49 protein-coding genes and 2 pseudogenes are annotated in these 57671 nt (G+C 69.1%); 27 read left to right on the top strand and 24 right to left on the bottom strand.

Features of this window, described 5'->3' with window-relative positions; translation table 11 throughout:
* Nucleotides 1-252: 252 nt before the first annotated feature.
* Nucleotides 253-609: a hypothetical protein gene (locus O1Q96_RS17755; RefSeq protein ID WP_269249118.1), complete on the top strand. Its 357-nt coding sequence runs from the start codon at nt 253-255 to the stop codon at nt 607-609.
* A 453-nt stretch (nt 610-1062) separates the two neighbouring features.
* Nucleotides 1063-1632, top strand: a complete 570-nt coding sequence (locus tag O1Q96_RS17750) for a hypothetical protein (RefSeq protein WP_269249117.1) — start codon at nt 1063-1065, stop codon at nt 1630-1632.
* 79 nt (nt 1633-1711) lie between these two features.
* On the opposite strand, the gene O1Q96_RS17745 is transcribed toward O1Q96_RS17750, so the two are convergent.
* The gene (locus O1Q96_RS17745) at nt 1712-2293 is read right to left on the bottom strand and encodes a DUF6262 family protein (RefSeq protein WP_269249116.1); all 582 of its coding nucleotides are present in this window, start codon (nt 2291-2293) and stop codon (nt 1712-1714) included.
* 750 nt (nt 2294-3043) lie between these two features.
* Between O1Q96_RS17745 and O1Q96_RS17740 the strand changes: the two genes are divergently transcribed.
* The gene (locus tag O1Q96_RS17740; RefSeq protein WP_269249115.1) at nt 3044-4018 is read left to right on the top strand and encodes a DNA-directed RNA polymerase subunit alpha; all 975 of its coding nucleotides are present in this window, start codon (nt 3044-3046) and stop codon (nt 4016-4018) included.
* A gap of 454 nt (nt 4019-4472) precedes the next feature.
* Here the strand turns inward: O1Q96_RS17740 and O1Q96_RS17735 are convergent, their stop codons facing one another.
* Entirely contained in the window at nt 4473-5087 is a 615-nt protein-coding gene (locus tag O1Q96_RS17735; protein ID WP_269249114.1) for a DM13 domain-containing protein, read from the bottom strand.
* A 238-nt stretch (nt 5088-5325) separates the two neighbouring features.
* On the opposite strand from O1Q96_RS17735, the gene O1Q96_RS17730 reads away from it, so the two are divergent.
* Nucleotides 5326-6327 carry an NAD-dependent epimerase/dehydratase family protein gene (locus O1Q96_RS17730; RefSeq protein ID WP_269249113.1) on the top strand — a complete coding sequence of 334 codons (1002 nt, stop codon included), beginning with the start codon at nt 5326-5328 and terminating at the stop codon, nt 6325-6327.
* Nucleotides 6328-6356: 29 nt separating this feature from the next.
* On the opposite strand, the pseudogene O1Q96_RS17725 reads toward O1Q96_RS17730, so the two are convergent.
* Nucleotides 6357-7455 (bottom strand): annotated as a pseudogene (locus tag O1Q96_RS17725) (sensor histidine kinase).
* Between the two features lie 2 nt (nt 7456-7457).
* The gene (locus tag O1Q96_RS17720) at nt 7458-8186 is read right to left on the bottom strand and encodes a response regulator transcription factor (RefSeq protein WP_269249112.1); all 729 of its coding nucleotides are present in this window, start codon (nt 8184-8186) and stop codon (nt 7458-7460) included.
* Nucleotides 8187-8313: 127 nt separating this feature from the next.
* Between O1Q96_RS17720 and O1Q96_RS17715 the strand changes: the two genes are divergently transcribed.
* Genes O1Q96_RS17715 through O1Q96_RS17705 form a run of 3 tightly spaced genes read left to right on the top strand, consistent with a single transcriptional unit; the run spans nt 8314 to nt 10426 of the window.
* Nucleotides 8314-9036, top strand: coding sequence for a glycosyltransferase family 2 protein (locus O1Q96_RS17715; RefSeq protein WP_269249111.1), 723 nt, complete (start codon nt 8314-8316; stop codon nt 9034-9036).
* Nucleotides 9033-9650, top strand: coding sequence for a TIGR04282 family arsenosugar biosynthesis glycosyltransferase (locus tag O1Q96_RS17710; RefSeq protein ID WP_269249110.1), 618 nt, complete (start codon nt 9033-9035; stop codon nt 9648-9650). Before O1Q96_RS17715 ends, O1Q96_RS17710 begins: the two co-directional genes overlap by 4 nt.
* Nucleotides 9647-10426, top strand: a complete 780-nt coding sequence (locus O1Q96_RS17705) for a class I SAM-dependent methyltransferase (RefSeq protein ID WP_269249109.1) — start codon at nt 9647-9649, stop codon at nt 10424-10426. The genes O1Q96_RS17710 and O1Q96_RS17705 overlap by 4 nt, the downstream gene beginning before the upstream one ends.
* 316 nt (nt 10427-10742) lie before the next feature.
* Here O1Q96_RS17705 and O1Q96_RS17700 read toward each other — a convergent pair whose 3' ends face one another.
* Nucleotides 10743-12011: a molybdopterin-dependent oxidoreductase gene (locus tag O1Q96_RS17700; protein ID WP_269249108.1), complete on the bottom strand. Its 1269-nt coding sequence runs from the start codon at nt 12009-12011 to the stop codon at nt 10743-10745.
* A gap of 115 nt (nt 12012-12126) precedes the next feature.
* On the opposite strand from O1Q96_RS17700, the gene O1Q96_RS17695 reads away from it, so the two are divergent.
* Together O1Q96_RS17695 and O1Q96_RS17690 are read left to right on the top strand one after the other, a co-directional pair.
* On the top strand, nt 12127-13449 hold the full coding sequence (locus O1Q96_RS17695; RefSeq protein WP_269249107.1) for a hypothetical protein: 1323 nt from the start codon (nt 12127-12129) through the stop codon (nt 13447-13449).
* A 615-nt stretch (nt 13450-14064) separates the two neighbouring features.
* Nucleotides 14065-15282, top strand: a complete 1218-nt coding sequence (locus tag O1Q96_RS17690) for an alpha/beta hydrolase (RefSeq protein ID WP_269249106.1) — start codon at nt 14065-14067, stop codon at nt 15280-15282.
* 522 nt (nt 15283-15804) lie between these two features.
* On the opposite strand, the gene O1Q96_RS17685 is transcribed toward O1Q96_RS17690, so the two are convergent.
* A complete protein-coding gene (locus O1Q96_RS17685) occupies nt 15805-16269 on the bottom strand; it encodes a hypothetical protein (protein WP_269249105.1) in 465 nt (154 codons plus the stop codon).
* A 679-nt stretch (nt 16270-16948) separates the two neighbouring features.
* Here O1Q96_RS17685 and O1Q96_RS44470 point away from each other — a divergent pair.
* Nucleotides 16949-17662 carry an NAD(P)-binding protein gene (locus O1Q96_RS44470; protein WP_419586907.1) on the top strand — a complete coding sequence of 238 codons (714 nt, stop codon included), beginning with the start codon at nt 16949-16951 and terminating at the stop codon, nt 17660-17662.
* On the opposite strand, the gene O1Q96_RS17680 is transcribed toward O1Q96_RS44470, so the two are convergent.
* Both O1Q96_RS17680 and O1Q96_RS17675 read right to left on the bottom strand, forming a co-directional pair.
* On the bottom strand, nt 17591-17854 hold the full coding sequence (locus O1Q96_RS17680; RefSeq protein WP_269249104.1) for a hypothetical protein: 264 nt from the start codon (nt 17852-17854) through the stop codon (nt 17591-17593). The two genes, O1Q96_RS44470 and O1Q96_RS17680, sit on opposite strands and share 72 nt — an antisense overlap.
* 460 nt (nt 17855-18314) lie before the next feature.
* On the bottom strand, nt 18315-19550 hold the full coding sequence (locus O1Q96_RS17675) for an alpha/beta hydrolase (protein WP_269249103.1): 1236 nt from the start codon (nt 19548-19550) through the stop codon (nt 18315-18317).
* Between the two features lie 530 nt (nt 19551-20080).
* Here O1Q96_RS17675 and O1Q96_RS17670 point away from each other — a divergent pair.
* Together O1Q96_RS17670 and O1Q96_RS17665 are read left to right on the top strand one after the other, a co-directional pair.
* Entirely contained in the window at nt 20081-20653 is a 573-nt protein-coding gene (locus O1Q96_RS17670; RefSeq protein ID WP_269249102.1) for a redoxin domain-containing protein, read from the top strand.
* 7 nt (nt 20654-20660) lie between these two features.
* Complete coding sequence (locus O1Q96_RS17665) at nt 20661-21557, top strand: cytochrome c biogenesis CcdA family protein (protein ID WP_269249101.1); 897 nt, start codon at nt 20661-20663, stop codon at nt 21555-21557.
* Between the two features lie 576 nt (nt 21558-22133).
* Here O1Q96_RS17665 and O1Q96_RS17660 read toward each other — a convergent pair.
* From O1Q96_RS17660 to O1Q96_RS17650, 3 genes are all read right to left on the bottom strand, one after another.
* Nucleotides 22134-22973: an IS5 family transposase gene (locus O1Q96_RS17660; protein ID WP_331276043.1), complete on the bottom strand. Its 840-nt coding sequence runs from the start codon at nt 22971-22973 to the stop codon at nt 22134-22136.
* Between the two features lie 1036 nt (nt 22974-24009).
* Entirely contained in the window at nt 24010-24330 is a 321-nt protein-coding gene (locus O1Q96_RS17655; RefSeq protein ID WP_269249099.1) for an STAS domain-containing protein, read from the bottom strand.
* A 216-nt stretch (nt 24331-24546) separates the two neighbouring features.
* The gene (locus O1Q96_RS17650) at nt 24547-24993 is read right to left on the bottom strand and encodes an ATP-binding protein (RefSeq protein ID WP_269249098.1); all 447 of its coding nucleotides are present in this window, start codon (nt 24991-24993) and stop codon (nt 24547-24549) included.
* 213 nt (nt 24994-25206) lie between these two features.
* Here O1Q96_RS17650 and O1Q96_RS17645 point away from each other — a divergent pair, with 213 nt between their 5' ends.
* Nucleotides 25207-25593, top strand: coding sequence for an STAS domain-containing protein (locus O1Q96_RS17645; RefSeq protein WP_269249097.1), 387 nt, complete (start codon nt 25207-25209; stop codon nt 25591-25593).
* Between the two features lie 297 nt (nt 25594-25890).
* Here O1Q96_RS17645 and O1Q96_RS17640 read toward each other — a convergent pair whose 3' ends face one another.
* Nucleotides 25891-26328 (bottom strand): DUF6300 family protein, encoded by a 438-nt coding sequence (locus O1Q96_RS17640; protein ID WP_269249096.1) that lies wholly within the window; start codon nt 26326-26328, stop codon nt 25891-25893.
* Nucleotides 26329-26744: 416 nt separating this feature from the next.
* On the opposite strand from O1Q96_RS17640, the gene O1Q96_RS17635 reads away from it, so the two are divergent.
* Both O1Q96_RS17635 and O1Q96_RS17630 read left to right on the top strand, forming a co-directional pair.
* A complete protein-coding gene (locus O1Q96_RS17635) occupies nt 26745-27635 on the top strand; it encodes an ABC transporter ATP-binding protein (protein ID WP_269249095.1) in 891 nt (296 codons plus the stop codon).
* Nucleotides 27632-29260, top strand: a complete 1629-nt coding sequence (locus O1Q96_RS17630) for a hypothetical protein (RefSeq protein ID WP_269249094.1) — start codon at nt 27632-27634, stop codon at nt 29258-29260. The genes O1Q96_RS17635 and O1Q96_RS17630 overlap by 4 nt, the downstream gene beginning before the upstream one ends.
* 62 nt (nt 29261-29322) lie before the next feature.
* Here the strand turns inward: O1Q96_RS17630 and O1Q96_RS17625 are convergent, their stop codons facing one another.
* Together O1Q96_RS17625 and nhaA are read right to left on the bottom strand one after the other, a co-directional pair.
* Complete coding sequence (locus tag O1Q96_RS17625; RefSeq protein WP_269249093.1) at nt 29323-29811, bottom strand: STAS domain-containing protein; 489 nt, start codon at nt 29809-29811, stop codon at nt 29323-29325.
* Entirely contained in the window at nt 29808-31103 is a 1296-nt protein-coding gene (nhaA, locus tag O1Q96_RS17620; RefSeq protein ID WP_269249092.1) for a Na+/H+ antiporter NhaA, read from the bottom strand. The genes O1Q96_RS17625 and nhaA overlap by 4 nt, the downstream gene beginning before the upstream one ends.
* A 751-nt stretch (nt 31104-31854) precedes the next feature.
* On the opposite strand from nhaA, the gene O1Q96_RS17615 reads away from it, so the two are divergent.
* Nucleotides 31855-32037: a hypothetical protein gene (locus O1Q96_RS17615; protein ID WP_269249091.1), complete on the top strand. Its 183-nt coding sequence runs from the start codon at nt 31855-31857 to the stop codon at nt 32035-32037.
* A 1040-nt stretch (nt 32038-33077) separates the two neighbouring features.
* Nucleotides 33078-33266, top strand: coding sequence for a hypothetical protein (locus O1Q96_RS17610; RefSeq protein WP_269249090.1), 189 nt, complete (start codon nt 33078-33080; stop codon nt 33264-33266).
* 145 nt (nt 33267-33411) lie between these two features.
* Here the strand turns inward: O1Q96_RS17610 and O1Q96_RS44225 are convergent, their stop codons facing one another.
* Nucleotides 33412-33582: an STAS domain-containing protein gene (locus O1Q96_RS44225; protein ID WP_419587049.1), complete on the bottom strand. Its 171-nt coding sequence runs from the start codon at nt 33580-33582 to the stop codon at nt 33412-33414.
* Between the two features lie 450 nt (nt 33583-34032).
* Here O1Q96_RS44225 and O1Q96_RS17605 point away from each other — a divergent pair, with 450 nt between their 5' ends.
* The 3 genes from O1Q96_RS17605 (at nt 34033) to O1Q96_RS44465 (ending at nt 36702) form a co-directional block, all read left to right on the top strand.
* Nucleotides 34033-35274, top strand: a complete 1242-nt coding sequence (locus O1Q96_RS17605) for a cation:proton antiporter (protein WP_269249089.1) — start codon at nt 34033-34035, stop codon at nt 35272-35274.
* Nucleotides 35261-35719 (top strand): CBS domain-containing protein, encoded by a 459-nt coding sequence (locus O1Q96_RS17600; RefSeq protein WP_269249088.1) that lies wholly within the window; start codon nt 35261-35263, stop codon nt 35717-35719. Before O1Q96_RS17605 ends, O1Q96_RS17600 begins: the two co-directional genes overlap by 14 nt.
* A gap of 608 nt (nt 35720-36327) precedes the next feature.
* A complete protein-coding gene (locus tag O1Q96_RS44465; protein WP_419586906.1) occupies nt 36328-36702 on the top strand; it encodes a GNAT family N-acetyltransferase in 375 nt (124 codons plus the stop codon).
* A gap of 422 nt (nt 36703-37124) precedes the next feature.
* On the opposite strand, the gene O1Q96_RS17595 is transcribed toward O1Q96_RS44465, so the two are convergent.
* Complete coding sequence (locus tag O1Q96_RS17595) at nt 37125-37730, bottom strand: hypothetical protein (protein WP_269249087.1); 606 nt, start codon at nt 37728-37730, stop codon at nt 37125-37127.
* 159 nt (nt 37731-37889) lie between these two features.
* Between O1Q96_RS17595 and O1Q96_RS17590 the strand changes: the two genes are divergently transcribed.
* A complete protein-coding gene (locus O1Q96_RS17590; RefSeq protein ID WP_269249086.1) occupies nt 37890-39239 on the top strand; it encodes a putative T7SS-secreted protein in 1350 nt (449 codons plus the stop codon).
* Nucleotides 39236-39985, top strand: coding sequence for a hypothetical protein (locus O1Q96_RS17585; RefSeq protein ID WP_269249085.1), 750 nt, complete (start codon nt 39236-39238; stop codon nt 39983-39985). Before O1Q96_RS17590 ends, O1Q96_RS17585 begins: the two co-directional genes overlap by 4 nt.
* 16 nt (nt 39986-40001) lie before the next feature.
* On the opposite strand, the gene O1Q96_RS17580 is transcribed toward O1Q96_RS17585, so the two are convergent.
* On the bottom strand, nt 40002-40304 hold the full coding sequence (locus O1Q96_RS17580) for a hypothetical protein (protein WP_269249084.1): 303 nt from the start codon (nt 40302-40304) through the stop codon (nt 40002-40004).
* Nucleotides 40305-40412: 108 nt separating this feature from the next.
* A complete protein-coding gene (locus O1Q96_RS17575) occupies nt 40413-41474 on the bottom strand; it encodes a PucR family transcriptional regulator (RefSeq protein ID WP_269249083.1) in 1062 nt (353 codons plus the stop codon).
* A gap of 447 nt (nt 41475-41921) precedes the next feature.
* Between O1Q96_RS17575 and O1Q96_RS17570 the strand changes: the two genes are divergently transcribed.
* From O1Q96_RS17570 to O1Q96_RS17555, 4 genes are all read left to right on the top strand, one after another.
* On the top strand, nt 41922-42419 hold the full coding sequence (locus tag O1Q96_RS17570) for a hypothetical protein (RefSeq protein WP_269249082.1): 498 nt from the start codon (nt 41922-41924) through the stop codon (nt 42417-42419).
* A 100-nt stretch (nt 42420-42519) separates the two neighbouring features.
* Nucleotides 42520-44565, top strand: coding sequence for a flotillin family protein (locus O1Q96_RS17565; protein WP_269249081.1), 2046 nt, complete (start codon nt 42520-42522; stop codon nt 44563-44565).
* A 105-nt stretch (nt 44566-44670) separates the two neighbouring features.
* Complete coding sequence (locus tag O1Q96_RS17560; RefSeq protein ID WP_269249080.1) at nt 44671-49596, top strand: DNA repair ATPase; 4926 nt, start codon at nt 44671-44673, stop codon at nt 49594-49596.
* A 210-nt stretch (nt 49597-49806) separates the two neighbouring features.
* The gene (locus O1Q96_RS17555; protein WP_269249079.1) at nt 49807-50388 is read left to right on the top strand and encodes an Rv1733c family protein; all 582 of its coding nucleotides are present in this window, start codon (nt 49807-49809) and stop codon (nt 50386-50388) included.
* A gap of 744 nt (nt 50389-51132) precedes the next feature.
* On the opposite strand, the gene O1Q96_RS17550 is transcribed toward O1Q96_RS17555, so the two are convergent.
* The 3 genes from O1Q96_RS17550 to O1Q96_RS17540 all read right to left on the bottom strand — a co-directional run bounded on the left by O1Q96_RS17550 (nt 51133) and on the right by O1Q96_RS17540 (nt 53694).
* Nucleotides 51133-51792 (bottom strand): hypothetical protein, encoded by a 660-nt coding sequence (locus O1Q96_RS17550; RefSeq protein WP_269249078.1) that lies wholly within the window; start codon nt 51790-51792, stop codon nt 51133-51135.
* Between the two features lie 242 nt (nt 51793-52034).
* Nucleotides 52035-52571, bottom strand: coding sequence for a MarR family winged helix-turn-helix transcriptional regulator (locus O1Q96_RS17545; protein ID WP_269249077.1), 537 nt, complete (start codon nt 52569-52571; stop codon nt 52035-52037).
* Nucleotides 52572-52605: 34 nt separating this feature from the next.
* Complete coding sequence (locus tag O1Q96_RS17540; protein WP_269249076.1) at nt 52606-53694, bottom strand: PP2C family protein-serine/threonine phosphatase; 1089 nt, start codon at nt 53692-53694, stop codon at nt 52606-52608.
* Nucleotides 53695-54527: 833 nt separating this feature from the next.
* On the opposite strand from O1Q96_RS17540, the gene O1Q96_RS17535 reads away from it, so the two are divergent.
* Entirely contained in the window at nt 54528-55049 is a 522-nt protein-coding gene (locus tag O1Q96_RS17535) for a hypothetical protein (RefSeq protein ID WP_269249075.1), read from the top strand.
* A 205-nt stretch (nt 55050-55254) separates the two neighbouring features.
* On the opposite strand, the pseudogene O1Q96_RS17530 reads toward O1Q96_RS17535, so the two are convergent.
* The 3 genes and pseudogenes from O1Q96_RS17530 to O1Q96_RS17520 all read right to left on the bottom strand — a co-directional run.
* A pseudogene (locus O1Q96_RS17530) lies at nt 55255-55406 on the bottom strand (SulP family inorganic anion transporter); the annotation flags it as partial.
* Between the two features lie 194 nt (nt 55407-55600).
* Nucleotides 55601-56638 carry an SPFH domain-containing protein gene (locus O1Q96_RS17525; protein WP_269249074.1) on the bottom strand — a complete coding sequence of 346 codons (1038 nt, stop codon included), beginning with the start codon at nt 56636-56638 and terminating at the stop codon, nt 55601-55603.
* A gap of 4 nt (nt 56639-56642) precedes the next feature.
* On the bottom strand, nt 56643-57074 hold the full coding sequence (locus tag O1Q96_RS17520; protein ID WP_269249073.1) for an NfeD family protein: 432 nt from the start codon (nt 57072-57074) through the stop codon (nt 56643-56645).
* Between the last annotated feature and the right edge of the window lie 597 nt (nt 57075-57671).

The raw sequence follows: 57671 nt of genomic DNA, 5'->3' as shown, positions 1-57671 counted from the left end.
CCCAGTGGTGTGAGGACGCAAACGGCATCGTCCTCGGCACTCGCACCCAGATCTGCCAGGTGACCGGCCTCACGTACACCACGCGTCAGACTGTCAACGGTCAAACGACGGTCACCGGCCAGTCCAGCATGATCGTCATCAAATACAGCTACAGCGACACCGGACTGCCCACGTTCGCCCATCAGATCGCGGTTTCGGCGTACGACGGGTGGGGCGACTCCCTGAAGGCATCCGTGGACGGGCAGGCGAAACATGAGCGGTTCCTGCACGCGAGAGAGCACATCGTTTCCGGCGCAGCCTCTGCTGCCGCTGAACTCCTGGCGGTCGGGCGAGGCGTTCTTCGACACCACCGCCACCACAACCGGAGCAATCGGTACCTGCGCCATCACCTTCGCCAACGCGCAGTACTCGCCGGCCGTCGTCGACTTCCAGCTCGACCAATTCCATTGTGACAACGCCACCGTCGCACGAGCTGCCGTCGGCTGTGTGGTGCCCTGGTACGCCTCGGAACTCGTCTACAGCAAGGCGTCCTACCCCTCCCTCGCCTCCCACGTGGAGCGCGCCCAGGCATCGGGGGCCTGCCCGGAGCCACGTTCGAGAACCCACTGACCAGGACCGAAGATCTCACCATCGTCGACACCAACCGTCGACTGGCCTGTGGTGACGCCCCCAGCATCACGGGCTCGACGAGTATCCCATCGCACGTTCCCGGGACGGTTTGTCCTCCGGTGGTACACGCCGCACCTTCGATGGTTGCCAGATGTCCCATGTGTCCTCTGGGACTGGCCCGACGGGCGTCAGCGTCTGCATGATCACGGCCACGGAGAACAATGCCCAGGGTGGTCTCAACACCCAGTTCTTCCGGGCTGAGTGTGTCATCGACGGAGACCCCTTCAGAGTCACGGTTTCCTGACCCATGGTGCGGGCGCCGACAAGACCAAGGCCCCCGCACCCGCGGTGAACCGCGGTGTCGTTCCGGGGCAGACCGCGCACCGCACACAGCTGTGTACACCCGTGTCAGGCTTTTGCTCGGAGCGATGCCGTATCAACCGGGAGATCCTCATGACCGCCGCACACAACGTGTATGTCCCCGAAGGCACTTTTGGTGTTCTCGACGCCGGAGAAATTCCAGTTCAGACGGCGGACTGGAGCAACGGACTCGCCGTCCCCATGTCGCACGGGGCTCTCATCGTCACCGGAATCCATACCGGCGAGATCCGGGCAACCGCAACCCCTATGAACGGCCCACCGCCCGGTCCCGCAGATGACTTCTGGGAAGAGATCGTGGAAGTCAGCGTGCATGCTCCTACGGGCGGCCTGCGGGTCGAATCCCTTGAGCAGGGCCTGGTCGACGGACTTGCACTCCTCAGCCCGGCGGGACCGGGTTGGTACCGGCTCCGCGTTCACGCGCGAGGCCGCAGCACCCTCCCGGACAAGACCAGCCCCGAACCGGTGGAGGACCACCTCGTGATGACATGGCCCGCGCCGTGGGCCGACGCGGGCATCCTGCGCACGAGCGACCGCGTGGAGAACGACCTCGCTCACGCGACCGGCGCGCCCCAGCCGCAACCACCCACTCCCGCACGGAGTAAGGAGCAGGAGACGCTGCGCCGACGCCTTCTGCGGGGGTAACCCCTCTCCTGGGCAGCAGCCCTCTGAGATGGGAGGCGACCTCGCTGTGCGCCACCGGGCTGTGGTAATCGGCCGGATTTCAATTGAGCGGGTCGGCGAGGCCGGCTTCGAGGTCAGCGATGCGCCGGTCCTGGAAGCGGAGGTTGGAGCGGGCGGCCTTGAGTCGTTCGCCGAGGATGCGGTTGTCGGCGGTGAGCTGGCGGATCCTCTGCCTGAGCGTGGTGTTGTCGGTGGCGATCCGTTGGATGGTCGCCTCGGTCCATCCGGTTTCCAAGTCGCGGATTTGGCCGAGGAGTTCACCGATGCGGGTCCGCTGAATGAGGATCTCGGCCTGGGTGGCCTTGAGGCCGTCCTCGGCGTTCAGCGAGCGTTCGCGCCAGGTAGCCTCACGCTCGGTGTCCTGCTCGGCGAGCGTCCGGACGCGGCGTTCACCGGTCTCGGCCATGGCGGTGGCGACAGCAGCCCTGGCCTCCAGGTTGTCGTAGAGGAAGGTACGCGAGACTTCTGCGCGCCGGGCGACTACGGCGACGCTGACCTGGGACTTCTCTCGCCGCAGTCGAGCGATGGCCTCGTGAACGCGGTGGAGAGCGGCTTCGGTCTTGTGGCGGCGGGTCGCCAGGGCCGCCCCCGTGCGCGGTGCGGGGACAGCGACGGTGTTCATGTGAGGTCCTGTTCCAGGTCGGTGTCCTCGGCTGTGCACGTATCGCTGTCCTTGTCGTACTCGTCGTTGCCCGCGTCGGCGAGGTCGGTAGCGCGGAATGCGGTGGACCACACGCGGTGGAAGCAGTCCTGGGGTTTACGCAGGTCCAGGGCGAGGGCATCGTCGAAAAGGCCAGGGTCGGCCAGGGCCTTCTCCAGGCCGTCGATGGCACGGGCGGTGGGCTCGAAGGAGCGGTGGAGACAGTCGGCGGTGGCGTCGTCGGGGGCGCGCTCGGCCAGCAGCCGCCACTGTTCGCGCTTGCGGCGCCAGTAGAGCAGGTCGGCGCCCGAGAGTCCGCAGGGCTCCCGCTCTATATGCGCAGTCGGTGACCGCTTGACGCCATCATGCTATTTTGCATCATGCAAAGATTGACACAAGAGGAAGTAAGGACGCCGCAAACAACAGGGGGCCGGCTGTGGACACCTTTCGTCAGTCCTTGAACGGCTGGAGGGAGAAGCTGCGCGGCCGGTTCGGACACATCGCCGCGCGCCCGCTCGCCGACAACGGCGGCGGGATGTTCGCCGTCTCCCGGCACGAGTGTCCGGACGATGCCGGAATCCGACCTTGGCTCGGGTCGCGCGTGTGACGCGGGTCGGGTTTCCGCTGATGGTCTCTATGCCGTTCTGATCCTAAAAGAGACCGAAAGATTTTTGACGCCTTGATGTCCATGACGCCCGCTAGTGGGCACCGACTAGCCGGAGGCTTTACCTCATGCTGATTGCCCAGCGTCCCTCGTTGGCCGAAGAGGTCGTCGACGAGTTCCGTTCCCGGTTCGTGATCGAGCCGCTGGAGCCGGGCTTCGGCTACACCCTCGGCAACTCGCTCCGTCGCACCCTCCTCTCCTCGATCCCCGGAGCCGCTGTCACCAGCATCCGGATCGACGGGGTCCTGCACGAGTTCACCACCGTGCCGGGCGTCAGGGAGGATGTCACCGACCTGATCCTCAACATCAAACAGCTGGTCTTCTCCTCTGAGGACGACGAGCCGGTCGTGATGTACCTGCGCAAGCAGGGCCCGGGTCTGGTCACCGCCGCCGACATCGCTCTGCGGGGCAGCGTCGAGGTGCACAACCCCGACCTGGTTCTCGCCACGCTGAACGGCAAGGGCAAGCTGGAGATGGAGCTCACGGTCGAGCGTGGCCGCGGGTATGTATCCGCCGTGCAGAACAAGCAGGTCGGCCAGGAGATCGGCCGTATCCCGGTCGACTCCATCTACAGCCCGGTACTCAAGGTCACGTACAAGGTCGAGGCGACTCGTGTCGAGCAGCGCACCGACTTCGACAAGCTGATCGTCGACGTCGAGACCAAGCAGGCCATGCGTCCCCGTGACGCCATGGCCTCCGCCGGCAAGACCCTGGTCGAGCTGTTCGGCCTCGCCCGCGAGCTGAACATCGACGCCGAGGGCATCGACATGGGCCCGTCCCCCACGGACGCCGCCCTCGCCGCCGACCTGGCGCTGCCGATCGAGGAGCTCGACCTCACCGTCCGCTCCTACAACTGCCTCAAGCGCGAGGGCATCCACTCCGTGGAAGAGCTCGTCGCCCGCTCCGAGGCCGACCTGCTCGACATCCGCAACTTCGGTACGAAGTCCATCGACGAGGTCAAGGAGAAACTGGCCAGCCTGGGCCTGGCTTTCAAGGACAGCCCTGGACTCGAACCTGTCGCCACCTTCGGGAGCACCGCCTGAAGTCCCGCCGCCATACGGCAGCGGACTCCCACTGGAGAGCAAACAGTACTGAAAGAGCGTCTGTCACGTCAGTAATGCTTGGTAGCGCCTACCGGGGTCAGCACGTATGGATGCGCTGAGACGAGAATGCCGGGTGCGGCTGTCGTGCCAGCGTCCCGATGACGGTCTCCTGACTTACGGCCTTGGCCAGTACGCCGGGAGCACGGATCGGCGAAGGATCCTCAACGTTCGAGGAGTCAACCGTCGGCACTCCTGGCCTATGCCGGCCTGGTCCACAACGCAGGTACTCGGCAAACCTCTCGTCACTATCGCACCGCAGGCCAGCTTTCGCCGCCCCGGGAACCGGATGAGGAGCGCCCTTTCCTTCCCTTTGGGGCGGCAGGCCCACCCCGCCTCAGCAGAGCGGTTCCGGCACCGGATTGGTGCCGGCTCGCGGCATCATCGTGGACTTCCTTCAGCCACGGATGAGTTCGGCGGCGCCGAAGGAGACGTCGAAGCGGTCGCACCAGATGCTGACGCTGCTGTAGCGGGACGGATCGACGTCTTCCGGCAGGGCGTAGTTCTGACTGCCTTTGTTGCCTTTGAGCTTGCCGAGGCTGGCGTACTTGCCGTCGTCGAAAAGGTGCCAGCCGGCCCTCCCCTGCTTGACCGGCGCGTCGGTCAGCCATACACGCAAGTCCGGCCCGTTGCTGGTGTCAAGGCTCTCCAGTCGCACGACGTGGGAGCCATCGGCCAGACGTACGAGCTTCACCGTGCCCGATGTCGTGTGCTCGTGGCTGATCAGCTGACCACTCGCCAGTGTCACGGGCCCGGGCGGCGCCGACGGGGAGACCGATGTCCCGGGCTTTGCTTCCGGGGCCCGGGAGGGCTCTTCGACGCCAGGCAGGGCGGATGTCCCGGGCTTCGTTTCCGGGGCCCGGGAGGGCTCTTCGACGCCAGGCAGGGCCTCCGTCACCGTCTCGTCCTGCCAGAGCTTCCACGGCTGGAACCAGTACAGCCCGGCACCTACCCCTACGACCACCGCCACCAGCACCCCGATGGCCAACGGCCCCACTCGCACGCGCCCCATGCCGTTCCTCTTTCCGTTCCTGGAGTTGCCTCGTCACTCCCCCCCCATTCAACGGAAAAAGGGGCCGTCCGGGCTGGGGTGGCCGATGACGAAATCCTTACGCCACGGCACGGGGGTACGCGTGCGGGCATGAGGACGGCTCGGCAGGTCGCGTCTGTTGTCTTGTTTCCCTTACGGACTCGTGACGTGATGGGCGCGGCCCGGGGGTGCGGCGGGTGCGTCGCTCTACCGTGGGCGCATGCGTGTACTGGTCACCGGCGGTGCCGGGTTCATCGGATCCCATGTCGTCGAGGCGCTTCTTGCGCGCGGGCACGAGCCCGTCGTGTTCGACGTGCGTGATGATCCTGACGCGGACGTCCGGGACCCGGAGGCGGTTGCCCGTGCCCTGGCCGGTGTGGACGCCGTGTGCCATCAGGCGGCGATGGTCGGGCTGGGCAGCGGGTTCGCCGACGCGGCGGAGTACGTCTCCCGCAACGACCTCGGCACCGCCGTCCTGCTCACGGCCATGGCCGGACAGGGCGTCCGGCGCCTGGTGCTGGCCGGCTCGATGGTGGTCTACGGGGAGGGCAGGTACACGTGCCCGCGGCACGGGGTGGTGCGACCCGGGCCCCGGGACGTCACCGACCTGGCGGCCGGGCGTTTCGAGCCGCGGTGCCCGGTGTGCGGGCAAGAGTTGTCACCGGGACTGGTCGGCGAGGACGCGCCGGTGGACCCGCGCAACGTGTACGCCACCACCAAGCTCGCCCAGGAACATCTGGCCGCCGTGTGGGCGCGCTCGACGGGCGGGGCGGCGGTGTCGTTGCGCTACCACAACGTGTACGGGCCCCGGATGCCCCGGGACACGCCGTACGCCGGGGTCGCCTCCTTCTTCCGTTCGGCGCTCGCCCGGGGTGAGGCCCCGCGTGTGTACGAGGACGGCCGGCAGCGGCGGGACTTCGTGCACGTACGGGACGTGGCGGCGGCCAATGCGACGGCGCTGGAGGCGGATTCGGCCGTAGGAGCGCTCAGCGCGTACAACACCGGCAGCGGTGAGCCGCACACCGTCGGCGAGATGGCGAGGGCTCTGGCGGCGGCGGACGGCGGGCCGGAGCCGGTCGTGACCGGCGAGTACCGGCTGGGCGACGTGCGGCACATCACGGCGGACTCGTCCCGGCTGCGGGCGGAGCTGGGGTGGAAGCCGGAGGTCGGCTTCGCGGAGGGCATGCGGGAGTTCGCGCGGGCCGGGATGCGTGGCGCATAGCGCCCCTTGGACCGGTGGTGCTGCCCGCTTCAGGAAGCGGCCGCGGGCAGCACCACCTCGAAGCGGCAGCCGCCGGGAATGTTGCGTACGGTGGCACGGCCCTGGTGGGCCTCCACGATGCCGCGGACGATGGCCAGGCCGAGCCCGGCGCCCGCCGGAGGCGTGCGGGCGTGCGTACCACGCCAGCCGGTGTCGAAGACGCGCGACAGATCTTCCTCCGGGATGCCGCCGCAGCCGTCGGTGACGGACAGGACCACGCCGTCCGGAGACCACTCAGCCGACACGGCGACCGTGCCGTCGGCCGGTGTCCGGCGGATCGCGTTGACCAGCAGGTTACCGAGGACCCGGCTCATCTCCTTGCCGGCCACCTCCACCGGCACGGGTTCGACACGGCCGCCCACCAGCCGTACCCCGTGTTCGCGGGCGAGCGGGTCGGCACCTGCCAGGGCGTCGCCGACCAGGTCGTACAGGGACATGCGGGAGAACGTGAGAGCGAGGGCGCCCGCGTGGATGCGAGAGAGCTCGAAGAGATCGCCCACCATACCGTTGAGGCGTTCCACCTCGGTGCGGATCTGGCACAGATAGCGGTCGGGATCGGCGGCGACCCCGTCCTCCAGCACCTCGGCCATCGCGCGCAGGCCCGCGAGCGGGGTGCGCAGGTCGTGCGAGATCCAGGCCACGAGTTCACGCCGGGAGGCCTCCAAGGCACGCTCCCGCTCCCGGGATGCGGCGAGCTTCGCGCTCGGGGCGACCTACTCGCCGCTGAGTGCGGCGAGTTCGACGGTCGCCGCACCATGGGGTGCCGCGAAGTCGCCGCCGTCACCGAAGTTTCGAGCGGCGAGCTGGAGGGCGCGGCTGCGGGACGACCCAGCGGCCGAGCAGCAGCGCCGTGGCCAGGGAGACGACGGCGGCCATCGCCACGACCATGGTCACGACGGTCAGGTCGTGCGGGGACAGGAGCATCGCCTGGGCCACGGCCAGGGTGCCCGCTAGCATCGCGGTCACGGCAACGGCGGCCACCACGGTGAGCGAACGGCGGCGCAGCATCCACAGCGCACCCGCGGCGAGTAGTCCAGCCGCGCCGGCGCCACAGAAGGCGAACAGAGCTATGAGCAGAGTGTCGCGCATGGTCAGACCCCCTTGCAGTCGGGATCGGTCCGGGCCGGGTCGAATCGGTAGCCGACGCCCCACACCGTCTGGACCAGGTGGGGCCTGGCCGGATCGTCCTCGACCTTGTTGCGCAGCCGTCGGACGTGGACCGTGACGGTCGAGAGGTCGCCGAAGTCCCAGCCCCACACCTCCCGCATCAGGTCCTCGCGGCTGTACGCCCGGCCCGGATGCCGCAGGAAGAACGCGAGCAGGTCGAACTCGCGCAGGGTGAGGGCGAGTTCGCCGCCGTTCTTGGTGGCGCGGCGCGCGGCCGGATCGACGGTGAGTCCGGCCGTGCTGTGGGAACGCGCGCCCGGACGGGGCTGCGTGCGGCGCAGGACCGACTCGACGCGCAGGACCAGTTCGCGGGGGCTGAACGGTTTGGTCACGTAGTCGTCCGCGCCGACCTCCAGACCGAGGATGCGGTCGTCCTCGTCGCCGCGGGCGGTGAGCATGATGACCGGCACGGGGCCGCGCGCCCGCAGCCGGCGGCACACCTCCAGGCCGTCCATGCCGGGCAGCATCAGATCGAGCACCACCAGCTCGGGCCAGTGCGCGGCGGCACTGGCCAGCGCGGCCGGTCCGTCTCCGGCGCGGTCCACGGCGTACCCGGCCCGGTCGAGGTATCCGGCGACGACCTCGGCGACCGTGGGGTCGTCGTCGACCACCAGGATGCGAGCCGGTGCCGGCCCACTCGCTTGCTGTTCCATGCGGCCAGCCTCGCACCACGCCCTGCTACGGCGGCGCCCACCCGGCACGAACAGGCCCTGACGTCCGTGTTTCGTAAGGAGCCGAAGCCCGATATGTGCGTTTCGCGTTCGTAGGGTGAGAGCCGTGATGACCTCTTCCACACCCGAGGACGTCGATGTCGTCCTCCCCTGTCTGAACGAAGCCGAGGCACTGCCCTGGGTACTCGCCCGCATTCCGCCCGGCTGGCGTGCCCTCGTCGTGGACAACGGCTCCACCGACGGCTCGGCGGACATCGCCCGGGAACTCGGCGCCACCGTCGTCCACGAACCGCGCCGCGGCTTCGGCGCCGCCTGCCATACGGGACTGACCGCGGCCACCGCCGGCATCGTGTGCTTCTGCGACTGCGACGCCTCACTGGACCCGGCCCTGCTCGTCCCGTTCGTGGGCGAAGTCCGCGGCGGCGAGGCCGACCTGGTGCTCGGCAGGCGCCGTCCACAGGGCCGGGGCGCCTGGCCCGTGCACGCCCGGGCGGGCAATCTCGCACTCGCGCTGATGCTGCGCCGCCGCACCGGTCTGCGCCTGCGCGACCTCGGCCCGCTGCGTGCCGCCCACCGCGAGGCGCTCCTCGCCCTGGACCTCACCGACCGGCGCAGCGGCTACCCGCTGGAGATGGTCGTGCGGGCCTCCGACGCGGGCTGGCACGTCACCGAGCACGACGTTCCGTACCTGCCACGGTCCGGTACCTCGAAGGTGACCGGGACCTGGCGCGGCACCTGGCAGGCGGTACGGGACATGAGCCGCGTCCTGGCCAAGCGACCCGCCGTAACCGCGGCGGCCACAGCACAGACACAAGGAGGATCCCGCCGGTGACCACCCTGCTCGTCATCGCCAAGGAACCGCGGCCGGGACGGGTGAAGACCCGGCTCACACCGCCGTTCACACCCGAGGAGGCGGCGGCGCTCGCCGAGGCGGCCCTCACCGACACCCTGCGCGCGGTGGCCGCGGCACCCGCCCGACGCCGGGTCCTGGTCCTCGACGGAAGGCCCGGGCCCTGGCTGCCGCCCGGCTTCGACGTCGTACCGCAGTGTGCGGGCGGCCTCGACGAGCGGCTGGCCGCGGCCTTCGCCGGCTGCGGCGGACCGGCCCTGCTGATCGGGATGGACACACCACAGGTCACCCCCGGCCTGCTCACTGTGGACTTCGACGGGTACGACGCCTGCTTCGGCCCGGCGGAGGACGGCGGCTTCTGGGCTCTCGGGCTGGTGGAGCCGGACCCGGAGCTGCTGCGCGGGGTCCCAATGTCGACGCCCGTCACCGGCGCCGTACAGCGCGCCCGGCTCGTCGCCGCCGGCCTGCGGGTGCGCGACCTGCCGCGCCTGCGGGACGTGGACACGTCCGCCGACACCGAAGCGGTCGCCGCCCTGGCGCCGCACGGCTGCTTCGCCGCGGAACTGGCCCGGCTGCGGACGGCCGGCCACCGATGAGCACAGCGCATGAGGTGATGGCGCGGGACACCTCCGAGCACAGCTGGTCGGCCGACCCCTACGCCGACGCCCTCCGGGCCGGCCGGGGACCGCTCTTCCTGCGCCGCAGCGACGGCTGGATGCTGCCCCTGGACGTCGAGCGGTGGTGCGCCCGCGCCGACGCCGTGGACCGACAGGTCCTGGACCGGTGCGAGGGAGCCGTACTCGACGTCGGGTGCGGGCCAGGAAGGCTGGTCACGGAACTCGCCGCCCTGGGGCGGCCCGTCCTCGGCATCGACGTCAGTCAAGCCGCGGTCGTCCACACCGCACGGCTCGGAGGCCGGGCCCTGAGGCGCTCGGTGTTCGAACCACTGCCGGGCGAGGGCCGCTGGGACACCGCCCTGCTCCTCGACGGCAACCTCGGCATCGGCGGCGACCCGCATGCTCTGCTCCGGCGACTGAGTGAACTGCTGCGCCCAGGCGGCCTGTTGATCGCCGAGACGGTCCCGGTGGACGTGGACGAGCGCGCCGACGTCCGTATCGTGCGCGGCACCGACGCCCAGGGGGCCACCGGCGCCGCGTTCCCCTGGGCTCGGCTCGGCTCCCCGGCGTTGCTGCGGCACGCCCGCCCGCTCGGCTGGTCCACCACCGATCAGTGGACGGCAGGCTGCCGGTCCTTCGTCGCCCTGCGCAGCCGCAGCACCAGCAGCAGCGCCGAAGCGCCGAACAGCAGGGCCGTGATCAGCAGCCACCGAGTGAGGAAGCCGCTCGCCGACAGCCCGGTGGCGGACTCGTAGCGGTCCGCCACTCGGCCGCTGATCAGCGGGAACCACACCAGCAGGAGCAGCCCGGACAAGGCAGCGGGCACGCGTACGTACACAGCCCGCTCCCGGTGGCCGATCGCGCCGGATGCCCGTACGACCGCACGGTCCAGCGTCGCGTACAGCGGCAGCAGGACGAGATCGTGCACCACCGCCGCGCCCACGAACCACAGGGCGACCTGGAGCCAGTCGTCCGCGAGCAGCCGTACTCCCGCGTATCCGGCGAGGGTGAACGAGCAGGCGAGGAGCAGCAGTTGGAGCGGGCTGCCCACCCTCAGGCGCAGCTTCTTCATCACAGGTCTCCGAACGTCATCCGGGCCACCCACTTGGTGTTGAGCACACCGGGCGCGGCAGGCACGATGATCCGGGCCGGGTATCCGTGGTCAGGGGTGAGCGGCTCGCCGTTGACATCCAGGGCTAGCAGGGAGCGCGGGTCACGCACCTGGTTGGACCGCAGGGCGGCCTTGCGGAAGGCGCCGCGTCGCTGGAGGGACTCCACCATGACGTCGGGCGCTGCATCCGCCTCGTAGCCGACGAGGGCAGCGAGGTTCCGCAGTCGTACGCCTCGCCACCACTGGTCGGAGGTGGACCAGCCCTCGACGCAGGCGATGGGCAGCGCCGCGCTGTGCAGCGGCAGTTGCAACAGCTCGGCGCGGCTGAGCCGGACGGTCCCCGAGCGGCCGGTGACGACCAGCCGCCACGCCTCCTCGCTCGTCTCCGCCGCGCTGATCCCCCTGGACGCGGCCGTCTTGTTGATCTGGAAGCCACCGGGGCCGCTGCCGGGATCGGCGCCGCCGTGCGGGGCGAGGAGGGCCGTGTGCCGCAGCGGACCGTCGAAGTTCTGCCCGACCGTCGTGCCGAACAGCAGCAGCGAACCGCCCCCGACCAGCCCCAGCGCCCCGCGCCGGGACACGGTGGGCTCGGCCGGATCCGGGGAGACCAGCGAGGGCACCGCCTCCGCCAGTTCCTCTCCCGAACCGGCCTCCCCCGTCCTTTCCTCCCGCAGCCGCCGCAGATTGCGTACCGCGGCCGGCGTCTTCAGGACGGCATGCACGACGAACGCGGCGAAGAACACCCAGGCCCCGTAGAAGTGCAGCGGATAGAAGGAGCCCGGGAAGAGGTAGTCCAGCTGGACATTGAGCACGCCTGTCACGAACTCGAACAGCGCGCCCCCGACCAGCAGGAGCAGCGAGATCCTCTCCAGCGCGTGCGCGAGCGACCGGGCCGGCGGCAGTTGGAACAGCCGGGGCACGACCGACCAAAGTTTCGCCAGCAGGACAGGGACCAGGGTGATCCCGAGTGTGACGTGAACGCCCTGGTTGAGGCGGTACAGCCAGTGCGGGTCGGTCGGCCAGGCGAACAGGTAGAAGCCGAGCAGTCCCTTGTCAGGGGTCTTGTCGTTCACCGGCGACAGGCCGGGGTTGTAGGCGGCGTACGACAGCAGCCCGGTCACGAAGAGCACCGTGATCCCGCCGAGCAGGACGACTCCGAGGACGGAGGTGAACCAGGGGCCGCGTACCGGGCTGCGCCAGAAGGAGGGTGAGGAAGGAGACCGTGCCATACCCCGACCGTAGGTCCGATGCACCCGGTGAGAGGGCGTGCAACTCATGACGAAAGGCTGACGTCCGCGCCTGTCGAGGCTCCGGCGGCCGCTGTCCGGCCTAACGTCTCCCAGCGTGAACCGCGATCTTCGCCGCGACCTCTACGCCGTCGCAGCCGCCGCCCTGCTCGTGGTGGCGGCCGCGCTGACCGGCATCGCTATCAAGCGTGCCAAGGACGTCCTGCACGTCGGCTGGCCGCCCCTGTACGCCAACTGGCTGCCCCACACCGGCCCCGGCACCCCTGCCGCGGTCACCGTCGCCATCGCCGTCGTGGCGTACGGCCCATCCCTGGCCGCGCGTCTGCCCTGGCGGCCACTGTTGTGGACTTCCTGGGCCACCGCCATGGCCTGGACCTTCTCCCTCGCCCTCGTCGACGGCTGGCACCGCGGGATCGCCCGGCGCTTGACGACCGGGTACGAGTACCTCCAGGTCATCGACCGTTTCCAGGACATCCCCGACACCCTGCGGGACTTCACCCATCACATCCTGATCGGCTCCCCCGACAACTGGCCAGCGCATGTCGCCGGCCACCCCCCGGGGGCCACCCTCACGTTCGTCCTGCTCGACCGGATCGGCCTGGGCGGCGGAGCATGGGCGGGCGTCTTCGTCATCACGGCCGGAGCGACCGCCGCAGCCGCGGTCCTCGTCACCCTCCGGGCACTCGCGAGCGAGGCCCTCGCCCGACGCGCCGCGCCCTTCCTCGTCCTGGCCCCGGCCGCGGTCTGGGCGGGCACGTCGGCGGACGGATACTTCGCGGCGGTCGCCGCCTGGGCCGTCGCCTTCCTCGCCCTGGCGGTGACGGGTCACCGGCCCCGAGCGACCGCCCTGGCCTCCGGACTTCTCTTCGGGCTCACCGCATATCTGTCGTACGGGCTCACGCTCCTCGCAGTGATCGCGGGCGCCGTCCTGCTGCTCGGCTCCCAGCGTCTCCGGATCCTCCCGTATGTGATCGCCGGACTCGCTGTCGTGCCGGTGGCGTTCACTGTGATCGGCTTCAACTGGTGGGAGGCGTACCACCTGCTGGTCGAGCGCTACTACCAGGGCGCCGGCGGCTTCCGCCCATATGGCTACTGGGTGTGGGCCAATCTCGCCTGCACAGTCCTCGTGGTGGGTCCGGCGACGGTGGCGGGCCTGCGCCGCACGGGCGCCCTCCTCGCCCGGTGGCGCACATCGCCCGACGCCGAGCGGCGCATGGGGCTGCTGCTGTGTGCGGCCCTGCTCATGCTGCTCGTCGCCGACCTGTCCGGGATGAGCAAGGCGGAGACAGAACGGATCTGGCTGCCCTTCGCGCTGTGGCTGATCGCGGCGGGCGCCTTCCTCGACCGCCCCCGCGTCTGGCTGACCGCCCAGGCAGCCCTGGGCCTGCTCCTCAACCACCTCCTGCTGACCGGCTGGTGAGCGATGCATACCAGCCCGCTCAGCGATGACCAGGCAGGACGCACCCCTTCGATCACTCCCAGGTCATCGGTGCGGGCGAGGGCGAGTCGGCCGAAAGCTGTACGGTGCCGTTGCCGCTGCGGACTGGCTGGACTCCTCAGTCGGCGCCCCTTCTGGCGATTCGATTGACGGACTCATGGATCAGGCATCGAAGGGAGCGCAAGGGCGGCCGGAGAGGTACTGACGGTCCTGGGCAGTGCGTGGTGTCCTTGTTCGCGAGATCGGGACGGTAGTGGTGCTTGCGTGGGCGACAGTTCAGCGCCGTGGAAGAACCAGTGCTCCAACTGGAGGCACCGCAATCGAACGACTCCGGCTCAAGACAATCCTGGTCACCTGCCCCCGTACTTGACGCCCTTGCCGGTCACGTCCGGTCCTTCGCTCAGAGACTCCCCTGGGCCAGGGCGAACGGCTTCCGCAGTGGCTCGACGCCCCCCAGCCTCCGCTCCCTCGCGTCGTCGAAGGACATCCCAACCGAATCAAGATGCTCAAGCGCCAGATGTTCGGCCGGGCCGGCTTCGCTCTCCTGCGAAAGAGGGTTCTCCTGGCCCCACAGAATCGAACAATCGCTATACAGTCATGGCTGTGAGCGGCGCTGTTTACTCTTTCGGGCAATACGAGTTGGACACGGATCGCCGTCGGCTCAGCCACGACGGGCAGCCGGTCCCCATCGAACCTCAAGCCGCGGATATGCTCTGCCACCTCGTCGAGCACCGCGAACGCGTCGTGCCCGAGGAGGAGCTGCTCGACACGCTGGGGCGCGACCGCACGGTCAGCGAGGCCGCGCTCGCCACCTGGTTACGCAGCGCCCGCCTCGCGATCGGTGACAGCGCCACACGACAGCGGTTCATTCGCACGGTGCGCGAGCGCGGCTATCAGTTCGTCGCGCACGTGACGGTGGCCTCCACCACTCCGCCCGCCGCACCCACCGCCGCCGATACGGCGGCGGCAGAGGCGGACCACGAGGTCATCCGGTTCTGCCGGTCCACGGACGGCACCCGCATCGCCTACGCGACCACAGGCGAAGGCCCGCCGTTGGTGAAGACCGCCAACTGGCTGACCCACCTCGACCTCGATCGGACCACCCCGATGTGGGCGCACTGGTTCGACGGTCTCACCCGCGGCCGGCAACTCATCCGCTACGACGAGCGGGGCTGCGGCCTCTCCGAATGGAATGTGCCCGGTTTCGCCCTCGACGACCTGGTCGACGACCTCGACTCCGTGGTAAATGCCGCCGGACTCGACCGCTTCCCCCTGCTCGGGGTGTCACAGGGCGGCGCGGTGGCGGTCGCCTACGCCGCGCGCCATCCCGAGCGGGTCAGTCGGCTGATCCTCACCGCGTCCTACGCCCGTGGGCGACAGATCCGAGCCGCCGACGACGCCGAGCGCGATGCCGCTCAGGTCGAACTGAACATCGCCCGCGCCGGATGGCGTTCCCAGGACAACAGCTTCCTGCGCTTCTTCGCCTCGCGGTTCCTCGCCGACGCCACACCCGCGGAATGGGACGCGTTCGCCGCCTACCAGCGCCAGACGACCTCGCCCGCCAACGGCCTGCGCTTCCTGGAAGAGTTCACCCGCATCGACATCTCCGGCATCGCCCACCAGGTGACCTGCCCCACGCTGATCATCCACTCCCGCGACGACGCGCGGGTCCCCGTCGCACAGGCCCTGGAACTGGCCACGCTCATCTCCGACAGCCGATTGATCCTCCTCGAAAGCCGCAACCACCTGTTCACTGCCGCCGACCCGGCCTGGCCCACCTTCCTCGCCCACCTCGACACCTTCCTCGCCGAGTAGTCCGGCAGGCAGGACGCCAACGAGGAGAGGCTTCACACCGGGCCCCGGACCGGCTCCGGGCGCAGGTTCGCCAACACCCAATGCCCGCTTCGGGACGTGGAGTTCGCGTACCTGGGCATGGGCGGCGGCGCGCGCCGGGGACGAGGCCGGGCCGAAGGTCGGGGGAGAAGAGGCTCAGGGGAATCAACGGCGGGTGCGCCAACCGTCCGCGGCTGACGGGGGCACATTCGTGTCGCCTGCGATGACGTCCTCACCCCTGTGAAGGACTGGCGTGTGGCTGAGATCACACCCCCACGGAGTGCACGAAGGGCCGCCCAGCACTCCGGGCGGCCCTTCAAGAGAATCGTCAGCAGCTTTCTGTCAGGACTCCCTCATCGGAAGGCCGTTGCTGTCATGGTTGCTGACGGTCTTTCCTGACCTGCAGCGCCGGCCTCCGCGAACCGTTCCGCAAGGCCGTCGGAACGCGTATGCCGCGATCGACGTTCCCGCGGTTCCACCGAGGACTGGCGAAACCCGCCTCGGTCAGCCGATGACGATGTCGCAGTCGGCCCTGCCACGGGCGACGATGTCGGCGAAGTCCGCCTGGATGTTGGGGTCGTACGCCGCCGAGCTGATGGTGCGGGTCTTCTTGCCGGGCACGGCCTTCTTCCCGGTCGCGTGCGAGACGCTCGCCGCGTCCCACGACAGATCGCAGGTCCAGTGGAAGGTACGCACGAGAAGGTGCGAGTTCTTCCCGCTTCCCGTGATCGACCAGTTGCCGTCCGCCTTCACCACGAACGTGACGTTGCCACTGACGCCCCGGCTGCTGTCACCGGTGGCGAACGTGACCGACTGGCCGTTGGCCGCGACCTGCTTGGTGGTGTCGTTGGCCTGCGCGGGTACCGCTCCCAGCAGCAGGGAACCCAGCCCGGCCCCCGAGGCGATCAGCAGCGCCAGCCCCCGCCGCGTCCGGATCGGGCCGGACGTCCTGGTGTTGTCGACTCGCATCGTCTGTCCTTCTCTCTCGTGTCTCGCGTCTGAAAGGACTGCCGGGCTGGGGCGGCGTCCGTACGACTGCTCCTCGACCCGGCGTTGTTCCAGCATCGGGCCCGCCACCAGCCCAGACTTGGTGGAGCTCTGAGGCTTCTCTGAGGAGGAGGTGAGGGCGCCGACCTCATCCGGCGGGCCGGGGGCGGCGAAGCGGCTCCCGTCCAAGACGTTGAGGTGGTAACCCCAGGTCGGCCCGGGCTGGTCACCGTGGCCGTCGCGTCCGGCGAAGCCGGTCGGGTGCTCAGGCCCGGCTCGGAGGTGTGTGGCTGCCGTTGGCCAATGAACCGGACCACCCCGGCGGCTGTTCGGCTGCACACGCCGATTCCGGTGCATGCCCACACGCCGTCGCCTGTCGGCGTACACGCGAACGCCCCCGACATCGCCTCCCGTTCACGCCGGTGGTCACACGCCAGAAGTGCCACCCATGCCCGGGAGCGGGCACGTGATCGCTTCACGGCGGCTTTCGGACCCGCCAGTGCCGGCTTCCAGCCGACTTCAGCTTCTCCTCAGACAAGCCTCAGATTTCCCTGAAGTCCTGGCCTGGTGACAGCGCGATGCTCGAACAGGCCCAAGGCCGCCTTCGGCCCGGGTTCGAGCTGGAGGGTGAGAGGTGAGGGAGCGTAACGGCACCACCGCCATGGTCATCGGCGCGGGCATAGCAGGTCTGGTGACCGCACGGGTTATGAGTGAGCACGTCGATCGGGTGACGGTACTGGAGCGTGACCGCCTGCCGCAGGACGCGGTCACGCGCAAGAGCGTCCCCCAGGGACGTCACGCCCACGTACTGCTGGCCACCGGCCAGCAACTGCTGGCCGGCTGGTTCCCAGGTCTCGTCGACGAACTGGTGCGGGCAGGCGCGGTCCCCCTCGACGCCAAGGACCTGGTGTGGCACCAGGCGGGCGCCCACCGGGTACGGTCCGATCTCGGATTCCTCACGATGTCGATGAGCCGGCCCCTGCTGGGGGCACGGTGCGCGAGCGGCTCCTGCGGCAACGGTCCAACGTGTCCATCACCGACGAGACGGCCGTGGACCGCTTGGTCCTGGAAGGCGGCCGGGTGGCCGGTGTCCGGACCGACGGAACCGAGCACCGGGCCAACCTCGTGGTCGACTGCACCGGCCGCAACACCCGTTTCCTCGACCAGCTGGCCACAGCGGGATTCCCGGCACCGAGGTCTCCGCCATCCGTATCGACACGGCCTACGGAACCCGGATCGTGCGGCGGCGGCCGGACGATCTCGACGGCGCTCTCGTCCTTGTGGTCGACAACCCGGCCCGCGGTCACCGCATGGGCATGATGGTGCCGGTGGAGGGCGGCCGGTGGATCGTCACCGTGGGTTCGCTCCACGGTGACGTCCCCCCGACCGAGCCGGCCGAGTACGAGGACTTCGCCCGCTCCCTGCCATCGCCCGTGATCGCCGACGTCCTCGCCCGGGCCGATGCCCTCACACCGGTCCTCAGCCATCGGATGCCCACCAGCCGGCGCCGCCACGTGGAGCGGTTGGAGCGGACTCCGCCGGGATTCCTGGTGCTGGGGGATGCCATCTGCAGTCTCAACCCCCTTCACTGGCAGGGAATGTCGGCGGCGGCACTGCAGGCCCAGGCCCTGGACCAGGACGTCGAACGCCACGGCCCCGCCTCCCCCGCACTGGCGCATGACTTCTACCGGCGGGCCGCAAAAGTGGTCGACATACCGTGGAAGATCGCTGCAGGGGCCGACTTCACCGACCCTCGCACCAGCGGGCCCAAGCCGCCGGGCACCGGCCTCGTCAACCGCTACCTCGACAAGGTGTTCCGGGCCTGCCACACCTCCGTCCCGGTGGCCCGCCAGACGCTGCGGGTACAGAACCTGCTGGCCCGGCCGCAGTCACTCATAGCCCCGGCCATGGCCATCCGCGTACTGCTGGCCGCCCGCCGCTCTTCGCAGGAGTCGAAACGCCCGCCAGCCCCGCGGTACGCAGACGGCCAGCTGCCTGACCGGGACCCCGCCGGTCGACCGCTGAGGTCACTCGGCCAGGAAGGCGTCGATGTGGGACAGGAACTCGTCCCAGGCCGGCTCGAACGCGGTGAGCAGGTGGTTGCTGCTCTTGAGCAGCACCAGTCGGCTGTCGGGAATGAGAGCAGCCAGCTCACTGGCCTGCGAGGCCGGCACCCGCCCATCATCGCGCGAATGAATGATCAGCGTCGGGCACTCCACCCGATGGGCGATGTCGGAGACGTCGATCCGGGCGAACTCCTCCAGAAAGCGAACCCCGTTGGCCGGCGAGGTCGTCCGCCGCTGGAAGGCGCTGAAGTCTTCCCAGTCCCCCGGTGTGCCCTCGGGCAGGAACTGGGAGGCGAAGACCCGCAGGAAGCTGGGATCGTGGTGCATCCACCCCACTCGGGCCAGATCCAGGTCGAGGTCTGCCTCTTCACGCTCGGCCTCGCCCTGTGCCCGCACCTGCCGTCCTCGGGCGTACGCCCCGGCGAGAATCAGCCGGCTGACCCGTTCGGGACGGCGCGCGGCATAGGCCACAGCCACCGCACCACCCTGAGACACCCCCAGCAGAGGGAAACAATCAAGCCCGGCGGCCTCGACCACGCTCTCGAGGTCGTCGACCCAGTCGTCGAACGTGAAGCTGGGCACGGCCCAGTCCGACAGGCCGCAACCCCGCTCGTCGTAGCGGATCAGTTGGCGGTTGCGGGCGAGACCTCCCAGCCAGTGCGACCACACCGGGCTCATCCACTCAAGGTCGAGATGGGTCAGCCAGTTGGCCGCCTTGAGCAACGGCGGGCCCGAGCCGACGGTGGCGTAGGCGATACGGGTGCCGTCGTCGGCCCGGCAGAACCGGATGGTCTGACGTCTCCCCACGTCGTTCGACCCGCCCGCCGACGTCGGCTCCACGACGGACCCCAAGCCGGACCCGACGGGCGGACCGGCCCCGACCACTGTCACCGGGGCCACGAACTGATAGCCCCGCCGGTGCACCGTGCGGATCAGTCGCTGCTGACTGCCGGTATCCCCCACGGCCAACCGCACGGTCCGCAGCGCCGTGGTAAGGGCCGCCTCGCTGACAAAGCGGTCACCCCACACCTCATCCAGCAGCTCATTCTTCGCCACCACCCGGTCCCGTCGCTCGACCAGGTGGCACAGCAGATCCAGAGCGCGAGGCTCGACGTGGACCGGCTCACCGGCCCGTCGGAGCTGATGACGAGCCGTATCCAGCTCGTACTCCCCAAAACGATAATTGTCCCCCACCACCTTTGCAGCGTACAACTCCCTTCTACTGGCGTATACATGGGCGATCCACAGGAGTGTCGACGCCCGATCGGCAGGCTCTTCGCACCGACGTCCACCGCTTCCTGCTGACCGACGCCCGGATCTCCGCCCCGCATCACCGAGATCCTCGGCCGGTGCCTGACCGATCTCGAACAGCGCCTGTCCGACAGCGTCTTCAGTCGGTACCGCAGCGGATCGCCACTATCCCGTTGCCCCTCACGGCCAAGACCCGGCCACGGGCGCTCGGGGCCCGCCGCCTGCAGATCACGCTCACCCGCCAGTAGATCGCCGCCCTGGTCGGCACCTCCTTGAAACGTGCACCAAGGTCCTGCGCGACTTCGCCGACCAGCACCTGGTGCGCCTCGCCTGGGGCCGTAACACCGTCCTCGCCCCAGCGCGGCTCGCCGACCACCCGGGCTGACGTCACCGGACCGTAAGCACCCGCCCTGGCCCCCACCGCGCGCCGACCGGCCTACAGTTCAGCCGACCCCGACCACAGGAGCCGTCCCGTCATGCGTGCCCGCCTGATCCTTCCCGGCCTGCTCGCCGCCACCGCACTCACCCTCGTCGGCTGCGGTACGGAGAACACCGCCTCCTCCGGCAGCACTGAGGAAAAGTCCCGCACCACGGCTCCCGGCTCCTCCGCGCCGGCGCAGGAGGGGGCTGGCACTGCGGCGGCCCCCAAGGCGCTGCGGTTCACCGGCACGACCGTGGACGGCAGGCCGTTCGACGCGGCCACACTGGCGGGCAAGCCCACCGTGCTGTGGTTCTGGGCCCCGTGGTGCCCCAAGTGCCGCGCCCAGGCCGGCGAGACCGCCAAGGTCGCCACCGACTACCAGGGCGAGGCCCACGTCCTCGGCGTCGCCGGCCTCGACAAGAACGCCGCCATGAAGGACTTCGTCTCCCAGACCGGCACCCACTCCTTCCCCCACCTGTCCGACGAGGCCGGCGAGGTATGGAAACGCTTCGAGGTCACCGAACAGAGCCGCTACGTCATCCTCGACAAGAACGGCAAGACCGCCTACGAGGGCGTGCTGCCCGGTGGCGAGGGCCTGGCCGAGAAGGTCGCCGGACTCACCGGCTGAACCCGCCATGGCCGACCTTCCTCTCGCCCTCGCACTCAGCGCGGGCATGCTCGCCGCCGTCAACCCGTGCGGCTTCGCCCTCCTCCCCGCCTACCTCTCCCTGCTCGTCCTCAGCGACGACTCCCCCAGCCGTACGGTCGCCGTAAGCCGGGCGCTGTCCGCCACCGCCGCGATGACTGCAGGATTCGCCGCGCTCTTCGGCGTGTTCGGCCTGGCCGTCCAGCCCGTCGCAGGACAGGTGCAGGAGCATCTGCCCTGGTTCACCATCGCCTTCGGGCTCCTCATGGCAGTAGCCGGCGGATGGCTGATTGCCGGGGGTCAACTGCCCTCCCCGGCACCGAAACTGCGCCGCGCCCCAGCCGTGACTCGCTCGCTGCCCTCGATGGCACTCTTCGGCATGGCCTACGCTACGGTCTCCCTGGGCTGCACGATCGCCCCGTTCCTGGCCATCGTCGTCTCCGTCTTCCGCAGCGGCTCGGCCAGTGAGGGCATCGCCCTGTTCGCCGCCTACGCCGGCGGGATGGGCCTGATCGTCGGCGCCGCTTCCCTGACCGTCGCCCTCACCGCCGCCGTCACCCGTCTGCGCCGCCTCGGCGCGATCGCGCCCCGACTCGGCGGCGCGCTCCTCCTGTGCGTCGGTGTGTACGTGGCGTACTACGGCTGGTACGAGATCCGCGTCCAGCGTGGCCCCGCCCTCCAGGACCCGGTGATCGACGCGGCGGGCTCCGTTCAGCGCAGCATCGCCGAGACGCTGGATGACGCCGGCGCTGCGGTGATCGCTCTGGTCTTCACCGCGCTGCTCATCACGGCTATGGCGCTCATCCGTTTCCGGCGGGCCCGAGGGACCCGCCGATCACCCTGCACGGACACCGACGCTCGCTCGACACCCAGCCACACCCCCTGAACGCTGGGCGACCAGGGGGCCACCGAGGTCAGACGGTCATGGTGGTGCCGTCTAAACGATCGAGGGTGAAGACCGCGTCCTCCAGGAGCACCTCGTGGCCTCGCGCAGGATGCCGATGACGGCCTCCGCGCCCAGCCGGACCTCGCCGTAGTCGGTACGCCAGTGCAGCCGACCATGTCGCGGCCGGTGGCGATAGTCGCGGCGACCTTGTTGAGTTCACCGCCGCCCGTGAGCCAGTCGGCGTCCGGACCGGCGTACGGCTCCAGCCCTCCCAGGTCTCGGCCGACCGGGATCCGCTCGGAGCCCTCGTAACTGTCGGTGGCCAGCACCCGGCGCAGCAAGTGGTCGGCGGCGGAGTCGGCCTCTCCGTACTTGTTGTGCGGCAGTGCCCTGGACCCGTTGGCGGGCGTCGCAAGTTCGAATCCTGCCGGGGCGCTCCCGGAAAGAACACCCTCGTCAGGCACCGTGTCGCCACGCCGCCGTCCCCGACGCTCTCCAACTCCAACGGCGCATCCGCCGTTACCACGCGGACCACGGTGCCCAGCATGGCGACATCGTCACGCTCGCACTCGACACCTACCTTCGTGCCATGAACTTCCCTCCCGATCTCACTGGTGCTCTAGGCTGACCGTCCCGGACAACGGTCCCGGCCCAGACCACTATCGTCACTGCCACTGGAGGATCGAGTCTCACGTAATGCGGCGGGGAGGTGTCGGGGCTGTGGTCGTATTCGCGGGCCAGGCGGCGGTGCAGCATCAGCGTGCCGTTGCCCTGCTCGACTATCCACCGCTTCGGCTGCAGGACGAAGCCTTTGCCCTGGTCGTCGGGGTTGCGGCGGACGACCTCGACGTCGATGTCCATCAGCGCGCCGTGGATGATGACTTGGTCCTTGAAGCCCTGGTCCACCAGGGCCTTCTCCAGGCGCATCCCGCAGCGTTCGGCGGCCTGGTCGAGCAGGGCGGTGCCAGCGGTGTTGTCGTGGGCGGATGCGGCCAGCACCACGACGCCGATGATCAGCCCCAGAACGTCGTCGGCCAGCCCCCGCTTGCGTCGCGACACCTTCTTGTTGGCGCCCAGTCCCGTCGTGGCCTTCGGGACACCCGCGGCCGCGCGCACGGACTGGGTGTCGATGATCACGAGGGACGGGCCTCCTGATCGCCGGGCTCTCTCCCATACCTGGAAGCGCAGGAGTTCCTGGATCCGCTGGTCGATCCCGTCCTGGCGCCACAGGCCGAAGTAGTAGAACACCGCCGACCAGGCTGGCAAGTCGTGGGGCAGATAACGCCACTGACAGCCCGTCCGGTTCTGATAGAAGATCGCGTTCACGACCTCCCGGAGGTTGCAGGATCCGGGATATCCGGTCGCTGACCGTGCCACCCGGTCCTGTTTCCAGGCTGTGATCATCGGCTCGATCAACGCCCACTACTGGTCCGCTAAGTCACTCGGATACGGCTCTCGCTCCATGCCTCGCATCTCATCATGAACATGTCCAACAGGAGGCCTGCGCGACGATCAGTACCTCGATCGAGCGATCACGAACCGAGGAAGATCGGACTTAACGTCCACTGAGGATGCGGGAGGCACCGCTCAAGGGTCTGACCCCATCCCCGATTGACGCTCCACCACCGGCCGCAAGCAAGCCTGCCCGCACACGTGCCGACGGCCCGTGGCCAGACGCCCATGGCAACGTCCGGCGACAGGGCGCGAGGCTGAGCGTGGAGCAGGTCATGGAAGCGGAGCGGCGTGAGCGGGGAGCCCTCCAGCAGCTGGATTTCCCCGGTGGCTGTGGCCCGTACGAGGGTGACCCGGAGGACCTCGCAGACAGTGGAGTGGCGCGGTATGCCGAATGGCGCCGCACACCGCCCTGATGGACAGCCAGGACTGGCCGGTCTACAACCCGGAACGCGACGTCGGGGCAGTACGTGGGCGCGGGAGCGCAGCGCACAGCGGGAGAGAGCTCTCGCGCGTCGTGCCGCGTGGCAGACGGAGCGGCAGGACGCCCGCGTTTTACTGAAGGCGCAGGTGTGGCTGGCTGCCGAGGTGGGCGGTCGGCTGCGCGTGATTGCCGCCCGCACCGCCGCGATTTTCAGCAGGTCCTCGCCCAGCTCACCGATCCGGTCCGGTCCGGATGGACGACGACGGCCTCCTGGCGGTGGACGCTTTCACCTCGCGCTGAGCTGGTGGGCCGGCGTGTGAGCACTTCCGTGGGTTACTGGGGGCGGGAAAGGGTGCGGAGGCGTGCGATGGCCTGGTGCAGGTCGGTGAAGGCGCGTTCTTCTTCTCGCAGGCCGACGCGGGAGGCTGTGAGGACGCTGTCACGTGCTCCGCGGATGCGGGCGTAGGCGTCGAAGCTGGTGAGGAACTCCTGGATCGCGGTCTCGTGGGGTGGGGGAAGACGGGAAGGGAGGAGTGTTTCGGGGTGACATCGCCTGGCTCTTGTCTCGTGGTGGAGCTACGGGTCAGGAAGAAGGGGTTCGTCCATGAGGTGCTGCATGCCCAGCTCCCGGAGCATCTGCAGGTGGCGGGGCGAGGCGTGGGTGATGACGGAAGACGTACCCAAGCGGCGCGCGGTGGCTGCGCAGGCCAGCTGGAGCCCGCTGGCGTCCGGGGTGAGGCAGGTGGCCTCGGTGAGGTCTACTTCGATGATGTCGGGGGCCCGGGCGAGGGCGCTCGCGAGTTTCCTGCCGGGGCGGGGCGCTGTCCTGGGGGTCAGCTCTCCTCGCAGCCGGACGACGGTGCGAGCACGATGGCGGGGCGGGGGTGTGAGCGGCACGGGAAGCCTTCCGGGCGCAACGGAGACGTCGCCGACCAGACTTCCCGGCACACCACCCATCCCTTTCGCTTGGCAGGGGGATGAGCTGGCATCACAGTACGCGTGCCACGGTCGCGGGTGCAGCTTGAGGTAGCTGCATCCCTCGTTGCCCTCCTGTGCGGGAGAGGGGCGGGTGGCATCAGCATTGGGCGTTGCGGGGCGGCAGGGGCACGACCGTTACTGGGGGCGGCGTCCGCTGACGTGGCCGTTGGGGTCGTCGAGGAGGGCGATGCGGGCGGTGATGCGTTTGCCGACGGGTTCCTGCTGGACTGCGAAGCCCTGGGTGACGGCCATGATGATCTCCAGGCCGTGCTGTCCGACTCGGCCCGCGTCAGCGGCTCTGGCCACCGGCAGGACCGGGTCACTGTCCCAGACGGTCACTTCCACCGCGGCGCCCACGATGCACAGTTCCATCAGCACCGGTCCGGGAGCGTACTTGCGGGCGTTGGTGACCAGCTCGCTGACCACCAGCTGGGTCAGGTCCATCGCGCGCGCCGACACCGGCAAACCGTGCTCAGCCTGGACACGGGCGAGGAAGTCCGCCGCACGGTGGCGCGCCTGAGCGATGACGGACCCGTCACCGTCCAGGGCGACCGTGTCCTGGATCGGTTGGGCATCACGCACCCAGCCGCCCTCGCCCTCGGGAACTGCTTTCCACCAGGTCCACCTTGATTGTTCCCCCGTTCACACGCTGCGCTTACCCCACCCCGTCTCTCACATGTGCCTGGACTCCCACTAAAATGGTGATCGGTTGTTCGCCGTACCGTCGGGGCAGGCTTGCAGCGCATAGCGTGTCGGAGTTCCCATCCCCCGGCGGTGAGCGCAATCGAGGAAACGGTGACAGAGACCCACGGAGCAGCCCAGTCCGGCCAGCTGTCGATCGGCCACACCACCATCGACGGCATCCGGGTGGTCACCCTGCGCGGCGAGATCGACCACACCGTCAAGGACATGCTCGCCGAGGCGATGCTGTCCTCGGGCGACGTGACGCCGCCGCGGGTGGTCGCGGACTTCAGCGGGGTGACGTTCATGGACTCCAGCGGTATCAACGTCTTCCTCACCGCTCGCCAGGCCGCGAGCGGCACTGAGGGCTGGGTGCGCATCGCCGACGCCCAGGAAGCCGTCCTGCGGGTCCTTCAGATCATCGGCCTGGATCAGCTCATCCCCTGCTATCCCACCGTCGAACAGGCCCTCACCGCCTCACCCTGTGAACAGGGTGAGTAGAAGGTCGCGGCGTCCGGGTGACCGCCTGGGCAAGCTGAGCCCGCCAACCGTGCCGACCGCTGATGCTGGAGAAGACGTAACCGGACGGGCGTCGGGGGTGGCCGCCGCGCCGCGGGCTGTATAAGTTCGGGTCCGGGTCCGTGCCGCGTTGACGGAACCGGCACGGGCCCACCACCTCAGCCCTACGTGTCCCTGAGGCGCCGGCATCGTTGGGCAGATCCAGCGCACTGACTCCCCGTAGGTGTGCGGTGCAGGGGCCCGAACCCCGCCCGGCCCCGGGCCCCTGCATGAATCGCCTCAGCCTTCCCCGCGCGGTACGGCTCGGGGATGTACCAGCGGGGCGGGTGGCACCTCAGGTTCGCCGGCGCGGGACCAGCCCTGGGCGTGCATGGTCTCGGTCTCCCAGTCCTCGAACAGCCCCTGCAGGATCGTGGGATCGCGGTCGGGGCCACGGTGCCAGCGGATGAACGCGCGGGCGACGGGCCAGTCGGCGTCGCAGGCCGGACACAACTCCATCCACACCCCGGTCCCCCACGGGCCATGCCAGTGCAGCATGAGGTCGCCCCCGCAGCGCGAACCCGGCCGCCGGGTCGGCCTCTCCCCTTCGTCTTCGGCATCCCTGCCGCGCATTGCATTCATGTGGGCGAGGCCGGCGTCGGTGCAGTTGTCGAGGCTGCTCATCCGGTAGAACGCCCCGTCGGCGTACACCAGATAGCGCCAGGAGAACGACTTCATACAAGCCCCTGCCTTCACGGTGGACCTGCACGAATGGCCACGATCCGCCCGCCTCTTGATCAGCGTCAAGAGGTGTGAACGGACGGGTGCCTGCGCCCGCAGAGACCCCGGCACCCCCGCTTGGCCGGGTGACGGTCCGTTACCGATTGCCCAGGCGCTTCCCGAAGACGGCCTGGCGCAGCGTCAGGGGTTGCTGCTGGATGCTAGCGCGGCAGTCGGGCAGTGGCGGCCGTCTTCCGGTGATGCTTGGTGGTAGAGGCGGCCCTGCTGGCCGGTGATCGGAGTCCGCAGCGTTCACACGGTTCCGGTGTCTTGTCCGGCGTGATCCGGCGCGAGTATGTTCACTAGCGGTGTGCCGGGAAGTCTGGTCGGCGATTAGGGGCCGTGTGCCCGCCGCGTCGACTCCGGAGGCCCTCATGGTCTCGCCCGCGATCCGTACTCAGTCCCTGACCAAGCGCTATGGCCGTGTCCTGGCGCTGGACGGGTTGGATCTGAGTGTCCCGGCCGGGGAGGTGTTCGGCTTCCTGGGTCCCAACGGTGCGGGCAAGTCCACCACCATCCGGCTGCTGCTGGGGCTGGCCCGCCCGACCACCGGCCGGGCGTCGCTCTTCGGTACCGACGCGGCTGACGTCGCTACGACACACCGTCGCTTGGCGTACGTGCCAGCCGATGTGGCGTTGTGGCCGCAGCTGACCGGCGCCGAGATCCTTGAGCTGCTCGCGCGCACGGGCCCTGGGATTGACCGGTCTTACCGGGATGCGCTGGTCGACCGGTTCGACCTCGACCTGTCCAAGCCAGGCCGGGCGTACTCGACGGGCAACCGGCAGAAGGTGACGCTGGTGGCCGCGTTCGCCACCCGGGCGCCTTTGCTCGTGCTGGACGAGCCGACCAGCGGTCTGGACCCGCTGGTGGAACGCGAGTTCCGCCACGCGGTCCGCGAGGCCCGGGACAATGGGCAGACGGTGTTCCTCAGCTCCCACCAGCTTGCCGAGGTCGAGGCAGTTTGCGACAAGGTGGCGATCCTGCGCGCCGGCCGGCTCGTCGACGTCGCCGCCGTGGCAGATCTGCGACGGCTGCACCGCACCGAAGTGACGGCGAGTTTCACCGGCGCGCCACCGGACTTGGCCCAGATGCCCGGTGTGGAGGCGGTCGAGGTGACAGGCGCGGACTCGGTGCGGTTCACGCTCACCGGCCCGCCCGGGCGGGTGCTGCAGGTGCTGGCGGCGGCGGATGTGGTCAGCCTCGCGGTGCGCGAACCCTCACTGGAGGAAATCTTCCTCGGCTACTACGGCGGGCAGCAGCGGTGACGGCCGCGGACGCTCCGGTCGGGCGCACCGCTCCCGGCTGGGTGGCGGGCCGGGCGGTGACGGTTCTGGCCCTACGCCAGACATGGCGTGGCGCGCTCGTCGTGACCGGGCTCGCGGCCGGGATGTCGGCGGTGGCGGTGGCCGCCTACGGGAGCACTGTGAAGAACCCGGCGGATGCGGCGGCCCTGGCGGCGCTGGCGGGGAACCCGGCGATCCGCACCCTGTTCGGTGAACCGGTCGCGTTGGATGACGCGGGCGGGTTCGCGGTGTGGCGCACGGGGACGGTCCTGACGGTCGTGCTGGCGGTGTGGGGGCTGCTCGCCGCGACGCGGATCACCCGGGGTGAGGAGGATTCCGGCCGGTGGGATGTGCTGCTGGCCGGACGGGTGCCGGTCACGAGCGTGGTGGCACGTCACCTCGCTGTTTTGGTGGCGGCGTCGCTCCTCGCGGGGGCAGCCGCGTTCGCCGGGCTGGTCGCGGCGGGTGCGACCGCAGGCGGTGCCGCGGTGCACAGTGCCGGTCTGGGTTTGTGCGGTGTGGTCTTCGTCGCGGTGGGCACGATGACTGCTCAGGTGTTCGCGAGCCGGGCGTCGGCCAGCGGGGCGGCGGTGGTGGTCCTCGGTGTGAGCATGCTGCTGAAGATGGCCGGGGACGGTGTCGCCGCCTGGGGGTGGCTGCGCTGGCTCTCCCCGTTCGGGCTGATGGCGCTGACCCGCGCGTACGACGGGAACCGGACCTGGCCTCTGCTGGTCCTGGCAGCCGCCGGCCTGGCACTGGCCACTGGTGCCGCGACCGCCGCCCGGGGGCGGGACATCCGCGGCGGCTACCTGCGCTCTCCCTCCGGCCGGGCCCCCCGGATGAGACTGCTGGGGTCCGTCCAGGCGTTCGCGGTGCGGCGGCTGGTACGGCCCTTGGCTGCCTGGACCCTGGGGGTGGGCGCGTACTACCTGCTCATCGGGGTGCTGGTCGTGTCGATGACGGACTTCCTCACCGACAATCCACGGTTCGCCGACCTCGCCGCGCAGGCCGGCTTCACCGGACTCGGCACACTCCAGGGATACACCGCCACGCTGTTCACGCTCCTGGCCGTCCCGGCCGGCGTCTTCGCCGCGGTCCGCCTCGCCGCGTTCGCCGCCGACGAGACCGGCCGGCGGCTGACTCTCCTGTACGCCCAGCCCCTCACCCGGACGAAAGCGCTCACCAGCGAGATCACCGCCACGCTCGCCGGCGTCATCGTGCTCACCACCGCCGCCGGCTTCGCCACCTGGGCCGGGGCAAGGGCCGTCGGCGCCGATCTCAGCCTCCTCCCCGCTCTGTCCGGAGCCTGGAACGTGCTGCCCATCGTGCTCCTGTGCCTGGGCACCGGAGTACTCGCGCTGGGCTGGGCGCCACGCGCGGTCGCCGCCATCAGCTCGTTGCCAGCCGCAGGCGGGTTCCTGCTGAACGTCATCGCCGACAGTTCCGGATGGCCGGCATGGGCGGGCCGGCTGTCCCCGTTCGCACACATGGCCGCCGTACCCGCCGATCCCGTCAACTGGCCCGCCGCCGTCCTGATGACAGCCCTTGCCGCACTCACCGCGGCCGCGGGTGTCGCCGGCTACCGCCTACGGGACCTGCGCGGCTGAAGCTGCGGCGGCCAGGCCGACCATGCGCCCATCTGCCACTCGCTGCGGCGGCAGAGCCAAAGTCACGTCTCTTCGCCGTGGTAGTGCTGGAGTCGGTCCAGGCCGAGTGTGTGCAAGGTGGCGCGTGCCTGGGGGCTGGCGTTACGGATGGTGACGCGTGTGCCCTGCTGGTGGGCGATGCGGGCGGCGGTGAGGAATGCCATCGCGCCGTCGCTGGTGAGAACGTCGATCCGGGACATGTCAATCTCCAGTGCCCCGGGACGGGTGGCCAGGGCGTCGGTCAGCTGACGCGTCGTCTTGTCCGCGGTAACGGCACTGATCTCTCCGCGCAGGCGGATGACTCCCGGAACCTGCGGCGGGGCTCGACGGAAGGCAGGACGGACGGTTGGCCAGGCAACCTTCGCCCCGATACGCAGTGCCGCAGCGGCGGCGATCAGGCACAGGACCTTGGCCCATGCCGGTGTGAGGTGGAGGGCGGCTGCGGTGGCCAGGGCGCAGAGCAGCAGCCACAAGGCCGCGGTGAGCAGGTGACGATGCAGCGGCGGGGTCATGGGCTGGTGCCTTCGGTGCGCTGGTAGATGTCGGGGATGCCGTCGGCGTCCTGGTCGAGGTTTTCCTCCTCGTACAGGCGCCGGTAGACGGTGTTCCTGCGGCGCAGGAGCAGGGAGGCGAGCAGGGCGGCGGCCAGTGAGGCGATCAGGACGGCGGCTTTGACGTGTTCTCCGACGGCGCTGGCGGGGAAGGCGAGTTCGCCGATGAGCAGGGCGACGGTGAAGCCGATGCCGGCCAGTGTCGCCAGGCCGAAGACGTCGGCCCAGGCCAGGTCCGGGTTGAGCTGGGCGCGGGTGAAGCGGGCGGCCAGATAGGTGCCGGCGAAGATGCCGAGGATCTTGCCCGCGAGCAGGCCGGCGATCACTCCGAGGGGTTCGGGGGTGGTGAACACCTTGCCCAGTGCGTCGCCGGAGACGCTGACCCCGGCGGCGAACAGGGCGAACAGCGGCACACAGAGCGCGGCAGAGAGCGGGTGCAGCAGGTACCCGGTGCGTGCGCCGGGAGATTCCTGTTCTCCCTCCTCGCGGGTGGCGCGCAGGATCAGGCCCATCGCGACCCCCGCGACGGTGGCGTGGATGCCGCCGTTGTACATCAGCGCCCAGATCACGATGCCGAGCGGCAGGTACCACCACCAGCCGCGCACACGCAGCCGCTGCAGGACGTAGAAGACGATCAGCCCGGCGGCCGCCCCGGCCAGCGCCCAGTAATTGAGGTCGGAGGTGAAGAACACGGCGATGATCAGGATCGCGCCGAGGTCGTCGACGACCGCGAGGGTCAGCAGGAAAGCCCGCAGGGCAGTCGGCAGGTGGGTGGAGATGACCGCCAGGACCGCCAGGGCGAAGGCGATGTCGGTGGCCATCGGCACCGCCCAGCCGTCCATGCTGCCCCCGCCAGCCGCGACCGTGACCGCATAGAAGGCGGCAGGCACGGCCATGCCGCACACGGCGGCGATCACCGGCAGTGCGGCGGTGGCCGGGGTGCGCAGCGAGCCGACCACCAGTTCCCGCTTCAGCTCGATCCCGGCGACCAGGAAGAAGACGCTCAGCAGACCGTCGGAGGTCCAGTGGCCGACCGACAGGTCCAGCCCCAGCGCGGGTATCCCGAAGTGGAAGTCGCGGATGGCGGTATAGGTGCTGCTGAACGGAGTGTTCGCCCACACCAGCGCCACCACCGCGGCAGCCAGCAGGACCATGCCGCCCACCGTCTCGGTGCGCAGCGCCCGGGCCACGGCCTGCCGCTCAGGCCAGGGCAGAAGACCGAGAAACGGGGCACGGGGCGGGGTGGCGGCCACGACGGCAAACCTCCGGGGTATCGGCAAAAGGGCACACGGCCCTACGGACGCCGACCAGACTTCCCGGCACACCCCGCATCGTCTTGACGCGTTCTTTGCACCCTATCCGCAGCAGGCCACCGCGCCCAGTCCGCCCCGCCCGCCTCACGCTGTCTGCCAGCGAGAACAGGTGACGCTGCCACGATTTGTGCGCCGATCACGGGGCCTGATGAGTGATGACACCAGACTCGTCGGGACCACGGACCGCCGGGGGGCCGCCGTGCGGACCGAGGCTCGGGCGAAGGGCCCCGGGACCGAAGCGATCGGGCAGCACACCCCCGTGAGGGTGAAGCACGCCGCGTACCTCACCGCCACACCCACAGCAGTACCTGCGACAACAGCCAGGGCACAGCCCAGCCGATCCCGCTGACGCCTCCCTGGGACTTGAGCGAAGGCTGTTTCTACAGCTCAGAAGGGGTGCAGCATGTTCCCTGGTCCAATCACGTGATGACTGCCAGGCCCAGGAGGCTGTCGGGCCGGAATCGCGGCGCTGCGCGGGCCGAGGGCGCCGGGACGTCGCGTTCTTCTTGATCGGTGGTGGGGGCGGCATCCTGACCCCCGAGATGAGGGCTTGAAGTGGGAGGCATGCGCACCAGTTCTTACGAGAGGTTGACGCGATGCCCAACCAACTGCATTCAGGCTCCTGAACCGGCAAGCCTGGCCTCTCGCCACCGGCCCCGAGTGGCGGTGGCACAACCACGAGGAGTCGAGCATGAGCAGGCCCAACGAGCGTGACAACCACAAGCCCGCAGCACCGAGTCCACTGAGTGTCATCGGCGGCGGATACCTGGCAACCGCAGCCGTCCGAGTCGCGGCGACCGTTGCCCCTGCTGACCAGCCAGTCCGTTCCGCCACCGAAGCGGACCACGCCCCCGCCGTCCGGGACGACAGCTGACACAGACCGTCGGGAGATACCGGCAGCCAACGCCGGTAGCCCGGGGCGTAGATCAGCGACTGCCACACCGTAGTAGCCTGCTGAATATCCCTGCTCGCATCGACTTCCTGCAGCAGTCGAAGACGCGTGGAACAGCGATCCAGCCGAGCCATGTCGTAGGTCGGCAGGGGCTCAGTTCTGGCGGTCGTGTTGCCCTCCATGATTCCGGATCGGTAGAAGTCCAGCACCTGTTCGACATGAGCTGCGGCACGGTCACTCTCCAGTTTCGTGATCGCCCGCTGGGTGGCGGGGCAGCATGTCGACCCTGCCGGTGGGTCGCTCAACCGCAGTCCCCAGGCGAGCAGTGCGAGGCCCAGGGCGAAGCCGAGCATCGTCCATACGCCGCGTGGCCAGAAGATGGGGCTGTAGACGAAGAACCAGCCGGCCGCGAGGAGCACCATCGTGCCGGGAAGTAAGCGTGGAGCTCGGTCGCCTCGCTCCCTCCTTCGCACGGGTGGTCGTGGGCGTGGCAATCCATCAGAACAGCGGCCCCAAAAACGTTCAGTCACCTATCGAATGCCGGAGTGCTCGTCGCCGAAGGCGACAAGGAACTCCTCAAGGACGACTTCGCACAGATCTCCGGATGCACCGTCACAGCGGTCGGGGAGTTCACCCGGGACGCCTCTACGGCTGGGAGTTTCACAAGATGGTCCGGTGATTCGGCAGCGACCCCGAGGTCCTCACCGCGGAGATGGGCAGTACCCCGTAACCTGACCGGCAGGCAAAGCCAGAGGTATGACCGATCGCGGTGGCCCCGTCGCCGTACCGAACGCCGAGGATCGTCTGCGTGCCAGGGCGCCGTCTTTCAGCGCCGCGGTCCAAGGCCGATCTGTCATGGATGCCGACTACCCCAGTGCGCACCGTCCTCGGGTCGGTGGCCCGTAACAGCGCCTGGCCGGGGCGTGGGCAGCGCGGCGCCGGAGGCTATGCCGAGCGGGTAGAGGCTCGCGCTGGCGTATCTGCCGCCGCTGAGCAGTGCATCGCCGGCGAGGTAGGCGAGCGTGCAGAGTGCCAGCCCCCAGGGCGTACATCAGGCCCGCGAGCGGCTCGCTTTCGCAGCCACCCTGTGGCAGCGCGGGTCGGCGGCAAAACTGGTACGGATGGCGCCGCTGATGCAGGTCTTCTACGTCTACGTGACGCGCGAGATACCCGCGCTGATCGATAATTGGCGCCAGCAGTTCCGCCAATAATCCCAGCCGCCGACGACTGCCGGCGGCGGTTACTCGCCTCTGCCTTGTGAAGGGTTCGGGCCGTCGCCTGCGTACACGTCGACGGCCCGGAGCAGTCCCAGCTGTTGGAGGGTGGCGCGGGGCTGAGGACCCACGTGGGTGGCGATCACGCGTGTGCCGTGAGCCCGCGCGCGGCCCGCAGCGCCATGAAGATCACCTCTGCACCATCACTGCCGAGGTAGGTCACCTTGCCGAGGTCGATCACAAGCACGGCGATTCCCGGGCGCAAGAGTTCCGCGAGATCCGTTCCGAGCCGTCTCGTGTTGTGCGAGGTGATCTCCCCCCCGGCAGGTGGGGGACGGCCCTGTCATGCGCGATCTCGGTTCTGAGCCTGCGCCCCGGAACGGACGACGCAGGCGACTGCCCGGGCCCAGCAGCGAGGGCTGCCCTGCTGGCTGCCGTCCGGGGGAAGAGTCTAGAAGCGGGGCTCCAGGGCCGTGGGCCATCACCTGCCGACCAGACTTCCCGGCGCACCTGAGTACCTGCGTACGGGCCTCGCGCCGCGGCCGCCGCCCGGAAGAGCGGACATCGAGCTGAACCGCGCCTAAACACGTCGAGACCGCTGCCGCTACCCGAGATTGCCGAGATCCGGCAATCTCGGGTAGCGCATCGTGCGCATGCGCGGTCTGTCAAAGATGCGTCAAGGACCTGTAAGGTTCCCCTCGGTGTGCCGGGAAGCCTGGTCGGCGAGTAGGGGATCACTCTCTCTTCCGATCGGGGGTCCGTCATGGTGCTTGTGGCGGTGTTCGGCGTTGCACTGTTGGTGGCGGTTCTGTTGTCGGGCCTGGCGGCCCGGACAGTGCTTTCCACGTCATTCCTCTTCCTCGTCGGCGGAGCGCTCGTCAGCGACGGCTTCCTCGGCCTGATTCACATCACGCCGGACAGTGAGATCGTGGCCATAACGGCCGACCTGGCGCTGTTCGCGGTGCTGTTCACCGACGGCATGCACGTCTCTCTGCCCAAGCTGCGGGCCAACTGGAAGAATCCGGCGCGTGCTCTGGGGCTGGGCATGCCTCTCGCGTTTGTCTTCATGGCGCTGATCACGCACTTCTTGGTGGGCCTGGACTGGACGACATCGTTCCTGGTGGGTGCGGTCCTGGCGCCCACCGACCCGGTGTTCGCCTCGGCAATCGTGGGGCGCCGTGAAGTCCCCGCCAAGCTGCGGCAGTTGCTGAACATCGAGAGCGGCATCAACGACGGTCTGGCCCTGCCGATTGTGCTCATCCTCATTGCCGCCGCGGGCCCGACTTCCGACAGTGCTGAGGCCTCCGGTTCCAAGATCGCTTTGGAACTGCTGCTCGGCCTCGTGTTCGGTGTCGCGCTCCCGCTCCTCGTCAGCGGGCTGGTGCGCTTCCGGCTGTTGGGCGCGGAGCCGAAGCTGCAGCCGCTGCTGCCGCTGGCGACCGGGATCATCCTGTACGCGACCTGCCACCTGACCCACGCCAACCCTTACCTGGCCGCGTTCTCGGCCGGCGCGACGCTGGTCCACGTCTCTCCGGAGGCGAAGCAGTCCTTCGAGCCGCTCGGCGAGGCTCTGGCGGAGCTCGCGAAATTCGCGGCGCTGCTGGTCTTCGGCGCACTGTTGACGCCCCAGCTTTTCGGCGACCTGTCAGTCGGCGGCTACGTGGCAGCAGTCCTGGCGATCGTCCTGATCCGCCCGGCGTCACTGCTGCTCTCCCTGCTCGGCACGAGCATCTCGCGCAGGGAGAGGCTGGTGGCCGCCTGGTTCGGCCCGAAGGGCTTCGCGTCGGTGGTCTACGGCCTGCTGGTGCTGCAGTCCGGCATCCCGCAGGCCGAAGCGGCGTTCACGCTGATCGCGGTCTGCATCGCCTTCTCGATCATCGCCCACAGCTCCACGGACGTGCCGATCGCCCGTGCCTTCGACGTCGACGACCTGGCCGGGATCCCGTCGGGCCGCGAGGACGCCGACGCACCGACCAAGGAGACCTCCGCTGATGTACGCACGTGATCTGGCCAGGTGCTATCCCACCGTGTCTTCGGACGATGACGTGCTCGATGCAGTCCGACTGGTGGCGCGCGAGCAGTTGCCCGCCCTGCTGGTCCTCGACCCGGACCAGTATCCGTATGCGATCGTGTCCGCCACCCGTCTCGTCACGGCGCTTGTGCCCGACAGAGTCCAGGATGACCTGCTCCTCGCTTCGGTGATCGATAACCGGTTCGACGACGACGCCAGAGCATCGATGGTGGGACGATCGGTGATCGAGTGGCTGCCGCGCCGCACCATCACCGCTGCCGTGGTCGGCCCGGACGCTTCGCCCATGCAGATCGCGGCGCTGATGACACGCAAGGACACCTCGGTCGTCGCGGTCGTCGAACGCAGCGGCGGCAAAGCCGCCCTGATCGGCGCGATCACTGCGGCCTCGCTGTTGGAGCACTTCGCCGGAGGTTCATGAGCGACTGGAGCGGCCATGGTTGCGAGCGATGTCTGGCCGGGCTGCTTCGCGCCCGCCCGCCTCCTCGACCGCAGCCCCGGGCCTGCAAGGCGCTCTGCCTGACGCTAGCCAGATGTGCCTCGCACAAGCCCCGCCCGTCGCCGGAACCGACGAGTTGGATCGAATTGAGAGCACACGTGGAGTCGTCAGTGGTCGCGCCCGTGACCGTCGTGGCCATGCTGGTCATCGGGACCGATCTGGTGGAAATCCGTCAACCGGGAAGCGTCCGCCGCGAGTGGTCTTTCCTTTCCAACGGATGTGCGACCGTCTGCCAGCCACCGCCTCGCTTGTCTCGGTCGGTGGCTGACAGACGGTCGGTTTCGCCGCAACGGCCTGGGCAGTACTTGCCGGGGCGCTCGTCGCCCACATCGTCGACCTGCCATACCGGCCCTGCGGAAGTGAGGAGGGAGGACTCGAACGATGGGCATCGTTGAACCGGCGGCGACGCCAGGACCAGCGCCGCATCTCCCCCTTCAGTCCGCTCCTCACCATGCATCGGCGTTTTCGGAAGGCGGAATTCATTGGTCTGGGCATGGAGTGGCAGCGCTCAGAATCAACAATCGCCACGGGTGAACAGGACTACCGCGTCCGCCCCGGCCGCATCCATCCAGATCGTCTCGCTGAACAGGGGAAATCGCGTCATTGGACAGTTGCGTTTCCGTGCCTGCAAGGCGTGCCGTGCAGGGCGAATTGTGGACATCTGGATCTGCGACACCTGGCAAGGGCAAGGACTGGGACGCGAGCTGGTCCATTCTCTGCTCGCCCACCACCCCGGCTACCGGTGGAGTACCACGTTGCAGAGCCGAGCCGGGCGGGGATTCTTCACCTCGATGGCGCGGGAGACGACGGTGGCACTGCCGCACGGCGGCCCGTTGTGCTCCCATCTCACAGGCTGGTTCCGACGGACACGGCAGCGTTGGCTGGAAGGCCGGTCGTTCCGCTGAAGCAACACGCCGTCAGTGGCGCGGATCGTGGTCGGGCAGTCGGCTGATGCCTCCGGCACCCCCGATGTGGTGAAGGGACCGGGCATGGCGGCGCGCGTCTCGGATACCTCGGGTGGCCGCCGACTCGATCCGGTGCGCCTCGGCGCTGGTGCCGAGGCGTTGGCGCTCTCGCCGGACAAGAACTCCCATTGCCCAGGTCACAAGCGTGACTATGGCGACGCCGGTGATCACCACAAGCACCATCCGTATCCCCGTTCGTCAGGGGTTCGTGCCGGTGCCAACCGGGAGCCCTCCGCCCCAACCCCTCATCCGCCTCACAGGATGGAGTTCGTACACACGGTCAATTCTGCGGACGCGGCCTGCCCGGATCACTGACCGTCACCGGCACATACCTGCCCGGGGCGCCTTCCGGAGTCCGGCAATCACGTGCGCGCCTGCGCCGTCGGCCAGTCGATTCCGGCCGCGGCCAGGACGCGTCCGTACTTGGTGAGGCGGCGCCTGGCGAGAAGCAGGCCCAGGGCCCACAGAGCGGCGAAGAACAGCCAGATAGCGGCGCAGACCCCCAGGGCGGCCGAGGTGAAGCCGGTCTGGGAGAGCGGGATGAGCATGGCGAGCGGGAGGATCACCAGCGCGATCAGGCCGCGCCGCCGGTGGGTGCGGCTGTAGTCGACCATGATGCGGGCGTGCAGCAGGTCGACGTCCCGCCGGGCTTCGGCCAACGGGCGCAGGCGGTTCCCACCAGGGCGCATGCCCGGCAGCGGGCCGCCCTGGAGTGCGGCGGGGTATTGCCCTGCGGTCCGGGTGGCGCGCTCCACCGCGTCCGGTGTGCGGCGGAAGGCAAAGTACGGGTTGGGGCTTCCCTTCGGCGAGATCGGGGAGAGGCCGTCGTACTCGTAGCCGTACTGCTCGGCGATGTAGGCGAAGGCGGCGAACTTCCGCCAGGACCGCTGAAGATTGCGGGCATCGTGCCGCTGCGTGCCCTGCGAGCCGTCCCTCAACAGAGCCTTCAGCTGGGGCTGCAGGAACATCGCGCCTCCTGGATCCGGATTTGTAGGCACTGTCAGCATGCCGTGGCGGTGTGGTCACGACGATGGCGGAACCACTCACCTCACGGATAGCTTCCTATCACCTGGATGATCCGTCTCCCCACCGGCGGGAGGCGAACAGCAATGTAGGGGGACAAAGCAGTGGGTTCGTCGAAGTATCCCCATCTCGGGTTCGATCCGGCGCCGGGCGACCTGGAGACCGTGCGGCTGATGGTCTCCGCGATCGGCCGGGCCGACCGGGACAGCGGTACCGCGCAGACGCAGCTCAGCAAGATCGGTACGTCCGACGGGATCTGGGTGGGCAAGTCCGCCGACACGTTCACGAAGTCCGTGGAGAAGATTCCCCCGTATCTCAAGAAGGCGCTCGGCTCGATCAGTTCGGCCCACCGGGCGCTGTCCGGCTGGGAGACCAGCCTGGACGGCTTCCAGACGCGGGCCCGCAAACTGGAGGAGGAAGCCGCCGCAGCCGCGCAGAAGGTGAGCGCCACGAAGGGCACTCTCGACGGCTTGCCGAAAGAGACATCCGCGCTCTCCGAGAAGGAAGAGCGCGACGAGGACAAGAAGAAGGCGTACGACACAGCCAACGACGAGCTGGAGGCCATCCGAGATCGGGCCCGCACGCTGCACACGGAGTACACGACCGCGGCGGACGCGACGGCTCGTACGATCAAGGACGCGGCGGACGACGCTCCGCCCGAACCCGGCTGGTTCGACGACCTGGTGGACGGGTTCACGGACTTCCTGTCCGATGCCTGGAACGTCTTGTCGGACCCGAACTTCTGGAAGCTGGTCGGCGACATCCTCGCCGACATCGCCATGGTCATCGGGGTGATCTGCCTCGTCGCCCTGGCGCTCGGTACCGGGGTGGGCGCACTCGGTCTGATCGGCTTCATCGTCGGCGTGGGTGCGCTGGCCGCGCACAGTGCCGCGATGATCGGCGGCGCCGAGGGCGTGACCTGGCAGACGCTCGCCTGGGACGCGCTCGGCGTGGTCGCCGGCGGCGTGGGTCTCGCGGGCGCCAAACTCGCCCAGGCGGGCCGGCTGATGGTGCAGTCCGGGCGGACACTGCGGGCGTCCGAGGGCTTCATGGCGACACTCGGCAGGATCGGCCCCGGCGCCTGGGGCAACATCGCCAAGATCCCCAGCGGCATGGCCAACTCGATGCGCGGCTTCGCCATGGCGGGACAGGGCTGGGTCCATGTCGCCACCGGCCGGACCCTCGACATCGTCGGCACGGTGACCGGCGCGGGCTTCGCGTTCGGCTCCAACACCAACGAGGGTCGGTGGCTGGACGGCGACTGGAACATCTCCGACATCCCCGTCGTCGGCCCGGCGGCCGGGTTCTTCGACTACGAGGCCCCCGACAACGAGCCCACGACCATGGCCCCCGGGCCGCTGGGACCTCAGTTCGACACGGGCACGACGCTCACCTCCGCCGGAGACAGCTTCACCAGAGGCCTGCAGCCCTCGAACTTCGGAACCGTCGCATGACCCACAACCCGGTCGAAGCCGCGGCCACGCGGGAGATCCCGTACGCCTTCCAGTACACCGTCCCCGACGAGTTCATCCGCCTGCCCGACCCCACCGCCTCCGACGGCTGGCAGGAGGCGCTGGCCAAACTCATGCCAGATGCCGACGAGCAGCAACTCGCCTCTGCGAGCGAGCAATTGCGCGCCACCCTGCCCGGCCTGTCCGCAGGCGGTGAGGAGACCGTCGCCCTCACCGCCATGTGCCTGGGCACCGAGGACGTGGCCGGTGACGAGCGGCTGTCCATGGGCCTGCTCGCCGTCACCGTCAAACCGAGCGGGCACCGGGACCGGCTGCTGGCCGCCGAAGGCATCTACCGCGCGAAGGAACGGAAATTCTTCGCCCGCGAGAGCCACCTCCAAGAGCTGGACTTCGCCCTCGGCAAAGGCGTGCAGGGCAGACAGGACATGCTGCTCGCGGCCAAACTGCCGTCCGGACCGGGCGTCATGTCCGCCTCCCTGCGCATGCTCACCCTGCCCGCGAGCTTCGCGGCCGAGACCGGCATCGCGGACATCGCCGGTACGGGGAAGGCAGTGCGCCCGACGCTTCCCATGGCCCTGCTCCAGCTGATCGTTCCGGCCCCGCGCGACTACTGCGCGTACGTGACGATCTCCACGCCATCGGTGTTCCTGCTGGACTCCTACTGCGGACGTCTGGCGCAGATCGGCCGGACCTTCACGTTCGATGTACCGGCGGACGCGAGGTCCTGAGCCGGTTGAGCGACGGCTACCGCTTGCCGTCACTCGTCTTCTTCAACTCGTCGTACAGCTTGTCGTCCAGCTTTCGGAACTCCTCCGCGGCCTTCTTGGCGAACTTCGAGACGCCCTTGGTGAGTTTGGAGAGCTCACCGAAGCCGTAATCCCAGGAATCCGCGAAGTCGTCACACGCGGACTCTAGGCCGCCGTGGCCGATCTGCGCCGAGTCTGCGTGCTTCATCTCCTTGGAGGCCGACTTCATCTGCCCCCCACTGGTCTCCAGCGTGCCCGCCATCTCCAGCACCTCATCGCCCGCGAACTTCAGGAAGGACACTCCGGCTCCCCCAGCTTCTGTGCTGCACGCAGCATCCGGTGACTCCAGACCACTGACGTTAGACGCAGAGAATACGGTTTCACCAGCCGCTTCACGACGCCCGGCCCGTCACACCTCTTTGTCAGGCCAGCCCAGGAGCCGGGCACCGATGACCGCGGTCTGCAGGGTGTAGCGGTGCACGGGATCCGCCGGATTGGCGCCGGTCAGCTTGTGAACGCGTTCCAGGCGATAGGTGAAGGCGCGCACGCTCAGGTTCAGGCGGCGAGCCGCCTCGGCCGAGACACAGCCCGTGTCGAAGTACGCAGTCAGCGTGTCGATGAGCAGCTGCGCACCTCCACGCGCGGTGTCAAGCGGGCCGAGTGTCTGGTGGACGAGGTCCGCCATGGCCTGCCGGTCCCGGGTGAGTACGGGATAGACGAGGAGGTCGGCGGCGCGCAGCACTGGCTCGTCGAGCCGGAGCCGCTCGGCCAGGTCGAGGGCGTTGAGCGCTTCTTCGTAGGAGTGGACGACTCCCCCGGGCCCGGGGTGCGGTCGTCCGAGAGCGACCCGGCCGCCGTCCGTGGCCGCGTGTGCCTGCTTGGCGAAGAACGTCAGCACGTCCTCCTGGTCTCCGGGCGCGATACAGATCAGCCGCCCGTCCTTCGTGGTGAGCAGGATGCGCCGCTGCCCGAACCGGCCGACCAGGGCGCTCTCCACCTGCCGGGTGGCCGGGTCCATGTCTTCGAGCGGATTGCCGCCCTGGGCGACGGCCACGGCGTGGGCCCGGGCAAGGAGCAGCCCGAAGCGTTCGGCGCGTTCGGCCAGGCGCCCCAGGTCGCTGCGGCCGTAGAGCAGGTCGTCGATGAACTCCCGCCGCACGGCCTCCTCCTGCCGTACCGCGAGCTTCTGTGACCGCTCGTGACCTTCGGCAAAGGCGTCGATGGCTTGCTCCACCGCGGCAAGCACTGGAGCGGCCCCCGTAGAGGAGAGGGTGGGCCAGCTCTCTCGGGTCGCGGACAGATGCCTTCGGACAAGAGCCCGTAGCCCGAGACCAGCCTCGGCCGCGCGCTCGCCGCGGGCTCGCAGGGATTCCAGTTCGTCCCGAGTGAGGCGGCGACCGGTTGCATCCACCTCGGCCAGTATCTGGGCATACCCCATCAGATACTCGTCGGGTATCTCCCGCACTGTCACCCGTTCTCCTCTGTGCTTGACGCTCTGCTAGCCCATTCCTAACGCACAATGGTCAAGAGTGGCAGACCAGAGGGATGTCAGAGCTCGGCCAGGACGCGAGAGCAAGCTCACCACGGAAAACAACACAACAGCCTCAACTCCGAGAACGGCTCGGCTCTGTTCCGGCACGGTGCGATGCCTGTGGGTCCGCGGGACCTCGAGAACGCGTTGCACGCTTCCCGGTTTACTGACGCGGCGATGACGAACCCTCAACGGCAACCGGCATAACAACCACAGCGAAGGTTGCCGGGATCCGGCAATGCGGCCTTCGGCGTTGAGCGGGCAGGATGGGTGGCGGGGAGCACAAGGGGAATGGTCCCGATGCCGGACACCGGCAGGTGTACCGCGTCGGCCACCAAGACTCCCCAGGGCCCACAGCGTCGGGCGACGGTATCCGGGGGGATGAGTATGCGCGCGTTGTTCGAAGCGGCGACCGGTTTCCCCTCCCTGCTGTTCACGGCCGCCCTCATCGTGATCCTCGGATTCTGGCTCCTCGTCGCCTTCGGAGCGGCCGGCGCCGACAGCTACGACGCGGATGCGGATCTCGACGCCTGGGGCATGGGCGGAGTACCCGTCGCGGTCGCGTTCTCCATACTGACGGCGTTCGCCTGGCTCCTGAGTCTCGGCGCGGTCATCCTGCTGCACGCTGCCGCGCCCGCGGGAGTCGTCCTGGGCCTGATGAAAATCGTGGTGCCGGTCGGATCATTGCTGGCCGCTTGGCGTCTGACTCGTCTGTTCGTACGGCCGTTGCACCGCCTCTCCCCCGATGAACCGGGGCCGTCCCGGCCCGTCGAGGCCCTCGCCAGCGGCGGCATCGGTGTACCGCGTACGCGCGGCGAGGCCGACGAGCAAGTCCAGGACCCGCCGTACAAGGTGCCGTCCGACGCACACGACCGCGCCGCCTGAACCTCACCCTTCACCTCCACCTGGGCTGGGCGGCCGCACCGCCGCGCTCCGCCCTCTCTCGTTCACACGTCAACTCCCTTATGCCGCAAGGACGTTACCCATGGACGCCATCACCGTAGGCGTCGGCGCGCTCGTCGCCGTCTGCCTGCTCCTCGCCCTCGTCATGCTGTTCGTCTTCTCCCGGCTGTTCCGCAAGGTGGAGCAGGGGAAGGCACTGATCGTCTCCAAGATGCGGAAGGTCGACGTGACCTTCACCGGACAGGTCGTCCTTCCGGTGCTGCACAAAGCCGAGGTGATGGACATCTCGGTGAAGACCATCGAGATCATGCGGGCCGGCCGGGAAGGGCTGATCTGCCAGGACAACATCCGCGCGGACATCCGGATCTCGTTCTTCGTGAAGGTCAACAAGACCGTCGAGGACGTCATCAAGGTCGCGCAGGCCGTCGGCACCGCCCGGGCCAGTGACCGGGACACGCTGCAGGAGCTGTTCCACGCGAAGTTCTCCGAGGCGCTGAAGACCGTCGGCAAACAGCTGGACTTCACCGACCTGTACACCAAGCGCGAGGAGCTGCGGTACCGGATCATCGAGGTCATCGGTGTCGACCTCAACGGCTACCACCTGGAGGACGCGGCGATCGACTACCTGGAGCAGACGCCGCTGACCCAGCTCGACCCCGCCAATGTCCTGGATGCCCAGGGCATCCGGAAGATCACCGAGCTGACGGCCATCGAGCACGTCCGCACCAACGAATTCCAGCGCACCGAGGAGAAGGAGATCACCCGGCAGAACGTGGACGCCCGGGAGGCCATCCTCGAGCTGGAGCGCCGCCAGGCCGACGCCGAGATCAAGCAGAAGCGGGAGATCGACACCGTCCGGGCCCGCGAGGAGGCCGAGACCGCGCGGGTGGTGGAGGAGGAGCGGCTGCGGGCGCAGGGCGCGTTCCTCAAGACCGAGGAGCAGCTGGGCATCCAGCGTGAGAACCAGGCCCGTGAGGTAGCCGTCGCGCAGAAGAACCGTGAGCGGGTCATCGCCATCGAAAACGAGCGCATCGAGAAAGACCGCCTCCTTGAGGTCATCGCCAGAGAACGGGAGACGGAACTGACGCGGATTTCCGCCGAGAAGGAGGTGGAGGCGGAGAAGCGGGAGATCGCCGAGGTTGTCCGGGAGCGCGTCGCGGTGGACCGAACGGTCGCCGAGCAGGAGGAGTCAATCAAGAAGCTGCGTGCCGTGGAGGAGGCCGAACGCGGACGGCAGACAGTGATCATCGCCGCTGAAGCCCAGGCGCAGGAGAAACTGGTCAAGGACATCAAGGCGGCCGAGGCCGCCGAGCAGGCCGCCACGCACCGGGCTGCTGAGCAACTCACGCTGGCGGAGGCGGGGTTGAAGGCCGCCGACCTGGACGCGCGAGCCAAGGTGCGCCTCGCCGAGGGCATCCAGGCCGAGGCGGCGGCGACAGGTCTCGCGGCCGTCCAGGTGCGGGACAAGGAGGCCGAGGTCATCGAGAAGGCCGGCCTCGCAGAGGCGGAGGCCACCCAGGCGCGCCTCAAGGCGGAGGCCGAGGGCGCCCGGGCCAAGGCGCACGCCGAGGCCGAGGCCATCGGCGGCAAGCTGAAGGCCGAGGCGGCAGGGCTGACCGAGAAGGCCGCCGCGATGGCCGCCCTCGACGACGCCTCCCGCGGCCACGAGGAGTACCGGCTGCGCCTGGAGGCCGAGAAGGACATCCGGCTCGCCGGCCTGGAAGTGCAACGGCAGGTCGCCGAGGCGCAGGCCACGGTACTGGCGACCGGACTGGAGAACGCCGACATCAACATCGTCGGCGGCGAGTCCGTCTTCCTTGACCGCCTCGTCTCCTCGATCGCGCTCGGCAAGAGCGTCGATGGGTTCATGCAGCACTCCGACACCGCGCAGGCACTTGCCGGGCCCTGGCTGGACGGCACGTCCAGCTTCACCGACGACATCAGCCGCGTCCTCGGCTCAATCTCCCCGGCCGACGTGCAGAACCTGACCGTCTCGGCCCTGCTGATGAAACTGATGAAGGCGGACGGTGTCAACGCCGGCCGGCTGGAGCAGCTCATGGACCGGGCGGGCGAACTGGGCCTGGCCGACCTGCCGCTCGCCGAACTCAACGGCGGCGTCAAAGCCTGATCATCCGTCGACCGGGGCCGGAGCTGCCGCACAGGGAACGGCAGCTCCGGCCCCCCTCTCTCGTGACCCGCGCACAACCGCGCAAAGGTGAAGGGAAGCTGACCCATGGCAACCGGCCTGGACACCGGTACGTACGACGCACTCGACACCGGGACCTACGAGGTGCTGCGCGATCGCCTCGCCGCTCAGGCCGCCGAACTCGCCCGGCGCGCCGAAACGCTCAACACCCGCCGCACCGAGGAGTTCGGCTCGACGCGGCTGGAACTGACCGGCACCGAGCGGCTCCGGACAGAGCACAACTGCGAGCCCCGCGACATCGTCTCCGTCGGCAACACGCTGCTCTTCGGCCACAACATCTTCGTCGGTCTGAAGCCGGAGACCGCTGTGGGCGATGTCTTCACGCTGCACGACCGGGATCTGAACCGGCTGGCCGACGACGCCGTGCCCGGTCTACTCGACGACCCTGCCTTCGTCCGGGAATTCGCCGCCCTTTACCGCTATTACCACCACGCCCGCCTCCTCCAGCTGCGCCTCACCGACGGCAAGGTGCTGGCTGTCTTCCAGACCGGCGAGAAGGCCGAGGACATCCGCGTCCTGCGCTGGGCACTGTCCGCCGACGGACAGGTGACCTTCCTCGACGCGCGCGGAGAGCGCGACCACGTCTTCCCGCCCTCCCACGACTTCGAGTGGACCGCGGCGACGCGCGAGGACCACGTCCTCGGCCGCCACCCGCACGTCTCCATCCAGGGCGAGGTGTTCGTCGAGACACTCGGCGGCACCCTCACCGTCAAGGTCGAGGACGACACCGAGACCGGAGAGGGCATGTACGCCGAGCCGGTCGGCGAACCCTTGCAGTCCCTCGCCGACGCGGACATCTCCCATGCACGTGTGGGAGCCCTCTTCCTGCTGCGGATCCGCCCCTACAAGGAGGACGCCCACCGCCACCTGGTGTTCAACACCCTCACCAAGACCGTCGTACGCCTCGACGGCATCGGGCAGGCCTGCCACCGCCTGCCCGAGGAGCAGGGCATCGTCTTCCCCGGCGGCTACTGCCTGGCCACGGGCGCGTACAAGACCTTCGACGGCACGGACACCACCGGCCTGGAGTTCGAGCGCGTGATCCGCTCGCCCAACGGCGAAGACGTGCTGTTCGCGTTCCACGCACGCGCGCAGGGCCACAGCCTGCTGCTGCCCTACAACGTGATCCGCAAGGAGGTCGCGACGCCACTGTCCTGCCGCGGCTGGGCCCTGTTCGACGACGGCACGCTCATGGCGCTACGCAGGGACCCCGCGGGACTCGACTCCGAGCCGCAGCGCTTCCACCCGGTCCAGCTATGGCGTTCCCCGTACATCTCCGACACCCACGCCGCCGCCCAGCCCACCGGCACCAGCCCGCTCGCCCGGGTCGGCAACGCCGATCTTGTACGCGGCCTCTCCGAATGCCTGTCCATCACCCGCGCCATCGCCGAGACCACCCCGTCGAGCGAGGTGTACGAGGCGCTGACGGCCGCCTGCGTCCGGGCAACGGACTCCTACCACTGGCTGGGCGACACCGAGCTCGGTGACCTGCTGAGCCCGTTGGAGCAAGTACGGGCGACGGCCGAGCAGGTGCTGGCCGAATTCGAGACCGTCCAGGCACTCACCCAGCAGGCCACCGAGACGCTCGGCGAGGCGGCCGCCCGCGTCGCGGCGGTGGTGCGCCGGCTGCGTGGCGAGGTCCCGCGCAACGCCCCCGCCTGGGTGTCGGGCCTGACCGAACTCCGTCACGCACAAGGGCACCTGCTGACCCTGAAGGAGATGCGGTACGCGGACAACGCCCGCATCGACCAACTGGCAGCAGACGCCGAGGCCGAGCTCGCCGCGTTCGGGCAGCGGGCAGTCGCCCACCTCGCCCGAGAGGATGCCTTCGCCGACCTCTGCGCCGGCATCGAACAACTCGTCGCCGACGCCGAGTCGATCGCCACCGTCACCGAAGCCGCACCCGTCACGGATCGCCTCGACGATCTTGCCGACCAGCTGCGCACGGTCACCGATGTCGTGGCCGGGCTCAACATCAGTGACGCCACCGTCCGCACGTCCATCCTGGGGCGCACTGCCGAAGTCCTCGGCAATGTCAACCGCACCCGCGCCGTCCTCGACGGTCGCCGCCGCGCACTCCTGGACCACGAGGCGAGGGCAGAGTTCACAGCCGAGTTCGCACTTCTGGGACAGATGGTCACCAGCGCGCTCACGGCCGCCGACAGTCCGCAGACGTGCGACGAGCAACTCTCCCGCATGCTGGTGCAGGTCGAGACCCTTGAATCCCGGTTCGCCGAGTTCGACGACTTCCTGGGCGAGCTGGCGGACAAGCGCGACGAGATCCACGAGACGTTCTCCACCCGAAAGCAGACCCTCGCAGACGCCCGTGCCCGCCGCGCCGAACGCCTCGCCGACTCGGCGCACCGGGTCCTCGAGACGGTCACCCGCCGTGCCGCCGCGCTCTCCGACACGGACGCGGTAGCCACGTACTTCGCCTCGGACCCGATGGTCGCCAAGGTCGCGCGGACAGCGGACGAGTTGCGCGACCTCGGCGACCAGGTACGGGCCGAGGAGCTGGCGGGCCGCTTGAAGGCCGCCCGCCAGGAGGCGGCCCGCACGCTGCGGGACCGCACCGACCTGTACGCCGACGGCGGCCGCACCCTCCGCCTGGGCCGCCACCGCTTCGCCGTCAACACCCAGCCACTCGACCTCACCCTGGTCCCGCACGGCGACGGCCTCGCCTTCGCACTCACCGGCACGGACTACCGCTCGCCGGTGACCGACCCCGAGTTCGCCACCACCCGCCCCTTCTGGGACCGGCCGCTGCCCTCCGAGTCACCGGAGGTCTACCGGGCCGAACACCTCGCAGCCCGCCTGCTGGACGAACACGGACCGGCCACGCTGACCGAGACCGGCGACCTCGCCACCCTCGTACGACAGGCCGCGGAAGCCGCGTACGACGAGGGCTACGAACGCGGAGTGCACGACCACGACGCGACCGCGATCCTCACCGCGCTGCTGCGCCTGCACGAGGCAGCGGGTCCGCTGCGCCACGCACCCGCGGCCCGGGCCACCGCCCAACTCTTTTGGACACATGGCACGACCTTGGACGAGCGCGCGGCCTGGGCACGCCGCGCCATGTCCCTCGCGCGTGCCCGCGACACGTTCGGGCTCGCCCCAGCGATCGCGGAACTCCAGGCGGAGCTGGCGGCCGCGATAGGCCCGGCGGAGAACGGGGCCCACGCCGCCGCGTACCTCTTCGAGGAACTCACGGCCGGCCCCGAGGGCTTCGTCATCAGCTCGGCCGCGCGCACCCTGCTGGACAAGTTCCGGCACACGGTGGGCACTTCGGCCTACGACAAGGACCTCGTCGTGCTCGATGACCTGTCCGCACGCCGCCAGCTGATCGAGGCGTGGCTGTCCTCGTACACCGCCGCCACCGGTACGGACCTGAGCCCGGGCGACCTCGCCGAAGCCGTGGCCGCCGAACTCTGCCCGGATCTGACGCGCTACGAATCCGGGGCGCCGCTGACCGAGACAGTCGAGAGGCTGCTCGGCTCCCACCCCCGCATCACCGGCGGCACACTCACCGTCCGCATCGACGAACTCCTCACTCGCACCGCGGACTTCCGCACCCGCGACGTCCCCGGCCACCGCGCCTACCTGCGGCAGCGCACAGCCCTGGTCGGCGCAGAGCGGACGCGGTTGCGGCTGGACGAATACCGCCCCCGCGTGATGTCCGCGTTCGTCCGCAACCGCCTCATCGATGAGGTCTACCTCCCGCTCATCGGCGACAACCTCGCCAAACAACTCGGCACCACCGGCGACACCAAACGCACCGACACCGGCGGCCTGCTCCTGCTCATCTCACCGCCCGGATACGGCAAGACGACCCTCATGGAGTACGTCGCCGACCGCCTCGGGCTCGTCCTGGTCAAGGTCAACGGCCCCGCCCTCGGTCACGCGGTCACCTCGCTCGACCCGGCCGAGGCCCCGAACGCCACGGCCCGCCAGGAGATCGAAAAGATCAACTTCGCGCTGGAGACGGGCAACAACACCCTCCTCCATCTCGACGACATCCAGCACACCTCCCCCGAACTGCTGCAGAAGTTCATCCCGCTGTGCGACGCCACCCGCCGCATCGAGGGCGTAAGAGACGGCGAGCCCCGCACCTACGACCTGCGAGGCAAGCGCTTCGCGGTCTGCATGGCCGGAAACCCCTACACCGAGTCCGGCAGTCGCTTCCACGTCCCGGACATGCTCGCCAACCGAGCCGACATCTGGAACCTCGGTGATGTCCTGACCGGCAAACAGGACGCCTTCGCAGTCAGCTTCATCGAGAACGCCCTCACCGCGAACACGGTCCTGGCCCCCCTCGCGGGCCGCGACCGCGCCGACCTCGACCTGCTGACCCGGCTGGCCGAGGGCGACCCCACAGCCCGTGCCGACCAGCTCACTCACCCCTACACCCGTGCCGAACTGGAGCAAGTTCTCGCCGTCCTGCACCACCTGCTCACCGCCCGCGAGACAGTCCTCGCCGTGAACGCGGCCTACATCGCCTCCGCCGCCCAGAGCGGTACCACCCGCACGGAACCGCCCTTCCAGCTCCAGGGCTCCTACCGCAACATGAACAAGATCGCCCAACGCATCCAGCCCGTCATGAACGACGCCGAACTGGCCGCCGTCCTCGACGACCACTACACAGCCGAGGCCCAGACCCTCACCACCGGAGCCGAGGCGAACCTGCTCAAACTGGCTGAGCTCCGCGGCGCCCTGCGCGTCGAACAGGCCGCACGCTGGACCGAGTTGAAGACCAGATACGTCCGCACGCAGGCCCTCGGCGGCCCAGAAGAGGACCCGCTCACCAAGGCTGTCGCCGCCCTCGGCCTGCTCGCCGACCGCGTCGCCGCCGTCGAGTCGGCCATCACCCGCGCGACCGACCCCCGCCACCTCATCGCCACCCCCACAGTCCGCCACGCCGTACGCCCGGCCCCTGGCCCGGGGGACCGCTGAGGTGATCCGCGCCCACCCCGACACTGCTTCCCCGACCATCGCCCAATTCCTGGTATCGCCATCGGACACGTGGTACCACAGCCCGCCGGGCCCAGGAGCAGGAAGCACCGGCCGTGGACATGGCCAGAAGCAATGATCGGCTGAGGTCGTTCGTCCCTCCTCGTAGGACACTGGAAGGAGGCTGTCGTGCTCACAAGGGGGTGTCGGCCGATGGCAGCGTCACGGCAGACCACCATGCGCTCGTGGCGGTGGCGGCGCAATCCGCTCAGGCGGCGCAGCGACGTCATCGAAGCCTGGGTCGTGCTCGCCGGGTGGATCCTCGCCCTGATGAGCGGTCTCATCGCGGGTCTGGGGGCGGCGAACGCGGTCGAAAGGGCCGCCGACCGGCAGCGGGCAGAGCGCCGCACAGTCTCGGCCGTCCTCGCCGAAGACGCGGAGGACAAAGTGCCGGCCCGAGCGATGAGCGACCAGCGGGTGTGGGCCAGCGTCCACTGGACCGCACCGGACGGATCGATGCGTACGGACGAGGCCAGGGTGCCGCCCGCCACACCGGCCGGAACCCGGGTCAACGTGTGGATCGACAGGAGCGGCAACCCCACCGCCAAGCCCCCGACCAGCGGCGAAGAGCAGCTCCACACGGCCTTCGGAGGCCTGCTGGCCGCGGCCGGCACGGGCGGGGTGGTGCTGGGCTTCACCTGGGGTGCCCGCCTGGGGCTGGACCGATGGCGTATGGCGCAGTGGGCCGCAGAGTGGGAGCGGATCGACACCCAGTGGGGGCGGAGGACGGGCTGATCCGAACGGAAACGGGGGTTGGCACGGAGGAAGCCCGGGCTGCAGGTACAGCAGTGGCGTCGTACTGGAAACCGTTGTGATCGGCGGCCGATGCGGGTTTCCTGCCGTTCCCGCCTCCTGGCTTCCTGCCGGAACCCGGCGAAATTGTGACGCCGCCTACGGTGCGGCCGGGCGGGGGCGGGGGCGGCAACCGAGAAGCTCGGCGGACCTTGACGGGTCGCGGCCGGCACGATCCGGCCCTCGGGGTGCAGAACGTATCCGGGGTGCGGTTCCCAGACCAGGCTCGGCGGCCGGTCATCGCCATCGGTTGTGTGGGTCACCGCGAGGTCGGGGCAACGGAGCGGCAGATCGCCCGCCGAGCCCGGGAGCACGTCCCGGACCGGGACGACTCTACGGAGTATCCGCAGGGCGAAGCTCTTGCCGGGGTGCGGCGCAACCAGAGCGGGACCTCAAGCATGGTGGTCACCTTCTCCGCAGCCCACGTCGATACGGGCCCTATACCGGAGTCTGCGGCATCTCACTGCTCTCGGCGACACCAAGGGCTGGACAGACGCGGCAGAGCAGGGCGGCCCAGACGGCCTGTCTCAAGCAGGAGAATCGCCTGCCGGGTCCCGGCGCCGTAGCGGTAGCCCGGGTGACCGTGGCACGGCAGTTCAGCCCGTTCGTCGCCCTCAAGCCGCGCCCGGACCTGCCGAACTTCTACGGCTGCATGGCCTCCCGGCACCCACCCCATCGGCCGGATGATCACGGGCCGCCGACTCCGTCCTGGCCGGACGCCCCGAGCCGGTGAGAGCGCACGACCGCGACCATGCATCCGACGACGAGCGCGGCAACCCAGCCGCCCAGACCATGAAGAGGGCCCGGGCCGGATGCTCCGGCCTCCACGCCACGTGGGAGCACCCGTCCCTTCGAGTCGTACACGACGGCGAGAGTGTCTCCGGGCCGAGTGGTCTGGCCGCAGCCGCGCCAGATGCGGACCTTCAACGGTGCGCCGTCACGGTCGGCCGCCGAACAGAAATAGCGGTTGCGGCCAGGGACGGTTCCCGCTCCACCCTCCACCCATGTCACCACCACGGACTCCACCCGACCGCGTTCCGCCAGCACCAGTCCGGTGGCCGCCGGGGGCGCCTGAAGGGCGAGGCAGATCCCCAGCACGGCGACGATGCCGATCAGCGCCCGCCCGGCCCGCACCACCCAGAGGTAGAGAGCGAGCGCGGCGGCACACACCATTCCGCCCTCACCGTCCACCAGCCCAGGCACGCCGTACCAGGCGCCGGCGACCGAGGTGCCGACGATCGCTCCCGCTCCCGCGCACCCGGCCAGGAGCCCCTCCACGGCCAGCCACCTCGGCGGCAGGCCGACGAACTCGGCCGGCCCCCACACCGTGCTTCGCAAATGCGCCATCAACTGCGGCTCCGGTACGGGCGGAGGGCGATGTCGTCGGCGCATGCGCCTCTCCCCTCTCCACGCCCCGCCGTCCTGGTGTGGCAGGCAGACGAGCCGTACCGGCCCCGGCCGGGCATGCGCGTGCGACCCATCGCCGGAGGGCAGGCGGCCAGGTCGGCCGCGCGCACCACTGCCTTGCATTATGCAAAACGCGCCGGAGGCGGAGAAGACCGGCCACCGTTGAGGGCGCAGCGGGCAGGTCAGGCGTCGCGGGCCACTGGGAGATCCACCGCCCAGCCCAGCGGGTACGGCTCCACGTCTTCCAGCGTCATCGCGGGTGGCTCTCCCCCAGCCTCGTTGAAGGCGGCAAGGGCCTCGACGAGTGCCAGGCGCTGAGTCGGGGTCAGCCGTTCCACAATGTCGGCGATCTCGGCGTGGCGCCGGGCGGTGACGTCCTCGACCGTGCGCCGCCCCTCGTCCGTCAGCTGCAGCAGGGTCTCACGACGGTTGGCTGGGTTGGTCTGCCGGTCGGCGAGCCCGGCCGCGATCAGCCGGTCGACCATCCGCATCGCGGTGGACGGCGCCACCTGAAGCAGGTCGGCCAGCGTGACCAGCTTGGTGGCGCCGCGCGTGGCCAGCACCACCAGCATCCGGAACTGCGGCAGCGTCACACCCTCCTCAACCGCGGCGAGAGAGCGCGCGGAAACCGCTACGAGCAGCCGGGTTGCGGTCAGCACCGCACGGCTCACCGTGCGAACATCGTCCATGGCCCCCACGGGGGTCTCGCGCTCTGCCATGTGTCCTTTCTACCGTGCCGACGTCGCTGCCCGCTCACGGGATGGGGGTAGATTTTCCTTCCTCATGACCGTGATACCGGAGCAGGAGCATCACAGCGTCGTCGTGGGGCGGGCCGTCGGCGTGCTGGGCCAGGTCTGCGCGCAGTGCCTCCAGGGCACGGTGCACGTCGGGGTCCTTCAGCAGGTGCGCGCGTTCCCCGACGGGATAGAAGCGGTCGTCATCCCCGCGAGCCTCTGTGACGCCGTCGGTGTACAGCAGGAGCTGCTCACCAGGAGCAAAGCCCACCCGATAGGGCTTCGGGTCCTCGCCACCATGTGCGCCCAGCCCCAGCGGAAGGGCGTGGGCAGACGGCTGCGGGAAGTCGACGGTGCCGTCCCGGCGTACAACCATCGGTGCCGGATGACCGTAGTTGAGCAAGACGACCTCATGGCGTACGCCGATCTCGGCGAGGATCGCGGTGACGAACTTCTCACCATCCAGCTCCCGGGCCACGCTCCGCTCCAGGCGCTCGCCGAGCCCGACCAGGTCCGGCTCGTCGTGCGCCGCCTCCCGGAACGCGCCGAGCACCACGGCGGCCATCTCCACCGCGGCCAAGCCCTTGCCCTGCACATCACCCACGATCACCCGGATACCGTGCGGCGAGGCCACCACCTCGTACAGATCCCCGCCGATACGCGCCTCCGCGACCGCCGAGGTGTACGACACCGCCGCCTGCAGCGGACCCGCGGTCAACGGCACCGGCCGCAACAGCACCCGCTGGGCTACCTCGGCGATCGTCCGCACGCTGGCCAGCTCCGCCTCCCGGCGCGAACGCATCACGGCCGCAGCGATCCCCACGCCGGTCACACCCGCCACCGACCCGAGGGCCGCGAAGCCTCTGCTCTCGTCGAACTGCCCGTTGTAGAAGCCGAGCCCCACACACAGCAGCAGCGCCACCACACCAGTCCCTGCTGTGCGGCGCCATCCTCCGATCAGCCCCGAGAAGGCCGGTCCGAGCGACACCAGCGGCAACAGTCCCACTCCGGGCCCGGCGACCACGTCCACACCCGCCACCACCGCCATCACCGCGGCCGGCATGCAGGACAGTACCGTCCAGTTCGATGACGGCTTCCGGTCGGTCATGACGCACTCCAGCGGTGTCGCAGCGCTTCGAGAGCCGCCCCCTACACCTCCGCAGGCGACCCCCTCCTACCTTTAGGCTATGCAAAGATTGCTCGCCTGTGATGGCTTTCAACCTCGGACCTTTCCCCAATCGAGACCAATAGCCGACATTCCTGGCCTGTGGCAAGCGGCGATGACACCCGGAGACACCGCATCTTGCAGCCCTCCCCAAGTCCCCCACGGATGACGGCACCTGGCCGCGGCCGCCGATCCTGTCTTTCGCTCAGGACCGGGGCCGCCCTTCGGGAGACCGCTGCTCCTGCTGCGCTACGCCAGCCGCGCCAACTGCTGATCAGTGGCACCGGCGTCGTCCAGGCCCAGGGGCGCTGCGAGCCCTGCAGCAGTTCTCAGCCTCTCGGGGGTGAGCATGCGGAACCAGAGTCGCCTCCGGAGCGAGCGAGGCAGGCGGATTTTTCGGCTGTGGCCAGCTCTCGCAAGGCTGCGACCCTCCGGGGCCACGACATCCACCCAGCCGCCGCTCGGGACGCACCCCGTCACCTGAAGCGGTGGAGCGAAGTTCACGGGAAAACAGACCGGAATGACTGGCGATCTCATTTTGCACTGTGCAATGATCGAGCTGGGGGCGAGCCGACGGCCGGTTGCCGTTCGGCGCCCAGGAGGTACAGCGGCAAATTATGCGGCACGAGCCGGCATTCCGGCCGTCGGTGGGCTCGCCTCCCACAGTTCCGCGACACCAGGATCAATGAAGCTCTACAGGTCACGGAGCCGCGCAGCACTTCACGGGGCGAAGCCGGTGCCGTCTATAGAGCGTCAACGCGGAGGGAGTGGGGACCGTGAACGTCCAAGGGCGGGGCGGCGACGGGCAGCCCGAAGGGCCGGACGGCGTGCCGTCCCGGCCCGAGGAGGTCTGGTTGAAGTTCCTCGAAGACAGTGAGCCCGCCATCCGCGAGTCGGCTCTCAGGGAGCCCTCCGCGCTGGAACGGGCCCAAGGACTGCACCCCCGGCCTCTTGACGCCGGAAGAACCGATCGACGGGCGCGTCGTCCTTACAGCGAACCGGTGGAGCGCGGGACGCCTGCGGTTGGCAACCTGTGGCAGCCGGAGGACCCGTGGCCCGAACCGGCCTGGAGGGACCTGGACGGCCGAGCCAGGCTCCGGCGCGTCGGCCGCGTGGCTGCCACAGCGGCCGCGATCGCCCTGGCCCTCGGGGCCTGGTCGCTGCTGTCCACCGGCGGGGGCCTTCCGCGTGACACCCCGGACGACACCACCGTGCAACGGCTGGAGGAGGCGCCCGGCGAGCTGTCCACCTCATCTCACTTCCCGCGCGAATCCGTCTCTGCGGGGCCATCTTCGTAGGCGGCCCTTGCTGGCTGAGGCTCCCGCCCGGAGGACGGCACCACGACGGCCCCGGAACGTCCTGCTGATGGGCAGTCCGCAGGACCGGGTAAAAGACCGGCGGACTGGAGTCCGCGCCCTCGCCGAGATGGTGAGGTCGCCATTCATCACAGTGCAGCGTCAGCCCGCGCACTGAACGAGAACCTCTGACGGAATAGGGCCGTGCCGCGTACGGGGCGATCGTGGTCAGGGTGTCGAGGGTGAACGGAACGTCGGGCAGGCCGGGCAAGGCAGGGACGACTACAGAACGCCCTTGTCGCCCACGGTCGGCACCGCGATGGCCGCGCCGACGGTGATGACCGTGAGGATCACGATGGAGCAGTGGAACGTCGAGCGGGAACGGATCGACACCCGCTGGTGCAGAAGACCGGCTGGCCTGAAGGCCCTCAGGGTGGCGCCTTCAGGAGCTCCTTGATCCGGATCAGCAAGTACCCCGAAGGCGATTGCCAGATGATCATCTCGCTCCAAGGGTTCCGGTGCGCGAGTCGCGTTGGCAGAGACACTGCCTGCCGTCAGCGAGGTGGGTGTGACGGGAGGGAATCGGGGGTGACGCCCTCGGCCTTGGCTGCGTCGGCGAGGGCGGCGGCGGCGGCTTCCGCGGCCTGAGCCTTGTCGTTGGCGGCCTCGGCAGCCATATCGTCCGAGGGCTTCTCGCGGGTGGCCGGCGACTGCGGCAGCACCTCGGTGAAGGCCCTGGACACGCCCTGGAGCGCGGAGGTGATCTCGCTGGGGATCACCCAGAAATTATTGCCCGTACCTTGCGCGAGCTGGGGCAGCGTCTGGAGGTACTGGTAGGCGAGCAGCTTGGGATCCGGGTCGTTGCGATGCACGGCCTGGAACACCTCGTCGATGGCCCGGGACTGGCCTTCGGCCTGGAGGATCGCAGCGGTCCGGTTACCCTCCGCGCGCAGGACAGCAGCCTGCTTGTCGCCTTCGGCGGTGAGGATCTGCGACTGGCGCTGCCCCTCGGCCCCGAGAATCGCGGCCCGCTTGTCCCGCTCGGCTCGCATCTGCTTCTGCATCGCGTCCTTGATGGACTGCGGAGGGTCGATGGCCTTGATCTCCACCCGGTTGACCCTCAGCCCCCACTTGCCGGTGGCCTCGTCCAGCACACCGCGCAGCTGACTGTTGATGGTGTCCCGTGAGGTGAGGGTCTTTTCCAGGTCCATGGATCCCACGACGTTGCGCAGGGTGGTGACGGTGAGTTGCTCGACCGCCTGAAGGAAGTTCGCGATCTCGTAGAAAGCCGCTCGCGGGTCGGTGACCTGGAAGTACAGGACGGTATCGATCTCGACGACCAGATTGTCTTCGGTAATGACCGGCTGCGGCTTGAAGGAGACGACCTGTTCCCTCAGGTCGATCACCGGATGAACACGGTCAATGTAGGGGATGACGAGACTGAGCCCGGGTTTCAACGTCCGGTGATAGCGACCGAGCCGCTCAACGTTACGGGCGCGCGCCTGGGGCACGATGCGTACCGTACGCACCACAGTGAAAACCGCGATGAGAGCGATGATCAGGCCGGCAATGAGAAACGCCGAGGTTTCCATGGTTTCAGTCCCGGGGGTAGACGATCGCGGTGGTGCCACTGATCTCCATGACATCGACAGTCGTTCCCTGAGGTATCACCAGCGTCTCGTCGTAGGCGCGAGCCGTCCACTCCTCGCCGTCGATCCGGACTCTGCCGTCTCGACCCGTTACCTCCGCGACGACATAGGCAGCCTTTCCGACCAGCGCATCGATGCCGAATCGCGCCACTTGCGGCTGAAGTACGTGGCGCAGCGCGACGGGACGCACGAACAGCACCGTCACTGTGGCAACGATGGTGAACACCAGGAGCTGCAAGGGCAGCGGCAGCCCGACCGCAGCAAAGCCTGCCGTAACCAACGCCGCCGCACTCAGCATTCCCAGCGCAGCGGTGAGGGTGAAAATCTCCGCCACGGCCAACACCGCAGCGATGATCAACCAGATCAGCCATAGATCCATTACGTGCCTCACCTGACCTGTGCGGGTAGAGAAGGCGTCACTCGCGCCGTTGGACCCCGCCCTGCCGCACGAACGAAGTGCAACGAAAACGCAGCTCAAACAAACACTTCAGTTCTTTGCAGTTACTTTACCCGATGGGGAGGAGATTACTCCTTGCGGACGCACTGATCTTGCCTGCGCTTCCATTCCAGGCCTACCAACCTGGACGGTCCAGAACCACGATGCCGGACACACGGAGATTTTAGCGGGTCCCATTTCAGTGCCGCAGCGGAGACTTCAGTGTCGCGGCCACGACGCAAGGTCGGCAACCCTCCGGCCGAAGGACGATCGTCATTCGGGTATGCCGCACCCGAGCCCCGAGCCGTCCCAAGTGCTCCTGCTCGGCCTTACTGTGACCACGGCGCCACGCCGGAGGACCCGGTCGGCTGCCACAGAGTCCGTGTCTCCGGCCACACCGTATGTCTCACCCACTGACCGATGCCGACCGTGACACCTCCCATCAGCGGGCCTGCCACAGCACCGCGTTCGATCGAACAGGTGCAATCCCAGGATTTCTGCCTACGTCGTTGTCGATGTGTCGGGAGTGGTTCCCCGCAC

The organism is Streptomyces aurantiacus, from assembly GCF_027107535.1.
In the GTDB taxonomy this organism is placed as follows: domain Bacteria; phylum Actinomycetota; class Actinomycetes; order Streptomycetales; family Streptomycetaceae; genus Streptomyces.
Note: the sequence above shows the minus strand (reverse complement) of the source record. Positions and strands in the feature narration are given on the sequence as shown.

Bases quoted from the DNA above. Each gene is read 5' to 3' on its own strand.
- O1Q96_RS17755 (WP_269249118.1), top strand. From the start codon at position 253: ATGAGCGGTTCCTGCACGCGAGAGAGCACATCGTTTCCGGCGCAGCCT.
- O1Q96_RS17750 (WP_269249117.1), top strand. From the start codon at position 1,063: ATGACCGCCGCACACAACGTGTATGTCCCCGAAGGCACTTTTGGTGTT.
- O1Q96_RS17745 (WP_269249116.1), bottom strand. From the start codon at position 2,293: ATGAACACCGTCGCTGTCCCCGCACCGCGCACGGGGGCGGCCCTGGCG.
- O1Q96_RS17740 (WP_269249115.1), top strand. From the start codon at position 3,044: ATGCTGATTGCCCAGCGTCCCTCGTTGGCCGAAGAGGTCGTCGACGAG.
- O1Q96_RS17735 (WP_269249114.1), bottom strand. From the start codon at position 5,087: ATGGGGCGCGTGCGAGTGGGGCCGTTGGCCATCGGGGTGCTGGTGGCG.
- O1Q96_RS17730 (WP_269249113.1), top strand. From the start codon at position 5,326: ATGCGTGTACTGGTCACCGGCGGTGCCGGGTTCATCGGATCCCATGTC.
- O1Q96_RS17720 (WP_269249112.1), bottom strand. From the start codon at position 8,186: ATGGAACAGCAAGCGAGTGGGCCGGCACCGGCTCGCATCCTGGTGGTC.
- O1Q96_RS17715 (WP_269249111.1), top strand. From the start codon at position 8,314: ATGACCTCTTCCACACCCGAGGACGTCGATGTCGTCCTCCCCTGTCTG.
- O1Q96_RS17705 (WP_269249109.1), top strand. From the start codon at position 9,647: ATGAGCACAGCGCATGAGGTGATGGCGCGGGACACCTCCGAGCACAGC.
- O1Q96_RS17700 (WP_269249108.1), bottom strand. From the start codon at position 12,011: ATGGCACGGTCTCCTTCCTCACCCTCCTTCTGGCGCAGCCCGGTACGC.
- O1Q96_RS17690 (WP_269249106.1), top strand. From the start codon at position 14,065: ATGGCTGTGAGCGGCGCTGTTTACTCTTTCGGGCAATACGAGTTGGAC.
- O1Q96_RS17685 (WP_269249105.1), bottom strand. From the start codon at position 16,269: ATGCGAGTCGACAACACCAGGACGTCCGGCCCGATCCGGACGCGGCGG.
- O1Q96_RS44470 (WP_419586907.1), top strand. From the start codon at position 16,949: ATGGTCATCGGCGCGGGCATAGCAGGTCTGGTGACCGCACGGGTTATG.
- O1Q96_RS17680 (WP_269249104.1), bottom strand. From the start codon at position 17,854: ATGGCATCCCCCAGCACCAGGAATCCCGGCGGAGTCCGCTCCAACCGC.
- O1Q96_RS17670 (WP_269249102.1), top strand. From the start codon at position 20,081: ATGCGTGCCCGCCTGATCCTTCCCGGCCTGCTCGCCGCCACCGCACTC.
- O1Q96_RS17665 (WP_269249101.1), top strand. From the start codon at position 20,661: ATGGCCGACCTTCCTCTCGCCCTCGCACTCAGCGCGGGCATGCTCGCC.
- O1Q96_RS17640 (WP_269249096.1), bottom strand. From the start codon at position 26,328: ATGAAGTCGTTCTCCTGGCGCTATCTGGTGTACGCCGACGGGGCGTTC.
- O1Q96_RS17635 (WP_269249095.1), top strand. From the start codon at position 26,745: ATGGTCTCGCCCGCGATCCGTACTCAGTCCCTGACCAAGCGCTATGGC.
- O1Q96_RS17625 (WP_269249093.1), bottom strand. From the start codon at position 29,811: ATGACCCCGCCGCTGCATCGTCACCTGCTCACCGCGGCCTTGTGGCTG.
- O1Q96_RS17615 (WP_269249091.1), top strand. From the start codon at position 31,855: ATGAGCAGGCCCAACGAGCGTGACAACCACAAGCCCGCAGCACCGAGT.
- O1Q96_RS17605 (WP_269249089.1), top strand. From the start codon at position 34,033: ATGGTGCTTGTGGCGGTGTTCGGCGTTGCACTGTTGGTGGCGGTTCTG.
- O1Q96_RS17600 (WP_269249088.1), top strand. From the start codon at position 35,261: ATGTACGCACGTGATCTGGCCAGGTGCTATCCCACCGTGTCTTCGGAC.
- O1Q96_RS17595 (WP_269249087.1), bottom strand. From the start codon at position 37,730: ATGTTCCTGCAGCCCCAGCTGAAGGCTCTGTTGAGGGACGGCTCGCAG.
- O1Q96_RS17585 (WP_269249085.1), top strand. From the start codon at position 39,236: ATGACCCACAACCCGGTCGAAGCCGCGGCCACGCGGGAGATCCCGTAC.
- O1Q96_RS17570 (WP_269249082.1), top strand. From the start codon at position 41,922: ATGCGCGCGTTGTTCGAAGCGGCGACCGGTTTCCCCTCCCTGCTGTTC.
- O1Q96_RS17565 (WP_269249081.1), top strand. From the start codon at position 42,520: ATGGACGCCATCACCGTAGGCGTCGGCGCGCTCGTCGCCGTCTGCCTG.
- O1Q96_RS17560 (WP_269249080.1), top strand. From the start codon at position 44,671: ATGGCAACCGGCCTGGACACCGGTACGTACGACGCACTCGACACCGGG.
- O1Q96_RS17555 (WP_269249079.1), top strand. From the start codon at position 49,807: ATGGCAGCGTCACGGCAGACCACCATGCGCTCGTGGCGGTGGCGGCGC.
- O1Q96_RS17550 (WP_269249078.1), bottom strand. From the start codon at position 51,792: ATGGCGCATTTGCGAAGCACGGTGTGGGGGCCGGCCGAGTTCGTCGGC.
- O1Q96_RS17545 (WP_269249077.1), bottom strand. From the start codon at position 52,571: ATGGCAGAGCGCGAGACCCCCGTGGGGGCCATGGACGATGTTCGCACG.
- O1Q96_RS17540 (WP_269249076.1), bottom strand. From the start codon at position 53,694: ATGACCGACCGGAAGCCGTCATCGAACTGGACGGTACTGTCCTGCATG.
- O1Q96_RS17525 (WP_269249074.1), bottom strand. From the start codon at position 56,638: ATGGAAACCTCGGCGTTTCTCATTGCCGGCCTGATCATCGCTCTCATC.
- O1Q96_RS17520 (WP_269249073.1), bottom strand. From the start codon at position 57,074: ATGGATCTATGGCTGATCTGGTTGATCATCGCTGCGGTGTTGGCCGTG.